The sequence below is a fragment of the Burkholderia sp. HI2714 genome (assembly GCF_002223085.1).
Lineage (GTDB): Bacteria > Pseudomonadota > Gammaproteobacteria > Burkholderiales > Burkholderiaceae > Burkholderia > Burkholderia lata_D.
Map to the genome: position 1 here is coordinate 167,167 of NZ_NKFM01000015.1, position 57,671 is coordinate 224,837.

General features: G+C 66.8%; 48 protein-coding genes, 1 tRNA gene, 1 other RNA gene, 1 pseudogene and 1 riboswitch (1 of these 52 running past the window's edge). Of the genes and pseudogenes, 26 read left to right on the forward strand and 25 right to left on the reverse strand.

Annotated features, from left to right (window positions below):
* Positions 1 to 83 precede the first annotated feature (83 nt).
* The gene (locus CFB82_RS05320; RefSeq protein ID WP_089483639.1) at positions 84 to 2,456 is read left to right on the forward strand and encodes a TonB-dependent receptor; all 2,373 of its coding nucleotides are present in this window, start codon (positions 84 to 86) and stop codon (positions 2,454 to 2,456) included.
* Positions 2,457 to 2,602: 146 nt separating this feature from the next.
* A pseudogene (locus CFB82_RS05325) lies at positions 2,603 to 2,916 on the forward strand (TlpA family protein disulfide reductase); the annotation flags it as partial.
* A gap of 79 nt (positions 2,917 to 2,995) precedes the next feature.
* Here the strand turns inward: CFB82_RS05325 and CFB82_RS05330 are convergent.
* From CFB82_RS05330 to pepN, 7 genes are all read right to left on the reverse strand, one after another.
* Positions 2,996 to 3,250 (reverse strand): GlsB/YeaQ/YmgE family stress response membrane protein, encoded by a 255-nt coding sequence (locus CFB82_RS05330; protein ID WP_039343362.1) that lies wholly within the window; start codon positions 3,248 to 3,250, stop codon positions 2,996 to 2,998.
* A 262-nt stretch (positions 3,251 to 3,512) separates the two neighbouring features.
* Complete coding sequence (locus tag CFB82_RS05335) at positions 3,513 to 3,725, reverse strand: hypothetical protein (RefSeq protein WP_069247401.1); 213 nt, start codon at positions 3,723 to 3,725, stop codon at positions 3,513 to 3,515.
* Positions 3,722 to 5,455, reverse strand: coding sequence for an FAD-dependent oxidoreductase (locus CFB82_RS05340; RefSeq protein ID WP_089483550.1), 1,734 nt, complete (start codon positions 5,453 to 5,455; stop codon positions 3,722 to 3,724). The genes CFB82_RS05335 and CFB82_RS05340 overlap by 4 nt, the downstream gene beginning before the upstream one ends.
* Before the next feature lie 164 nt (positions 5,456 to 5,619).
* Complete coding sequence (locus CFB82_RS05345; RefSeq protein WP_069247403.1) at positions 5,620 to 6,429, reverse strand: helix-turn-helix transcriptional regulator; 810 nt, start codon at positions 6,427 to 6,429, stop codon at positions 5,620 to 5,622.
* Positions 6,430 to 6,601: 172 nt separating this feature from the next.
* Positions 6,602 to 6,677: transfer RNA gene (locus CFB82_RS05350), tRNA-Thr, on the reverse strand.
* A gap of 208 nt (positions 6,678 to 6,885) precedes the next feature.
* A complete protein-coding gene (locus CFB82_RS05355) occupies positions 6,886 to 7,899 on the reverse strand; it encodes a class 1 fructose-bisphosphatase (protein ID WP_069247404.1) in 1,014 nt (337 codons plus the stop codon).
* A gap of 280 nt (positions 7,900 to 8,179) precedes the next feature.
* Positions 8,180 to 10,873, reverse strand: a complete 2,694-nt coding sequence (gene pepN / locus CFB82_RS05360; protein ID WP_069247405.1) for an aminopeptidase N — start codon at positions 10,871 to 10,873, stop codon at positions 8,180 to 8,182.
* A 187-nt stretch (positions 10,874 to 11,060) separates the two neighbouring features.
* Here pepN and CFB82_RS05365 point away from each other — a divergent pair, with 187 nt between their 5' ends.
* Positions 11,061 to 11,756, forward strand: a complete 696-nt coding sequence (locus CFB82_RS05365) for a DUF4136 domain-containing protein (protein ID WP_069247406.1) — start codon at positions 11,061 to 11,063, stop codon at positions 11,754 to 11,756.
* Positions 11,757 to 11,808: 52 nt separating this feature from the next.
* On the opposite strand, the gene CFB82_RS05370 is transcribed toward CFB82_RS05365, so the two are convergent.
* From CFB82_RS05370 to CFB82_RS05415, 7 genes are all read right to left on the reverse strand, one after another.
* Complete coding sequence (locus tag CFB82_RS05370) at positions 11,809 to 12,381, reverse strand: TMEM165/GDT1 family protein (protein WP_046545165.1); 573 nt, start codon at positions 12,379 to 12,381, stop codon at positions 11,809 to 11,811.
* A gap of 78 nt (positions 12,382 to 12,459) precedes the next feature.
* Positions 12,460 to 12,597, reverse strand: a riboswitch (yybP-ykoY riboswitch).
* A gap of 146 nt (positions 12,598 to 12,743) precedes the next feature.
* Positions 12,744 to 14,060: a guanine deaminase gene (gene guaD / locus CFB82_RS05380; RefSeq protein ID WP_069247407.1), complete on the reverse strand. Its 1,317-nt coding sequence runs from the start codon at positions 14,058 to 14,060 to the stop codon at positions 12,744 to 12,746.
* Between the two features lie 371 nt (positions 14,061 to 14,431).
* Positions 14,432 to 15,457, reverse strand: coding sequence for an adenosine deaminase (locus CFB82_RS05390; protein WP_069247409.1), 1,026 nt, complete (start codon positions 15,455 to 15,457; stop codon positions 14,432 to 14,434).
* Positions 15,458 to 15,475: 18 nt separating this feature from the next.
* Positions 15,476 to 16,486 carry a xanthine dehydrogenase accessory protein XdhC gene (xdhC, locus tag CFB82_RS05395; protein WP_069249237.1) on the reverse strand — a complete coding sequence of 337 codons (1,011 nt, stop codon included), beginning with the start codon at positions 16,484 to 16,486 and terminating at the stop codon, positions 15,476 to 15,478.
* A 630-nt stretch (positions 16,487 to 17,116) separates the two neighbouring features.
* A complete protein-coding gene (locus CFB82_RS05405; protein ID WP_069247410.1) occupies positions 17,117 to 17,629 on the reverse strand; it encodes a disulfide bond formation protein B in 513 nt (170 codons plus the stop codon).
* A 139-nt stretch (positions 17,630 to 17,768) separates the two neighbouring features.
* Entirely contained in the window at positions 17,769 to 19,145 is a 1,377-nt protein-coding gene (locus CFB82_RS05410) for an amidase (RefSeq protein WP_089483551.1), read from the reverse strand.
* A 7-nt stretch (positions 19,146 to 19,152) separates the two neighbouring features.
* Positions 19,153 to 19,833, reverse strand: a complete 681-nt coding sequence (locus CFB82_RS05415) for a GntR family transcriptional regulator (protein ID WP_069247412.1) — start codon at positions 19,831 to 19,833, stop codon at positions 19,153 to 19,155.
* 280 nt (positions 19,834 to 20,113) lie between these two features.
* Here CFB82_RS05415 and CFB82_RS05425 point away from each other — a divergent pair, with 280 nt between their 5' ends.
* Positions 20,114 to 21,295, forward strand: a complete 1,182-nt coding sequence (locus tag CFB82_RS05425) for a gamma-glutamyl-gamma-aminobutyrate hydrolase family protein (RefSeq protein ID WP_069247413.1) — start codon at positions 20,114 to 20,116, stop codon at positions 21,293 to 21,295.
* Positions 21,296 to 21,410: 115 nt separating this feature from the next.
* Positions 21,411 to 22,103: a DUF2968 domain-containing protein gene (locus CFB82_RS05430; protein WP_069247414.1), complete on the forward strand. Its 693-nt coding sequence runs from the start codon at positions 21,411 to 21,413 to the stop codon at positions 22,101 to 22,103.
* A 76-nt stretch (positions 22,104 to 22,179) separates the two neighbouring features.
* On the opposite strand, the gene CFB82_RS05435 is transcribed toward CFB82_RS05430, so the two are convergent.
* Positions 22,180 to 23,130 (reverse strand): hypothetical protein, encoded by a 951-nt coding sequence (locus CFB82_RS05435; protein ID WP_069249238.1) that lies wholly within the window; start codon positions 23,128 to 23,130, stop codon positions 22,180 to 22,182.
* Positions 23,131 to 23,482: 352 nt separating this feature from the next.
* Between CFB82_RS05435 and CFB82_RS05440 the strand changes: the two genes are divergently transcribed.
* Positions 23,483 to 24,778 (forward strand): MFS transporter, encoded by a 1,296-nt coding sequence (locus CFB82_RS05440; protein WP_069249239.1) that lies wholly within the window; start codon positions 23,483 to 23,485, stop codon positions 24,776 to 24,778.
* Between the two features lie 84 nt (positions 24,779 to 24,862).
* Here the strand turns inward: CFB82_RS05440 and CFB82_RS05445 are convergent, their stop codons facing one another.
* Positions 24,863 to 26,704 carry a tetratricopeptide repeat protein gene (locus tag CFB82_RS05445; RefSeq protein ID WP_420480854.1) on the reverse strand — a complete coding sequence of 614 codons (1,842 nt, stop codon included), beginning with the start codon at positions 26,702 to 26,704 and terminating at the stop codon, positions 24,863 to 24,865.
* Between the two features lie 130 nt (positions 26,705 to 26,834).
* Between CFB82_RS05445 and CFB82_RS05450 the strand changes: the two genes are divergently transcribed.
* On the forward strand, positions 26,835 to 28,478 hold the full coding sequence (locus CFB82_RS05450) for an FAD-dependent monooxygenase (protein WP_069247416.1): 1,644 nt from the start codon (positions 26,835 to 26,837) through the stop codon (positions 28,476 to 28,478).
* A gap of 8 nt (positions 28,479 to 28,486) precedes the next feature.
* Here the strand turns inward: CFB82_RS05450 and CFB82_RS05455 are convergent, their stop codons facing one another.
* Genes CFB82_RS05455 through CFB82_RS05470 form a run of 4 tightly spaced genes read right to left on the reverse strand, consistent with a single transcriptional unit; the run spans position 28,487 to position 33,789 of the window.
* Positions 28,487 to 28,738, reverse strand: a complete 252-nt coding sequence (locus CFB82_RS05455; RefSeq protein WP_069247417.1) for a formate dehydrogenase subunit delta — start codon at positions 28,736 to 28,738, stop codon at positions 28,487 to 28,489.
* Positions 28,739 to 28,745: 7 nt separating this feature from the next.
* Positions 28,746 to 31,697: a formate dehydrogenase subunit alpha gene (fdhF, locus tag CFB82_RS05460; RefSeq protein WP_069247418.1), complete on the reverse strand. Its 2,952-nt coding sequence runs from the start codon at positions 31,695 to 31,697 to the stop codon at positions 28,746 to 28,748.
* Between the two features lie 17 nt (positions 31,698 to 31,714).
* A complete protein-coding gene (locus CFB82_RS05465) occupies positions 31,715 to 33,292 on the reverse strand; it encodes a formate dehydrogenase beta subunit (RefSeq protein ID WP_069247419.1) in 1,578 nt (525 codons plus the stop codon).
* Positions 33,289 to 33,789 (reverse strand): NAD(P)H-dependent oxidoreductase subunit E, encoded by a 501-nt coding sequence (locus CFB82_RS05470; RefSeq protein WP_069247420.1) that lies wholly within the window; start codon positions 33,787 to 33,789, stop codon positions 33,289 to 33,291. Before CFB82_RS05470 ends, CFB82_RS05465 begins: the two co-directional genes overlap by 4 nt.
* A 131-nt stretch (positions 33,790 to 33,920) precedes the next feature.
* On the opposite strand from CFB82_RS05470, the gene CFB82_RS05475 reads away from it, so the two are divergent.
* The 3 genes from CFB82_RS05475 (at position 33,921) to CFB82_RS05485 (ending at position 36,126) form a co-directional block, all read left to right on the forward strand.
* Positions 33,921 to 35,027: a substrate-binding domain-containing protein gene (locus CFB82_RS05475; RefSeq protein ID WP_069247421.1), complete on the forward strand. Its 1,107-nt coding sequence runs from the start codon at positions 33,921 to 33,923 to the stop codon at positions 35,025 to 35,027.
* 101 nt (positions 35,028 to 35,128) lie between these two features.
* Positions 35,129 to 35,398: a hypothetical protein gene (locus CFB82_RS05480; RefSeq protein ID WP_069247422.1), complete on the forward strand. Its 270-nt coding sequence runs from the start codon at positions 35,129 to 35,131 to the stop codon at positions 35,396 to 35,398.
* A gap of 374 nt (positions 35,399 to 35,772) precedes the next feature.
* Positions 35,773 to 36,126, forward strand: coding sequence for a DUF4148 domain-containing protein (locus CFB82_RS05485; RefSeq protein ID WP_069247423.1), 354 nt, complete (start codon positions 35,773 to 35,775; stop codon positions 36,124 to 36,126).
* A gap of 275 nt (positions 36,127 to 36,401) precedes the next feature.
* On the opposite strand, the gene ssrA is transcribed toward CFB82_RS05485, so the two are convergent.
* From ssrA to ompA, 4 genes are all read right to left on the reverse strand, one after another.
* Positions 36,402 to 36,771: a transfer-messenger RNA gene (gene ssrA / locus CFB82_RS05490) on the reverse strand.
* 17 nt (positions 36,772 to 36,788) lie between these two features.
* Positions 36,789 to 37,505, reverse strand: a complete 717-nt coding sequence (gph, locus tag CFB82_RS05495) for a phosphoglycolate phosphatase (RefSeq protein WP_069247424.1) — start codon at positions 37,503 to 37,505, stop codon at positions 36,789 to 36,791.
* Positions 37,506 to 37,518: 13 nt separating this feature from the next.
* Positions 37,519 to 38,217, reverse strand: coding sequence for a bifunctional 2-polyprenyl-6-hydroxyphenol methylase/3-demethylubiquinol 3-O-methyltransferase UbiG (gene ubiG, locus CFB82_RS05500; RefSeq protein WP_069247425.1), 699 nt, complete (start codon positions 38,215 to 38,217; stop codon positions 37,519 to 37,521).
* A 155-nt stretch (positions 38,218 to 38,372) separates the two neighbouring features.
* A complete protein-coding gene (gene ompA / locus CFB82_RS05505; RefSeq protein WP_069247426.1) occupies positions 38,373 to 39,044 on the reverse strand; it encodes an outer membrane protein OmpA in 672 nt (223 codons plus the stop codon).
* 539 nt (positions 39,045 to 39,583) lie between these two features.
* On the opposite strand from ompA, the gene gyrA reads away from it, so the two are divergent.
* From gyrA to cysM, 16 genes are all read left to right on the forward strand, one after another.
* The gene (gyrA, locus tag CFB82_RS05510; protein WP_069247427.1) at positions 39,584 to 42,187 is read left to right on the forward strand and encodes a DNA gyrase subunit A; all 2,604 of its coding nucleotides are present in this window, start codon (positions 39,584 to 39,586) and stop codon (positions 42,185 to 42,187) included.
* An 83-nt stretch (positions 42,188 to 42,270) separates the two neighbouring features.
* Positions 42,271 to 42,870, forward strand: a complete 600-nt coding sequence (locus CFB82_RS05515) for a DUF2059 domain-containing protein (RefSeq protein ID WP_006486966.1) — start codon at positions 42,271 to 42,273, stop codon at positions 42,868 to 42,870.
* A gap of 155 nt (positions 42,871 to 43,025) precedes the next feature.
* Positions 43,026 to 44,108, forward strand: coding sequence for a 3-phosphoserine/phosphohydroxythreonine transaminase (gene serC, locus CFB82_RS05520; RefSeq protein WP_069247428.1), 1,083 nt, complete (start codon positions 43,026 to 43,028; stop codon positions 44,106 to 44,108).
* 33 nt (positions 44,109 to 44,141) lie between these two features.
* Positions 44,142 to 45,224, forward strand: coding sequence for a prephenate dehydratase (gene pheA / locus CFB82_RS05525; protein WP_069247429.1), 1,083 nt, complete (start codon positions 44,142 to 44,144; stop codon positions 45,222 to 45,224).
* 186 nt (positions 45,225 to 45,410) lie between these two features.
* On the forward strand, positions 45,411 to 46,337 hold the full coding sequence (locus CFB82_RS05530; protein WP_069247430.1) for a prephenate dehydrogenase/arogenate dehydrogenase family protein: 927 nt from the start codon (positions 45,411 to 45,413) through the stop codon (positions 46,335 to 46,337).
* A gap of 13 nt (positions 46,338 to 46,350) precedes the next feature.
* Complete coding sequence (gene aroA, locus CFB82_RS05535; RefSeq protein ID WP_069247431.1) at positions 46,351 to 47,655, forward strand: 3-phosphoshikimate 1-carboxyvinyltransferase; 1,305 nt, start codon at positions 46,351 to 46,353, stop codon at positions 47,653 to 47,655.
* Between the two features lie 13 nt (positions 47,656 to 47,668).
* Positions 47,669 to 48,355 carry a (d)CMP kinase gene (gene cmk, locus CFB82_RS05540; protein WP_039343267.1) on the forward strand — a complete coding sequence of 229 codons (687 nt, stop codon included), beginning with the start codon at positions 47,669 to 47,671 and terminating at the stop codon, positions 48,353 to 48,355.
* Between the two features lie 141 nt (positions 48,356 to 48,496).
* The gene (rpsA, locus tag CFB82_RS05545) at positions 48,497 to 50,209 is read left to right on the forward strand and encodes a 30S ribosomal protein S1 (protein WP_011544885.1); all 1,713 of its coding nucleotides are present in this window, start codon (positions 48,497 to 48,499) and stop codon (positions 50,207 to 50,209) included.
* Positions 50,210 to 50,231: 22 nt separating this feature from the next.
* Entirely contained in the window at positions 50,232 to 50,555 is a 324-nt protein-coding gene (locus CFB82_RS05550; RefSeq protein ID WP_006486894.1) for an integration host factor subunit beta, read from the forward strand.
* A 210-nt stretch (positions 50,556 to 50,765) separates the two neighbouring features.
* Positions 50,766 to 51,059, forward strand: a complete 294-nt coding sequence (locus tag CFB82_RS05555) for a lipopolysaccharide assembly protein LapA domain-containing protein (RefSeq protein WP_069247432.1) — start codon at positions 50,766 to 50,768, stop codon at positions 51,057 to 51,059.
* A 53-nt stretch (positions 51,060 to 51,112) separates the two neighbouring features.
* A complete protein-coding gene (lapB, locus tag CFB82_RS05560; protein WP_069247433.1) occupies positions 51,113 to 52,285 on the forward strand; it encodes a lipopolysaccharide assembly protein LapB in 1,173 nt (390 codons plus the stop codon).
* A gap of 90 nt (positions 52,286 to 52,375) precedes the next feature.
* Positions 52,376 to 53,776 (forward strand): UDP-glucose dehydrogenase family protein, encoded by a 1,401-nt coding sequence (locus tag CFB82_RS05565; RefSeq protein ID WP_069247434.1) that lies wholly within the window; start codon positions 52,376 to 52,378, stop codon positions 53,774 to 53,776.
* A gap of 7 nt (positions 53,777 to 53,783) precedes the next feature.
* Positions 53,784 to 54,734, forward strand: a complete 951-nt coding sequence (rfaE1, locus tag CFB82_RS05570; RefSeq protein ID WP_069247435.1) for a D-glycero-beta-D-manno-heptose-7-phosphate kinase — start codon at positions 53,784 to 53,786, stop codon at positions 54,732 to 54,734.
* Positions 54,735 to 54,797: 63 nt separating this feature from the next.
* A complete protein-coding gene (gene rfaD / locus CFB82_RS05575; RefSeq protein ID WP_089483552.1) occupies positions 54,798 to 55,790 on the forward strand; it encodes an ADP-glyceromanno-heptose 6-epimerase in 993 nt (330 codons plus the stop codon).
* Between the two features lie 74 nt (positions 55,791 to 55,864).
* A complete protein-coding gene (locus CFB82_RS05580; RefSeq protein WP_069247437.1) occupies positions 55,865 to 56,206 on the forward strand; it encodes a ComEA family DNA-binding protein in 342 nt (113 codons plus the stop codon).
* Positions 56,207 to 56,417: 211 nt separating this feature from the next.
* Entirely contained in the window at positions 56,418 to 57,320 is a 903-nt protein-coding gene (cysM, locus tag CFB82_RS05585; RefSeq protein WP_069247438.1) for a cysteine synthase CysM, read from the forward strand.
* 79 nt (positions 57,321 to 57,399) lie between these two features.
* On the opposite strand, the gene mltB is transcribed toward cysM, so the two are convergent.
* Positions 57,400 to 57,671, reverse strand: partial view of a lytic murein transglycosylase B gene (gene mltB / locus CFB82_RS05590; RefSeq protein ID WP_089483553.1) — the 3' portion only. The gene runs 1,072 nt beyond the window's last position; the window shows 272 of its 1,344 coding nt (coding positions 1,073-1,344); the start codon falls outside the window, past its right edge; it ends in the stop codon at positions 57,400 to 57,402.

Here is a 57,671-nt window from a genome sequence, read left to right on the forward strand (position 1 = left end):
CGGCCGGGCCGCGTGCCGCGCCGTCCGCGCGCGGCGCGCGCTCGTGTCCGGCGGCGTCCGATCAAGTTTTCAGGAATTCACATATGTCCTCTCCCTTTGCCGCGCGGCCGACGCGCGGCCGGCTCGCGCTCGCATGCGCGGCCGCATTTGCGTGGCCTGCCGCCCATGCGGCCTCGACCGACGATGCACGCGGTGTTACCGCGCGCGGTGGCGTCGAGCGTGCCGCCGAGGTCCCCGCTTCCGCTCCCGCTTCGGCCGTCGCAACCGTGCCGCCGGCGCCGGCGGCCGGCGATACGCTGACCGCCGTCAGCGTGACCGCGCAGCGGCAACCGGTCGATCCGGATACACCGGCCGTCGTCACGTCGATCACACGCGAGCAGATCGAGTCGCACACCAACGTCACCACCGAGGACGCGCTGAAGTACGCGCCGAACCTGATGGTCCGCAAGCGCTATATCGGCGACCGCAACAGCGTGTTCGCCGGTCGCGACTTCAACGAACTGCAGAGCGCGCGCGGGCTCGTCTACGCCGACGGCGTGCTGCTGTCGAACCTGCTCGGGTCGAGCTATGCGTATCCGCCGCGCTGGTCGCTGATTCCGCCCGACGATATCGCGCGCGTCGACGTGCTCTATGGCCCTTTTTCCGCGCTGTATCCGGGCAACTCGATCGGCTCGACCGTGCTGCTCACGACGCGGCGCCCGGACAAGCTCGAGGCGTCGCTGTCGACGCAGTTCTTCACGCAGCGCTATCACGACGGCTACGGATTCGCGGACAGCTTCGGCGGCAATCACCAGACCGCGCGGATCGCGAACCGGGTTGGCCGGTTCTGGTTCGCGCTGTCGCTGGACCGGCTCGAGAACAACGGTCAGCCGATGCAGTATGCGAGCCCCAATTCGGCGTACAACCCGAAGCTCGGCGCCGCCGTGCCCGTGACGGGCGCCGCGACCGACATCGGGCCCAATGGCAAGCCGCGAACGATCGTCGGCGCGCAGACGATCGAGCGGACCGAGCAGCTCAACGAGATGGTGCGGATGGGCTATGCGTTCACCGACCACGTCGATGCGACGCTGACGCTCGGGCATTGGGAGAACCATTACCGGCAGCACGGCGAAACCTTCCTGCGCGATGCGGCTGGCAATCCGGTGTACGGCGGCAACGTGTCGATGAGCGGCCGGAACATGACCGTCGCGCCGAACGCATTCGCGCCGCAGCGCGGCGACCAGGAGAACTGGCTGTACGCGCTCGGCCTCAATGGCCGGCTCGATTCCGGCTGGCGCCTGTCGGGCGTCGTGTCCGCGTACGACGTGTCACGCGACGTGCAACGCTCGGCGTCCACCGTGCGGGGCGGTGCGGGCACGCTGTTCCAGGGCGACGGCACCGGCTGGCGCACGCTCGACCTGAAGGCCGAGGCGCCGGAAGTGAAGGGCCACACGTTCACGTTCGGCTATCACTACGACAACTACTTCCTGCGCAACGTCACGTACAACACGGCCGACTGGCTGGCCGGGCCGACCACGTCGCTGTCGAGCGTCTATCGCGGCGACACGCGCACGCAGGCGCTGTTCGGGCAGGACGCGTGGCGCTTCGCGCCGGGCTGGCTCGCGACGCTGGGGCTGCGCTACGAGCGCTGGGATGCGTACGGCGGCGCGCTCGGCAATGCAACGGGCACGCTCGGCTATGCGGACCGCAGCGCGAATGCGCTGTCGCCGAAGGTTGCGGTGCAATGGGATGCGACCGATGTCTGGCGCTTCCGGCTGTCGTTCGCGACCGGCACGCGTTTCCCGACGGTCGGCGAACTGTTCCAGGGCACGATCTCGAACAACGCGATCGTCAACAACAACCCGAACCTGCGGCCGGAAAAGGCGATCGACTGGGACTTCACGGCCGAACGCGACGTGGGTGTCGGCGTCGTGCGTGCCAGCGTGTTCCAGAGCGACCTGCGCGATTCGATCTACAGCCAGACGACGGTGTCGGGCGCGACGACGGTGACCAACATCTCGAACGTCGATCGCGTGCGCGTGCGCGGCGTCGAACTCGCGTTCAGCGGCGAGAACGTCGGTTTGAAGGGGCTCGCGCTCGACGCGAACGTGTCGGCGAGCAATGCACAGATCCTCGCCGATGCCGCGAATCCCGCGTATGTCGGTTCGCGCTTTCCGCGGATTCCGCGCATGCGTGCGAACCTGCTCGCGTCGTATCGCTTCGACGAGCACTGGCTCGCGAGCGTCGGGGTGCGCTACTCGGGCCGCCAGTTCAACACGCTCGACAACAGCGACGTGAACCCGGACGTCTACGGCGGCACGAGCGCGTTCACGGTCGTCGACCTGAAGGCGCGCTACCGCTTCGACCGTCACTGGACCGCGTCGCTCGACATCGACAACCTGACGGACCGCCGCTACTACGTGTTCCACCCGTATCCGGGCCGTACTTTCTATGGAGAACTGAAGTGGTCGCTGTGAGATCGCTCGCGGCAGGCGGCGCGCTGTGGTTCGCGTTGCTGTCGCGAGTCGGCGCGCATGACGCGCACAACGTGCCGAAGGCCGCCGATTCGCACGCCGCGCACACGAGCATGCAAGCCGCGCCCGCGCAGCAGAGGCAGCCGCTCGCCGCGCATCTGGTCGCGTGGCAGCGTCGTCATCCGGACGTGCAACTCGCGATGGTCGCGATGGATGCGTACGACGACAACGGCGCGGCCGTCTCACAGGCGCTCGCACAGATGAACTTGCCGCCGCAGGTCGCGCAGTATGCCAATGCGGAGCCGATGCCCGAGCGCTTGCGCGCGGCGCTCGATGCGGGATGGGGAGGGGAGGGGAGATGCCGCGCACCGTGTGGATCGGGCGCGATGGTGCACGCGAAGCGCGCAGCGGATTGCTGACGGCAGACGTGCTCGACAGCTGGTTGCAGCGCGCCAAGCGCTGAACGGGCCGGCGGCGCGCGGCGAGCGTGCCGCGCGCCGGCCTGATGCGAAAACGCGCCCGAAGGCGCGTGGAGAGAAGCGTCAGGCCGCTCGCTTGAATAGCCGGATCACGAACAGCAGGATCACCGCGCCGACGACCGCGACGATCACCGAACCGATGAAGCCGCTGCCGATGCTGATGCCGAGTATCCCGGCGAGCCAGCCGCCAATCACCGCGCCGACGATCCCGACGATGATGTCGACGATCAGCCCGAAGCCGCCGCCCTTGACGAGCAAGCCGGCAAGCCAGCCGGCGATCGCGCCGATGATGAGCCACATAATCAAGCCATGAGTCATGGTTGTCCTCTCCTTGAGTTGTGTCGAATGACCGGACGTCGGCTGTGTCGCCGCAAGCTGAATGAAGGCGGCATCACGACTCGCCGCGCCGCCCACGCAATGTAACGCGATAGACGGGTCGGAATCGTTAAGTAATGTTATGCACCCTTAACGGGATTTTCCAGCGAATTTGTCTACATACGGCATGGCTCGCGCACGGGCGGTGCGTGCCGAAATGAATCTGTAAGAAAAGACCGCCGGTGAAGCCGGTCGGCCGTCGGCGTCATCGGTCGTGCGTCGATGCCTGCATGCCCGCGTCGGGCAATCCGTCGCCTGCGTCGGCGATGAGCCGTGCGACGGTCGCGGGTTCGCCGATCGCCTCGATCGACAGCAGGGCGAAGCGGGCGAGAAAGAGCGACGCATCGGCTTCACCGATCCGCGTCATCGTGCGGCACAGGTCGGTGTAGAGGATGTCGCGTTCGGTGTCCGTCATCATGCGGTCTCCTGAGGATCGGTTGAGGCGCACGGATGGAGTGCGCGTTCGAGCGCGGCGGTCACGTCGCTCGCGCGAGCGTCGTGCCAGCGGCCGAGTACGTGACCGTCCGGACGCACGAGATAGACGGTGCCGTCGCGCGCGCCGTACATGTCGAACAGTCGGCCGTCGTCGTCATGGCCGCCGCAGGCCGAATGCCGCGGCGCCGCATGCCGTGCGAGCGTGACGAGAGCGAACGGTATCCGCGCTGCGTGCAGGCGCTGTTCAAGATCGGCGAGCGTCGGATCGGGCACGCCGTCGGACGTGAAGCAGAACGCGGTGAAGCGCGGGGCGACGAGGTCGGTCAGGTGGCCGTGGCGCATGTCGCTGCCGTGCGCCGTGTACAGCTTCAGCGGACATTCGGCGAGCGCCGTGCCGGGCGCGGGGCCGGCTGAAAACGTGTCGCGTTCGGCTGCGTTGAGCGACGACGTCGCATAGGCGATGGCGGTCGTCTGGCGCGGATTGATCAGCGAGCGCAGTGCCGGGTGCCGGACCACGAGCGACAGCACGGCCTTGCGCATCAGTTCGAACGCAAACGACGGCGGCGCCATGAACTCGGTGCTCTTCGTGCCGTAGCGCAGGTTCTCGTGCGTCGCGTACACGCGCTCGTCCGAGTAGTTGTCGAGCAGCGTGTCCGATGCGAGCCCGCGCGTCACGTACGCGAGTTTCCATGCAAGGTTGTCGGCATCGTCGATGCCCGAATTCGCGCCGCGCACGCCGAAGATCGGCACGAGATGCGCAGCGTCGCCACAGAACAGCGCGCGCCCGTGCCGATAGCGTTCGAGCGTCAGTGCATTCGCCTTGTAGATCGTGATCCAGATCGGCGACCAGTCGCCGCGCTCGCCCATCATGTCGAGCAGGTTCTGCACGCGCGGGATCACGTTCTCCGGCTTGACGGCCGCTTCGGGATCCTCATCGTCGCGCAACTGGTAATCGATTCGCCACACGTTGCCGGGCTGCTTGTGGACGAGTACCGTCGAGCCCGGGTTCGACGACGGGTCGAAGTACGCGAGCCGTTCGGTCGGCCGGTCGCTGTCGAGCGCGATGTCGACGATCACGTAGCGGCCCTCGTAGCTCGTGCCCTGCAGCGACAGGCCGAGCGCTTCGCGCATCGTGCTGCGTCCGCCGTCGCACGCGACGACCCAGTCGGCGCCGAGTGCGTAGCCGCCGAGCGGCGTGTCGACGTCCAGGCGCACACCATCCGGTTGCCGGGTCACGCCGGTGACTTTCGCCTGCCAGCGGATCTCGATGAGTTCGGGGCGGCGCAGCGCGGCGTCGAGCAGGAACTGCTCGATGTGATACTGCGCGAGATTGATCATCGGCGGCAGCTTCTGGTTTTCGTCCTGCGGCATCGTGAAATGCAGCACTTCGTCGCGACGGTAGAAGCTGCGTCCGCCGGTCCACGGCAGCCCCGTGCGCAGAAAGTCGTCGAGTGCGCCGAGCCGCTCGATGATCTCGAGGCTGCGCCGCGAGATGCAGATCGCACGGCTGCCGTGGCAGACCGCATCGTCGGCCTCGATCAGCACGCTGCGGATGCCGTGGTTCGCGAGACCGAGCGCGACGGCGAGGCCGACGGGGCCGCCGCCGACGATCGCCACGCGATGCCGGTGTGGATCGATACCGTCGTCGCAGGCAGGCAGATGCGCGGGATGGCGCTCGGCGACGAACGGGTAGGGCTTGAAGTCGATATCCATCGTGGGCTTCCAGGGGAGGGCAGTTCGACGTGCACGCGTGCCGGGGCAACGCGCGCAGGCAGTCGAAGCAGTATGGAAGCCGCGCGGAAATCCGCTGTCCCCATTCCGGGTACAGCAGGCCGACCGGGATTTACCCCGATTCGGTCATCACCGGCCGGTTCGGTTCAGGGCTGCAGGCAGAGCGCGAACAGCTGGCGCTGGCTCGAGATGCCCAGGCGCCGGTATGCGCGTTTCTGGTACGTGACGACGCTCGACGCCTTCACGCCGATCGTCTCGCCGATCTCGTGCGCGGTCTGGCCTTCGAGCACGCCGCGCAGTACATCGAGTTCGCGCTTGGACAGCGCCGGGCACGCGCTGCGCAGCCGCGCGAGCATCCGTTGCGGGATCGCGGTCTGCGCCGCGCCGGCGAGCGCGTAATGATGCTTCGCGGCCTGCGCGATCAGCAGCGCGAGCGCTTCGATCTCCGCGATCTCGCGCGGCTGGAACGCGCCGCTGCGATGTGCGCGGTACAGGTTGATCGACAGCCAGCTCGCATCGTCGGGCTGCGTCAGCAGCGACAGCCGGTCGGACACGTCGGGGCCGCGGTAGCAGGCCGCTCGATACGCGTCATGATCGATCTCGTCGCCCGCCTGCTGGTGCAGCAGCAGGTCGTGGCGGCGCGTGCCGCGATGCGCGCTCGATATGATCTTCTGGTTGCCGTCGAGCGCGTAGAAGTGTCGCGCGTAGGTGTCGGCCACGTCGCGCAGGTAGCGGCCGCCGCGATGGTCGGCGACGGATAGCGTGCGCGGGCGGTTGCCGAACTCGTACGCGAAGATCGCGCATTGCGTGACCGACAGCGCATCGTCGAACAGCTTCAGCACTTCGGCTGCGAATGCGTTGGGCTCGTTGCCGCCGATCGCGGCGACGAGGCGTGTCGCACGCGATACGTCCAGTTGCCCGGTGAGGTTCGGTCGCTCGAGACGCCAGGTGCGCATGATGCTCGGAAAGGGCGGAATGGTCCGGCGATTGTAATCGGCGGCGTGCGGCGCGGGAGTCGGGTGATGCCCGCAAGCGGAGCGGACGCGGGGGGGAAGAAGGGCGGCGCACGATTCGGCGCCCGGAATGAGAAAAGGGCTGACAAGCATTGCTTGTCAGCCCTTTATAACTTGGTGCCGGAGATAGGAGTCGAACCTACGACCTTCGCATTACGAATGCGCTGCTCTACCAACTGAGCTACACCGGCATCAGAGAAACGAAATTATAAGGTGAAATCTGAGACCTTGGCAATAGGTTTTGCGAAATTTTTTCAGCTTGCTGCTGCTGTTTTCGCGAAACGCATCGACTCGGCAAACTTCCCGCTTCGTTTCACTGCGATGTGACCCGTTGGGGTCACATCGAGAGCCGCGATTCTACGTATGTCGCGCGACACTGTCTAGTGCTGCAGTGCAAATTTATTGCTTTTCTTGATGGTAGCCCGTCACGCGCTCGACTTCGTTCTTCGAACCGAGGAACACCGGGACGCGCTGATGCAGGCCCGTCGGCTGCACTTCCATGATGCGCTGCGTGCCGGTCGTCGCCGCGCCGCCCGCCTGTTCGACGATGAACGACATCGGGTTCGCTTCGTACATCAGGCGCAGCTTGCCCGGACGATCGGGCGTGCGCTTGTCGGCCGGGTACATGAAGATGCCGCCGCGGTTCAGGATCCGGTGCACGTCGGCCACCATCGATGCGATCCAGCGCATGTTGAAGTTGTCACCGCGCGGGCCGTCCTTGCCGGCGTTCAGCTCGTCGACGTAGCGCTTGACCGGGTCGTACCAGTGGCGCGCGTTCGATGCGTTGATCGCGTATTCGCGCGTCTCTTCGGGAATCTGCATGTTGCTCTGCGTGAGCACCCACGAGCCGACTTCGCGGTCGAGCGTGAAGCAGTTCACGCCGTTGCCGGTCGTCAGCACGAACACCGTCTGCGGGCCGTACACCGCGTAACCGGCCGCGACCTGCTCCGTGCCCGGCTGCAGGAACGATTCCTCGGTCGCCTGCTTGCCGTCCGGGCAGCGCAGCACCGAGAAGATCGTGCCGATCGACACGTTCACGTCGATGTTCGACGAGCCGTCGAGCGGATCGAACACGAGCAGGTATTCGCCGCGCGGGTAGTTCGCCGGGATCGGGAAGAACGTTTCCATTTCTTCCGATGCCATCGCGGCAAGGTTGCCGCCCCATTCGTTCGCGTCGAGCAGGATTTCGTTCGACAGGATGTCGAGCTTCTTCTGCACTTCGCCCTGGACGTTCTCGCTGCCGGCGGTGCCGAGTGCTTCGCCGAGCGCGCCCTTCGACACGTTGTAGCTGATCGCCTTGCACGCGCGTGCGACGACTTCGATCAGCAGGCGCAGGTCGGCGGGGAGGTTGTTGGTCTCACGTTGCTGTTCGATCAGGAACTTCGACAGCGTGGTGCGGCGGGCAATGGACATGACAGACTCCAGAAGGCCAAAAGAATCCTTGAATAGCCGCAATTTTACCCGCCGCGCCTCCCGTGCCACCGGCTTTTTTCGTCCGGTTACATGGCCGGGCGGCTGGCCCGGCCCGGTTTTCCGGTGGTGGAAATCGGCGGGACGCGCTTGACGCCAGCGGCAGGCGGCGCGGTCGGCCCCGCGATTGCGCGTGCTTCCAGCAGTCTTCAGACCATAAAAAAGCCGGCGCCGCGACGGGCGGCACCGGCTGTATCGCGCAGGCGCGATGCGGGAGATGGCGTTACGCGAGCGCCTTCTCGACGATCTCGCGCACGTCACGCGATTTTGCGCCGGCGGCGACTTGCTCGAGCGCTTCGCGCATCCGGTCGCGCAGTGCCGGCGTGAAGCGGCGCCACAGTTCGAGCGAGCGGGCGAGGCGCGCCGCGACCTGTGGGTTGATCGCGTCGAGCGCGAGCACCTGTTCGGCCCAGAACGCGTAACCCGAACCGTCGGCCGCGTGGAATTGCGCGGGGTTGGCCGCGCAGAAGCTGAAGATCAGCGAGCGGGCGCGGTTCGGATTCTTCAGGTTGAACGCCGGGTGCGCGAGCAGCTTGCGAACCTTTGCGAGCGTCGGCTGCGCGGGCGTGCCGCGTTGTGCCGCCTGCATTGCGAACCACTTGTCGATCACGAGCGCTTCCTTCTCGAAGCGACGATAGAAATCGTCGAGCGCGTGCTCGGCCGGTTCGGTCGCGCCGGCGGCCGCGGCGGACAGCAGCGCGCCGAGCGCTGCCGCGCGATCGGTCATGTTGTTCGCCGCATCGTATTGCGCGGTCGCGAGGCGCACCGCATCGGCCGGATCCTCGAGTTCGGCGAGATACGCGAGCGCGAGGTTCTTCAGCGCGCGGCGGCCGGAGGCCTCCGGCGTCGGTTCGTAGGCGCCGGGCGTCTGGTGCTGCTCGTATGCGGCGAGCCAATCCGCGCGCAGCGCGGTGGCGAGCTGGCGGCGCACGAACTGGCGTGCGCGATGCACGGCGGCCGGATCGGCTTCCGCCATCTGGTCGGCGAGGTAGGTTTCCGACGGCAGCGTCAGCGCGAGTTCGCGGAATGCCGGCGACAGCGTCGCGTCGGTCAGCACGCGGCGGAAGGCGGCGACGAAGTTCTCGCCGAGCGTGAGCGGCTCGTTCGCGGCCGCACGCGCGGCGAGCGTCAGCAGCGCGCGCGTCGCGAGGCGCTGGCCGGCTTCCCAGCGGTTGAACGGATCGCTGTCGTGCGCGAGCAGGAACGCGAGGTCATCGTCGCTGTAGTCGTACTCGACGATCACCGGCGACGAGAAATTGCGCAGCAGCGACGGCAGCGGTTGTTCCGGTACGTCGACGAACGTGAAGGTCTGCTCGGTGTCGGTGAAGTCGAGCACGCGCGTCGTGCCTGCGGCGGCGGCTTCGCCGTCGAGACGCAGCGGCAGGTCGCGGCCGTCGCGGCCGATCAGGCCGATCGCGAACGGGATCAGCAGCGGCCCTTGCTGCGTTTCGCGTGCGGCCGGCGACCCGTCGCCGTAGCCCTGCGCGAGCGTCACCGTGTAGCGGCGTGCGGCCGCGTCGTACGCGGTGCGCACCGACACGCGCGGCGTGCCGGCCTGGCTGTACCAGCGCTCGAACTGCGCGAGGTCGCGCCCGTTCGCGTCGGCCATTGCGTGACGGAAGTCGTCGCAGGTCACGGCGTGCCCGTCATGGCGCTTGAAGTACAGGTCCATCCCCTTGCGGAAGCCGTCGCGGCCGAACAGCGTCTGGTACATCCGCACGACTTCCGAGCCTTTCTCGTAGACCGTCATCGTGTAGAAGTTGTTGATCTCGACGTAGCTTTCCGGGCGCACCGGATGCGCCATCGGGCCCGCGTCCTCGGCGAACTGCAACTGGCGCAGCACGCGCACGTCCTCGATGCGCTTGACCGCGCGGGCCGCCGATTCGAGGTCGTCGCCCGCGGCCATGTCGGCCGAGAATTCCTGGTCGCGGAACACCGTCAGGCCTTCCTTCAGGCTCAGCTGGAACCAGTCGCGGCAGGTCACGCGGTTGCCGGTCCAGTTGTGGAAGTACTCGTGGCCGACCACCGATTCGATGTTCGCGAAGTCGGTATCGGTCGCGGTCTCGGGGTTCGCCAGCACGTACTTCGTGTTGAAGATGTTGAGCCCCTTGTTCTCCATCGCGCCCATGTTGAAGTCGCCGACCGCGACGATCATGAAGCGGTCGAGATCGAGCTCGAGTCCGAAGCGCTTTTCGTCCCAGCGGATCGAGTGGATCAGCGAATCCATCGCGTGGCGCGTCTTGTCGAGATCGGCCGGCTCGACCCAGACCTGCAACAGCTTTTCCTTGCCCGAGCCGGTCGTGATCGTTTCCTCGATCGCGACGAGCTTGCCCGCGACCAGCGCGAACAGGTAGCTCGGCTTGCGGAACGGGTCTTCCCATTTCGCGAAGTGACGGCCGTCGGGCAGGTCGCCCGAATCAACGAGGTTGCCGTTCGACAGCAGCACCGGGTACGCGGCCCTGTCGGCGCGCAGCGTCACCGTATACGACGCCATCACGTCGGGGCGATCGAGGAAGTAGGTGATGCGGCGGAAACCTTCGGCTTCGCACTGCGTGAAGAAGTTGCCGCTCGACACATAGAGGCCGGACAGCGTCGTATTCTGGTCGGGTGCGCATGCGCTTTCGAGCGTCAGCTCGAAGGCTTCGGGGACGTTCTCGACGGTCAGCCCGTGTTCGTGCGCGCGCACGGCGCCATGCGGCGCGCCGTCCAGGTGTGCGCCGAGGAATTCGAGCGCTTCGCCCATCAGCTCCAGGTGCGGCGCGGGCGCGGCGTCCGGATTGCGGCGCACGCGCATCGTGTTCCTGACGATCGTACGGGCCGGCGCGAGATCGAATTCGAGCGCGACGGAATCGATGAGGAAGGCCGGCGGCGTGTAGTCGGCGCGGCGGATCACGGTGGAAGAGGCGTTGTCGGACATGGTCGTCGAGATCGGTGGAGTGGGGGACGGGCCCGTGGCACGGGCCAGGCGAACCGGGCCATTGTACAAAGGCTGGCGGCCGCGTGCTGGGCGAACTTTTTACCGGTTCCGGGAGTCCGCGTATTATCGGCATCCCGTTACGGTTCGCGCGGTGCGACGAACGGGTGACGGATCGAAGAGGATCAACATGAAACGCGAATGGATTCAACGCGGTGCGGGCTGGGCGGCGGTGCTGTGCGTGGCGCTGCTGACCGGCTGCACCAGCTACGTGACGACCCAGGTCACGGCCTTCTCCGACTGGAGCGGCAGTGACGCGACACGCACCTATGCGTTCACGCGCACCGAGGCGCAGAAGAACAGCATCGAGCAGTCGACCTACGAGCCGATCGTCGCGAACGAGTTGTCGACGTATGCGTTCCGGCAGGTGCCGCAGGCGCAGGCGCGATATCTCGTGGGGCTGACCTATGCGGTCGGCAGTGATCTCGTGACGGTACCGCAACCGGTCTATTACGATCCGTGGTTCGCGCCCGGGCCGTACTGGCGGCGCGGGCCGTGGGGCCCGTGGGGTCCCTGGGGGCCGATGCCGGCCGGTTACGTCGCGCAGACGTACCAGGTGTTCGACTACACGCTCGGCATCCGCATCACCGAGCGCGCGACGGGCAAGGAGGTGTACAACGTGTCCGCGCGCACGACCGGCGACAACGGCACGCTGCTGTATGCGATGCCGTTTCTCGCGCGCAGCGCGCTCGCCGATTTCCCGCTGTCCAACGGCGCGGTCCGTTCGGTCCGGCTGCCGGTCGACAAGCGCGGCGGCCCGGCGGCGCCGGCCGCCAACGAGCGCGCGGTGCCGGTGGCGCCCGCTTCGGGTGCCGCCGCGAAGTAACGCGGTGTCCTTCTCGGCGCGGCCGTCCGGCCGCGCCGGTCATGCCCTTCCGTCAGACCCCGATACCCAGCAGCGCCAGCGCGCCGAGCACGACGAACAGCACGGCTGCGATCGCGTGCACGAGCTTCGTCGGCAGGCGATGCGCGAAGCGGTCGCCGAGCAGGATCGCGGGCACGTTCGCGAGCATCATCCCGAACGTCGTGCCGGCCACGACACCGATGTAGTCCTGGAAGCGCGCGGCCAGCGCGACGGTCGCGATCTGCGTCTTGTCGCCCATTTCCGCGAGGAAGAATGCGACGAGGGTCGCACCGAACACGCCGAGCCGCGAGCGGTTGGCATTGGCTTCGTCGGCATCGAGCTTGTCCGGCACGAGGATCCACAACCCCATCGCGATGAACGAGAACGCGAGCGCCCAGCGCATGATCGACGGTGTGACGAGCACGCCGAGCCATTCGCCGAGCGCGCCGGCGAAACCGTGGTTCACGAGCGTCGCGACGAGCACGCCGAGAATGATCGGCACCGGCTTGCGATAGCGCGCGGCCAGTACGAGGGAAAGCAGTTGGGTCTTGTCGCCGATTTCAGCGAGGGCGACGGCGCCGGTGGAGATCAGGAAGGCTTGAGACACGTATGGGGTTCCACGGGCCGATGTTGTGCGTGCGAGCGACGATCCACCGCGCGCCGGGCCCTGATGCGACGCGCTGTGAACCATCGGTCTCGCCAGGCCTAGGTGGCTGCGTCCGCCATGGCCGTACGGCCAAGTCTGTTGACGGACGCCTCCGTCACGATGCGCGCCGGGAGCGCGGGACATCGAGCGGAGCGGCTACTCCCCAATGAGCGGCGAATTCTAGCACGGTGCGTTGCGCGCGGGAAAGCGGTTGGCGGGCGCTGTGCCCGGAGTCGGGGCGGGATCGGCGTACGGCAGTCTCGGCGGCCCGGCGCGCGCGGCGGTGGATGCCCACGCGTGCCGGGGCGAACCCCGGCAGGTCGTTACGCGGCGGGGCGGCGTGCCGCGCCGCGCTCGTGGACGAGGTTGCCGGCCGCATAGGTGCGGTACACCGCGCGGTCGTCGCCGAGCAGCGCGAATGCGAACAGCAGCTCCTCGAGCGAATCCGCGCGCTTCGTGCGGCGCGCGAGCAGCGGCGTGGCCTGCGGATCGAGCACGACGAAGTCGGCCTCGGTGCGCGGTGCGAGCGTGCCGACCGTATCGGCGAGGTCGAGTGCCTGCGCGGCGCCGGCCGTCGCGAGCCAGAACATCCGCGTCGCGGTCAGGTGGTGGCCCGACAGCCGTGCGACCTTGTGCGCTTCGTTCATCGTCTGCAGCATCGAGAACGACGTGCCGCCGCCGACGTCGGTCGCGAGCGTGACGGGCACGTCGTATTCGCCGGCCTTGTCGAAATCGAACAGCCCGCTGCCGAGGAAGAAGTTCGACGTCGGGCAGTGCGCGACGACGGTGCGCGTCTCGGCCATCCGGCGGCGGTCCTCGTCGTCGAGATGGATGCAGTGGCCGTACACCGCGCGCGGACGCAGCAGCCCGTAGCGGTCGTAGATGTCGAGATAGCTGCGATGGCCGGGGAACAGCTCGGCCACCCATTTCACCTCGTCGACGTTCTCCGCGACGTGGCTCTGCACGAACACGTCCGGATGGCGGCGCGCGAGCTCGCTGCACGCCTCGAGCTGTGCCTCGGTCGACGTCGGCGCGAAGCGCGGCGTGAGCGCATACATCTGGCGGCCCTTGCCGTGCCAGCGGTCGATCAGCTCGGCACTGTCGTCATAACCCGATTGCGCGGTATCGCGCAGGAATTCGGGGCAGTTGCGGTCCATCAGCACCTTGCCCGCGATCATCCGCAGGTCGCGCGCATCGCTCGCCGCGAACAGCGCATCGGCCGACTGCTTGTGCACCGTGCAGTAGACGAGCGCGCTCGTCGTGCCGCAGGCGAGCAGTTCGTCGACGAAGAAGTCGGCGACTTCGCGCGCATGCTCGGGATCGCCGAACTGGCGCTCGGTCGGGAACGTGTATTTGTCCAGCCACGGCAGCAGGCCCGGCGCCGGCGACGCGATCATGTCCGTCTGCGGATAGTGGATGTGCGTGTCGATGAAGCCGGGCACGATCAGCTTGTCGCGCAGGTCATGGACGATCGCGTCGCGCGCGAGCGTCGCGGCGAGCTGCGCGTACGGGCCGGCCGCGACGACCTTGCCGTCGTCGACGACCAGGAGGCCGTCGGTCTCGTAGTTCGCGGCCTGGCTCGATTGCGCCGGGTCGCCGTTGAAGGTCAGCAGCTGGGAACGGAAAGCGGTTTGCGTCATGACGAATGGTCCTGCATCAAGGTAAGGCGAACAGAAGAAAACGGGCGACGCCGCACGGGGGCAAGACGGCGCCTGGCGAGCGGATGCGGCACGCTGCGTGCGGCACGACCGGATGCGATTGCGCGGGCGAACGTGGCGGCCGAAGCCGCCAGCGAGTGGTTGCCGGCGGGCCTCGCAGCCGTTGCGCTCACGACCGATGCGGCGGCGAGCGAAACGGCAAATCGCGACGGCAGGCATGCGCGAGCGACGACGAACAGCGCCGTCGCCGCGCGCTCACGCACGCGGTCGTCCCGGCGCAGGGCCGGGCCGGTGGTCGCGAAGCGGATGCCATTGCCGTGTTTCATCTGTCTAGCGTGCCTCGATGCCGGCCGTCACGCGGCCTGCCAGTACGCGTCGAGGCGCGCGTACAGTGCGTCGCGCTGCGCCGGTTCGATGAACGACGCCTCGAAGCCGTTGCGGATCACCGCATGGACTTCGGCATCCGTGAGTTGCAGCCCTTCGGCCGTCGCGAAGTAGTTTTCATTGACGTAGCCGCCGAAATAGGCCGGATCGTCGGAGTTGATCGTCACCGCGACGCCGCGATCGAGCAGCGCCTTCAGCGTGTGCTTCGCCATGTCGTCGAACACGCACAGCTTCAGGTTCGACAGCGGGCACACGGTGAGCGCCGTGCGCGATTTCGCGAGGCGCTCGACGAGTGCCGCGTCCTCGATGCTGCGCACGCCGTGGTCGATCCGGTCGACCTTCAGCACGTCGAGCGCTTCGTAGATGTAGGCGGGCGGGCCTTCCTCGCCAGCGTGTGCGACGAGCTTCAGCCCGAGCGCGCGCGCCTTCTCGAACACGCGTGCGAACTTCGTCGGCGGATGGCCGAGCTCGGACGAGTCGAGGCCGACGCCGATCAGGCGATGGCGATAGCGTTCGAACAGCGGCAGCGCGGATTCGAACGTCGCGAGCGCGTCCTCTTCGGACAGGTGGCGCAGGAAGCACAGGATCAGCTTGCTCGACAGCCCGCGTTGTTCGGCATCGGCGAGTGCCCGCTCGATACCTGCGACCACCGTCTCGATCGATACGCCGCGCTCGGTGTGCGTCTGCGGATCGAAGAACAGCTCGGTGTGGACGACGTTGTCGGCGAGCGCGCGTTCGCAGTACGCGGCCGTCATGTCGTAGAAATCCTGCTCGGTCAGCAGCACGCTCGCGCCGGCGTAATAGATGTCGAGGAACGACTGCAGGTCGGTGAACGCGTACGCGGCGCGCAGCGCGTCGATCGAGTCGTACGCGAGCTTCACGCCGTTGCGCTGCGCGAGCGCAAAGATCAGTTCGGGCTCGAGCGAGCCTTCGATATGGATGTGCAGCTCCGCTTTCGGCGCGCGGGCAATCTTGTCCTTGAATGTCGGGGTCATGGCGTCGTTCTTGGTCGGTCAGTAGGTAGGGGAAGCCTGCGCGGACGCATTCGCGTTTGCCTCGACGGCCTGCAGCAATTGCGCAGCCACCGAGATCGCGATCACTTCGGGCGCTTTGTCGATGATGCCTTCGACCCCGATCGGGCAGCGCATCCGCGCGACCTGGGCCGGATCGATGCCGATTGCGGCGAGGCGATGATCGAACTGCACGCGTTTCGCGTGCGAGCCGGTCATCCCGAAGTACGCGTAGTCGCCGCGCCGCAGAATGCGCTCGGCCAGCACGAAATCGAGTGCGTGGTCGTGCGTCATCACGACGAAGTACGACTGCGGCGGTGCGGCGTCGACCGCGTCGGCCGGGGCAGCGGCCGCTTCGATCGCGAGGTTGCCGATGCCGGCGAGCGTGTCGACCGGCGGGAACACCGCATCGGGCCCGTCGATCCAGCGCACGTGGCACGGCAGCGTCGCCAGTATCTTCACGAGCGCGGTGCCGATGTGTCCGGCACCGAACAGCATGACGGGGAACGCATACGGCGCGATCGTTTCGGTCATCAGCGACACGCCGCCGGTTTCCCACAGCAGGCAGTCGGCACGCGCGGCTTCCGATTCGGGCTCGCTCAACAGCGGCGCGCCCGGCGAGGGGCCGAATGATACGCTACGCACGGTCGCGGCGCCGGCCGCGACACGCTTCGCGAGCGACATGATCCAGCCGAGATCGCCCACATCGAGCCGCTCGAACGCGAGCACCACGGCGCCGCCGCAGCACTGGCCGAGGCTCGGGCCGAGCGCGAGCCGTTCGAGCCGGCGCGCGTGCGGCACGTGCGCGCCATCCTTCAGCAGATGCCGCGCGATCTCGATCGCCTTCCATTCCAGATGACCGCCGCCGATCGTATGGCGGGCCGTGTCGCGCGTGACGAGCATCTTGGTGCCGGCTTCGCGCGGCGCGGAGCCGTCGGTGTGCGCGACCGTCACGAGCACGGCCGCTTCGCCGTGCGCGAGCAGTTGCTGCAGATCGCCGAGCCAGGCTTCCATCAGCACGCTCCGTTCGGGACGACGCGGCACGACACGCGGCGCGGGCTGGCGGGCGTGACGGCAACGATGACGGACGGGAGCGAGGCGGGCCGGCCGCACGGCCGATGCAGTGCGGCGGCAGCGCGCGAACGGCGCGCGCGGACGGCACCGCCGGATGCGCGGACGCCATGAGGGTGACGGATGCGGATGGTTTGCGTTGTCATGATGAATCCAGTCGACATTGCGGATCGGGCGCGCGTTACGCAGGGGTGGTGAGACCGCCTGGCCTCGCGCACGTAGATCGCCATCCAGTCACGAAGATAGCACCGCAAGGCGACGGGAACATCGCTGGGCGGTGATCCGGGCTATCAGGAGGCGATCATGTCGATCATAGGCCCGCCGCGCGGGATCGTGGCGCCGATGCGTGCACATCGGGCCGAAACGCAGGCGTGGCGGGGCTGGGCGCGGAACTCGCGCGATGCGCGTTCGCCCGGAGAGCCGGGCGGCGGCGGGGTAGGTGTTTACGCTTGGCGGGCCGGATGCGGCTCGCCGGGCCGGGCCGACGGGCGCTCCCCGGAGCCGGGCGGCGACCGGCCGGAGGTGTGCGGCCCGGGCGAGCGGGCCGCGCGCAGGCCGGTCGAAACCGGCCGGTCAGGCCGCGAGCTTGCGGCGATGGCGCCAGAGGCTCGCGACGACCGCGATCAGGATCACGGCGAAGCCGATCAGCGCCCAGCCGGGCAGCAGGATGCCGAAGATCGGCGGATAGACGGTCTCGCACAGCCCGGCGACCTTGAACATGCCGGGGAACCACTGCGCGGGCGGCAGGCTGTCGACGATCGGCTGCAGCGTGTCGAAGCCGCAGCTGAAGCCCGGATTCATCTGGATCGTCAGGTGCCGGGCGGCCGTGCCGACGCCGCCGGCCGCGGCGATCGCGATCAGCAGCTCGAGCACCCAGACGCCGCGCCAGTTGCGGATCCCGGCGGCCAGGAACGCGAAGATCCCGATCGCGCAGAAGAAGTAGCGCTGGATGATGCACAGGGGGCACGGGTCTTCGTTCTTCACGTACTGCAGGTACAGCGCGCCGGCCAGCAGGGCGATGCACACCCATCCGAGCAGCATCAGCAGACGGCGTTCGCGGCGGAGTGCAAGCGTGTAGTCGTTCATGTCGGCGGGGTTCCTCGTCGGTCGGTCCGGAAAACAATCGCGCGATTTTAGCGCGAACGGTCTGGCACGAAACTGACAGCGCGCGTGCGGCAACCTGCCGCACCGCGCGCCCTGTCCGCCGGCGCCCGGTTGGCTGCGCTCAGCGGATCGTGTTCAGCACGGCCTCGACCGCCTGGCCGATCGCGAGCAGCGCGTCGTCGCGATGCGGTGCGGCCGCGAGCATTAGCCCGACCGGGGCCGCGTCGCGCGGATGGCAGGGCAGCGACAACGCGCATGCGTCGAGGAAGTTGAACGCGCTCGGGTTGCGCAGGATCAGCGCGTTGGTGCGCGTGAAGGCATCGTCGTCCGCTTCGAGGTCGGCGATACGCGGCGGCACGACCGGCACCGTCGGCGCGACGAGCGCGTCGAAGCGCGACCAGACCGTGTGCGCGGCTTCGTCGAGCATCGCCGTGCGCGCAGCGAGCAGGTCGAGATAGTCGGCGGCGCTCGCGGGTTCGCCCTTCAGGATCCGCGTGAGCACGCGCGGGTCGTACTGGTCGCGGTGCTTGGCGAGCAGCGGGCGATGCCATGCGTAGGCCTCGATCGGCGAGAAGCCGAAGCGGTTGACGTCCGGCAGCCGGTCGAGCGCGGGGAAACGCACTTCCGTGACGATCGCGCCGGCGGCCTCGAGATGCTTGAGCGCGGCGTCGAGCGCGGCCGCGACGTCGGCATCGACGCCGTCCGTCACGTAGTTCGTCAGCACGCCGAGCCGCACGCCTTCGAGCGGCCGGGCGGCCGGCACGTGCGGCTCGAGGCCCGCGAGCATCCGGTCGACGAGCGCGCAGCAGGCGACCGTCAGGCCGATCGGGCCGAACGAGTCGAGCGTCGTCGACAGCGGCACGCCGCCTTGCGTCGGGATCCGGCTCGCGGTCGGCTTGAAGCCCGTCAGCCCGCACAGCGCGGCCGGAATGCGGATCGAGCCGCCCGTGTCGGTGCCGAGCGCGACGGCGGCCATCCCGTCGGCGACGGACGCGGCCGCGCCGGACGACGAGCCGCCGGAAATCCGCGCGTCGCCCGGCACGTCGCGGTGGTACGGCGAGCGTGGATGGCCGAAGTGCGGGTTCAGCCCGAGCCCCGAGAACGCGAACTCGCTCATGTTGGTGCGGCCGACCAGCACCGCGCCCGCGCGCTTGAGCCGCGCGACGGCGACCGCGTCGGTGCGCGCGGCCGGCGCGCCGTCGAGCACGCGCGAACCTGCACGCGTCACCTGACCCGCGACGTCGAACAGGTCCTTGACCGACACCGGAATGCCCGCGAGCGGCGACAGCACGGTGCCCGCGGCGCGCAGCCGGTCGTGCGCATCGGCGGCCGCACGCGCGTTGTCGGCATCGACTTCGGTGAAGACGACCGCGCCCTGGCCCGACGGATCGGCGATCCGGTCAAGCGCGGTGTCGACGAGCGCGCGGCTCGTGGTCCGGCCGGCGGCGAGGTCGGCGGCGAGCTGGGCGAGCGGGGGGAAGGGCGTGAAAGGGGTCATGGGCGGCTCAGGGGCGAAGATGTTGAAGAAGCGTGGAGCGGAACGAATCGATATGACTTTCAACGGCCGCGCGTGCGCCGGCGGCGTCACGCGCGGATAGCCGATCGAACAGTTCACGGTGCTCGTGCTGGACGTCGGCGAGATGGTGAGGTTCGGACAGCGTGACGAACCAGAAGCGCAGCGAGCGCTCATGCAGCCCGCGCAGGATGTCGGCGAGGACCGCATTGCGCGCGGCCACGGCGATCGCCTGGTGGAATGCGCGGTCGAGTTCCATCATGCCTTCGACGTCGTGCGTGTCGACGCAGGCCTGCCCGTCGTCGAGCAGCGCGGACAGGCGCGCGAGATCGTCGGGCGTCGCTTGGCGCGCGGCGAGTTCCGCGCAGTGTGCTTCGTTGATGCGCCGCACGTCGATCACCGCGACGATGTCGTCGAGCGACAGCGGCTGCACCATCAATCCCTTGCGCGGCATCACGGACAGCAGCCCCTCGAGCACGAGCCGATGCACGGCCTGGTGCACCGGCGTGCGGCCGATGCGGGTGCGGGCGACGAGGTCGGCTTCGTTGAGGGCGGCGCCGGGCTTCAGGCGCATCGTGATGATGTCGCGCTGGATCAGGGCATACGCGCGGTCGGCGAGGCTGGCCGTCGGGGCGGCCGGGTGCTCGCGGGTGACGTCGGCGAGGGCATTCATGCGGGGTGCGGCGCGGCGGCTGGACGGGGCGCGATCATGGCGCAGGCGGTCGGGAAACGTGGGCGATGCGTGGATATTATTGTGATATATCACTGGTGTCCAGTACTGGCGGTGCCGCATCGGCATAGCCGCCGCGCGGGCGGGGACGCTCCCCGACGCAGTTTGCCGCCGACTTGCAACAATATCGACAGGATGTTGCAGGTTTGCCGCTCGATCGTGCGCTGACGCATAATGAATCCTCGTTTATCCATACGCGTGAGCGACGTACCAGACCATCGTCATGAGCGAAAACACGCCTTCCCCGGCCGGTCTGCCCGGCAACGCCTCCGTTTCTTCCGATTCCCCCCGTCCCGATCCGGCGAAAGCGCCCGATGCGCCGGCCGCCCAGGCCGCCGCGCAGAACGTTGCTGCCGACGGCGCGTCACCGGTTACGGCCGCGTCCGAGCCGGGTGCGACCGGTGCCGCCATCAATGGTGCTGCTGCCGCCGCGCCGTCGAAGGCTGGAACGCCGCCACCCGGTTTCGGCGCGCAGCCTGATTTCGACACGCCACGCCCGCCGCCTGCGAGCGCGCAGAATGCGCCGCCGGCCTATCTGAAGCAGAGCGACACGCCGTGGTCGGTATTCGGTCGGATCGTCGCGGCGCGCGCCCGCCGGCTGTTCGACCGTGCCGGCCAGCGCATCACGCAGCGCACGCTGCGCATCGGCGTGTCGGCGCGGATCTTCCATCCGGAACCGGGTGCGAAGGGGCTGCGGGGCAAGACGCTCCAGTATCTCGAGGAATCGATCGCGCACTGGGTCATGTCACGCGACGTGCTCGTGTTCATGATTCCGACCGTCGGCCACCAGGGCATGATTCACCCGAGCAACATCCGCCTGCGCGACTACGCGAAGCATCTCGACGGCCTGCTGCTGCAGGGGGGCGCCGACGTATCGCCGCAAACCTATGCCGCATCCGACGCCCGCCCCGAATGGCCGGGCGATCGCGTGCGCGACATGTACGAGCTCGAGTTGCTGCACGAGTTCGTCGAATCCGGCAAACCCGTCCTCGGCGTATGCCGCGGCTGCCAGTTGATCAACGTCGCGTTCGGCGGCTCGCTGTACCAGGACATCGCCACCGACGTGCCGACCGCGAATGCGCACGTGAGCGAGCATTACGACCAGCATCGTCACGCGATCCGCTTCCCGGATTCGTCGACGCTTGCGAGCATGTTCCCGGGGCGCAGCGAAGCGATCGTCAACTCGATCCACCACCAGGCGATCCGCGATCTCGGCCGCGATCTGAACATCGAAGCCGTGTCGGCCGGCGACGGGATCATCGAGGGCATTCGCCATCGCCGTTCGCCGTTCGTCGTCGGCGTGCAGTGGCACCCCGAGTTCCATCGCGCCGGCGGTTCGGAGCTGCTCGACTGCACGCCGCTGCTCGATGCATTCCTGCGCGCGGCGCGCGAAACCCGCCTGTAGCAAGCCGTATTCTTCGCGTCGTACGAAGGCCGGCCGCATCCCGACAAATTCGAGATGCGGCCGTTTCGTTTTGAACGATAATCGCGAGTTCCGATTCGTTCGCCGGAGTCTGACGTTGGTTTTCCGAAAATTTTTCCCTGCACGATGCGCCACGTGGATCGTTGCGCTGGCTGCCTGCGCGCAAGCGGGCGCGACCTGGGCCGCTGACGCGACGGCGCCCGCCGCCGGTACGCGTCCGGCAGTCACGAGCCTGCGCGGCGACACGGATGCATCCGCCACGGCTGTGACGGATGCATCCGCACAAGGCAACGTCGCCGAGCTGACGCAGATGCTGCACGACGGCCGGATCGTCGAGATGCGCACGACATACAACGGCAGCTACGGTGCCAGCCTGATGTTCGATCCGCGCGAGATGACGTACTACGTCGCGCTGTTCCAGGACAAGCGTCTGTGGCGCGTGATCCGGTCACAGGAGAAGAACCGCGCGGAGATGGTGTACGCGAACTTCGTTCAGCAGACCGTACAACTCGCCGATATCGAGATCCGCCGCACCGAGCTGGAGGCGCAGAAGGCGTTTCTCGAACGCGTGATCGCGCTGCAGGCGAATCGTGCTCAGCAGTTGCAGGCCGACCTGAGCGTTGCGCGCAGCCAGCAGGCTGAAGTCGCGCAGCGGCAGCGCTCGGCGCAGGAGCAGACGCAGGCGCTGCAGGTCGAGAAGCGGGCCGCGCAGTTGCAGCTGCGTGATCTGCAGGAGCAGGTGCGACAGCTCGAGAAGCAGACCGAGACGGGGCTGCCCGCGCACAAGTAACGCATCGTCAGACGGACGCGGAGACGAGCAAAACCCGGCGAAGCTTGCTTCGCCGGGTTTTTTTGTGGCCGGGCCGTCAGCGCGCAAATGCGTCCGGCGTATCGGTCAGGCGGCGGTGGGACAGCTGTGCCGTCCAGTCCAAGCCGGTAGCGGGTGCGTGTGTTGCGCGGGCAGGCTGGGTAGCACGCAGCGCGCTTGCCATCGCGATGAGCGTGAGCGGATCGTCGAGCGTGTCGCGCGTATCGGCAACTGTACGCGGCGACGCGGAGAGCCGATCGCGTGTGCGGGCATCGACCATGCTGCCGCCGATCGGCGGCAGCGTGGCCATCCGCATCACGGTTGGTGTTCGCACCGGCGCCGCCGCCATGCGCTTGCCGCCCGAGCGCGGCGATGCGGCAGTGGCTGTCGGCGGCACGCTGGATGTTGCCTTCGGACGAAGCGATGCGGGACGATGCCCGACCTGGTGCGTGGCCGGCGGTGACGCGGCCGTTGTCGCGACAGGCGCTGCCGTCCTGCGCGGCGGTGGCGCACTCGTCGACGTATGCGGATGACCCGCGGCGACCCGCACGGTACCGGACGACGACGTACCGTGATCCGGTACGCCACCTGCCGCGTGAATCGGGTATGCAGGCCTGAACCCCGCAACCGGTTCATGCGCGGCAATCAGCCAGCCGATGATGCCGAGCGCGCCGATAGTCCAGCAGATCGCGTACTTCGCACGCCGGTCGCGAGCGCTGCCGGCGATACGGCGGGAACACGGGCTCTCAGCGGCAGGCAATGCAACCGGCGCCTCGGCACAAGTCGATGCCGACGCCATGGCGGGCAGCGGCTGCCAGTGGCATGCGCGGTGCGGCCGGTCCACGTCGATGCAGGACGTCGTCAGTGTCGCGAGGCAGTGCTTGTCGGGCCGCGCACCGGGGGCGCCGCGAAAGGTCCACTCGCGGCCGAACGACGGCACGTGATCGAGCGGAGCGACGCGAGGGCGGGCGAGTGCGCCTGCAACGGGGACGAGGGGCGATGGGATCATGAGGGCGGTGCCGCCATGCGACACGGGCAACCGTGCCGGTGCGGCGCCGAACTGTGGTTGCAAATCGGGACATTGTGGCCAGCCGGCGAAGGTCGGTCGATCAGATCAATCCGATTTTTGCTTCCGTTTCGGGGCGACTCGTACGAGGAGGGCGAGGCGACCGCACCGGCAGGGGCGACTCAAGGCAAATGTCGGGTTGGCGTGGCATGATGCGCGAACCATGCCGGTGCGCGCGTCGTTGCGCGGCGCGCCGCCGGCGGGCAGCGATGCCCGTGCGCGCCGGCCCGGCGCCACGTGCGTCGTCGGATCCATGCGGCGCGGATTCGCGCCATCCGAGCTGAGCGAGAAAAACATGTCCACAGCGTCACACGCCATCGCGCAGGAATCGAAAGTCCGCACCGTGTTCCGGGTCGTCAGCGGCAACTTCCTGGAAATGTACGACTTCATGGTCTACGGCTATTACGCGTCGGCCATCGCGAAAACCTACTTTCCGAGCGGCAACGCATTCGCGTCGCTGATGCTGTCGCTGTCGGTGTTCGGCGCGGGCTTCCTGATGCGGCCGGTCGGCGCGATCGTGCTCGGCGCTTACATCGACCATCACGGCCGCCGCAAGGGGCTGATCCTGACGCTCGGGCTGATGGCGCTCGGCACGCTCACGGTGGCCGCGATACCCGGCTATGCGACGATCGGTGTGCTCGCGCCGGTGCTCGTGCTGCTCGGCCGGCTGCTGCAGGGCTTTTCGGCGGGCGTCGAACTCGGCGGCGTGTCGGTCTACCTGTCGGAGATCGCGACGAAGGGGCACAAGGGGTTCTATACGTCGTGGCAGTCGGGCAGCCAGCAGGTGGCCGTCGTGTTCGCCGCGTTCGTCGGCGTGCTGCTGAACCGCGCACTGCCGGTCGAGGAGATGACCGCGTGGGGCTGGCGCATTCCGTTCCTGATCGGCTGCCTGATCGTGCCGTTCCTGTTCCTGATCCGTCGTTCACTGAAGGAGACCGACGAATTCCTCGCGAAGCGTCATCGCCCGACGATGGGCGAGATCATGCGTTCGATGCTCGACAACTGGGGCATCGTGGTGGCGGGCATGGGGATGGTGATCATGACGACGGTGTCGTTCTACATGATTACTGCCTATACGCCGACGTTCGGCAAGGAAGTGCTGCACCTGTCGTCGCTCGACGCGCTCGTCGTGACCGTCTGCGTCGGGATCTCCAATCTCGTGTGGCTGCCGCTGTCCGGTGCGTTGTCCGACCGCATCGGTCGCCGCCCGGTGCTGATCGCATTCACCGTGCTGACGCTGTTGACGGCTTACCCGGCCGTGCTGTGGCTCGTCGGCGATCCGTCGTTCCTGCGGCTGCTCGCGGTCGAACTGTGGCTGTCATTCCTGTACGCGTCGTACAACGGGGCGATGGTCGTCGCGCTGACCGAAGTGATGCCGGCCGACGTGCGCACGGCCGGTTTCTCGCTTGCCTACAGCCTGGCGACGACGATCGGCGGCTTCACGCCGGCGATCTCGACGCTGCTGATTCATCAGACCGGGAACAAGGCGGCGCCGGGTTTGTGGCTGAGCGTTGCCGCGATTTGCGGGTTGATCGCGACACTCGTGCTGTATCGCACGCCCGAGGCGCGCAATCAGTACAAGGCGGCCTGACCGGCAGCCGGATGACGCGCGGCGCCGGCCGCACGCGATGCAATGAGAAAGGGAGCGCGGCGCGCTCCCTTTTTTCATCTGCGTTCAGGCTTCGCGCAGCATGCCGGCAACCGCGGCCGCCACGTCGAGCCATTCGCCCGGCGCGGGCTGGCGGGCGAGCCTGGCCTGCGGATACCACGGGCAGTCGTCGCCGGTGAACCAGCGCCAGTCGGGCGCGAACGGCAACATCACCCACAGCGGCTTGCCGAGCGCGCCGGCGAGGTGCGCGACCGCCGTATCGATCGTGACGACACCGTCGAGCCGATCGATCAGCGCAGCCGTGTCGGCAAAGTCGTTTAGCCGGCCGTCGAGCCGATGCACGCGCGGATGCGCGTCGACGCGCGCGCGTTCATCGTCGTCGAGTGCGGGCTGCAGCACGATCCAGTCGATGTCCGGCAGCGCGAGCAGCGGTGCAAGTGCGTCGAACGGCATCGAACGGTTTTCCTGCGCCTGTCGGCGCCCCGACCACGCAAGGCCGAACTTGCGCTTCGACTGCCCGCCGAGCGAGCCGCGAAAGCGCCGGCCGGCGCCGTCGGGCGCGTCGAGGTAGCGCGAGCCCGCGACGATGTCCTCCTTCGTCTGAAGCCCGAGCAGGAACGGCAGGCTCATCAGCGTGCACGCGACATCCGCGGCAGGCGGTTTTGTCGCGCCCAGTGCGACGAGCGTCACGCGCCAGCGCGCCGCGGCCGGCGCCAGCAGCGTCACCAGTTCCGGCTGGACTTCGAGCACGACGCGCGCGCAGCGTGCGCGGGCGAGCGGCACGAAGCGGACGAACTGCAGCGTGTCGCCGAAGCCCTGTTCCGCGCGGATCAGCAGCGTGCGCGACGCAATCGGCTCGCCTTGCCAGCGCGGCAGCATGCCGAGCGGCGTCGCGCCCGGCGTGTCGTGGCGCGCTTCGTAGGCCGGCAGGCCGCGCGCGAAGTCGCCGAGCGTCAGCAGCGTGACCGCGCGGTGCAGCCGTGCCAGCGTGAGATCGGGCGCGACGCGCAGCGCCTGGTCGAAGGCGCGCAGCGCCATCTCGTGCGCACCGAGCGCGTGATGTGCGTTGCCGAGATTCAGCCAGGCCAGGCTGAACGACGGATCGAGACCGACGGCACGCTCGTAGTAGGGCAGTGCGTCGCGGTGGCGGCCCTGCGCGCTCAGTGCGTTCGCGAGCCCGAACAGCGCGAGCGGAAACGGCGGATGCAGCGCGAGCGCGGCCTCGAACGCGGCGACCGCCTCCGCATGCCGGCCGACCGCATCGAACGTGTTGCCGAGATTGAAATGGGCGGCGACGAAGCGCGGCTGCGCGGCGATCGCGGCCTGGAAATGCGCGATCGCGTCGTCGGCGCGGCCCATCGCGTTCAGCGCCATCGCGAGGTTGTTGTGCGCTCCCGCATGCCCGGGCCGCAGCTCGAGCGCGCGATGGAACGCGGCGAGCGCGTCGTCGTGGCGGCCGAGCGCGTTCAGCGCGTTGCCGAGATTGTTGTGGATCGATGCATCGTCGGGCGTGAGCCGCAGCGCGCGGCCGAAGGCATCGATCGCATCGTCGTGGCGCTGCAGCGCCGCATACGCGTTGCCGAGGTTGTAGTGCGCGAGCGGAAATTCGGGCGCGAGCGTCAGCGCGTTGCGAAAGCGGTCGACGGCTTCGTCGAGCCGGCCGAGCGCCTTCAGCGCGTTGCCGAGATTGAGCTGCAGTGCGGCATCGCCCGGCCGCAGCGCGACGGCGCGGCCGACGAGATCGGCCGCCTCGGCGTGCTGGCCCTGCTGGTGCCGCAGCACGCCGAACAGATGCAGCGCGTCGGCGTCGGCGGGATTGGAGGCGAGCGCGTTGCGATAGCCGTGCTCGGCCTCGGCGAGGCGGCCCGCGCGGTGTGCGGCATACGCCTGGTCGAATGCGGAATCCATAACGCGAAAACTGGCGGAAAGCGCGTATTTTCCCATACCGCGTGGCAGTGCCGCGCGTCGGCCGATCGGCATATGGCCCCGTCACGCGGAGCGGCGTAGACTTGCAGGGTTGCGTGTCATCGAGGTTCTCATGGCTGACACACTGCCCGATATCCGGCCCGTGCTGATCGTCGGCGCGGGGCCGACCGGCCTTGCCGCGGCGATGAGCCTCGCGCGGGCCCGCGTGCCGGTGCGCATCATCGATCGGCTCGCCGCGCCCGCGCCGCATTCGCGCGCGATCGGCATCCAGGCGCGCACGCTCGAACTGCTGGAGCAGCATCGCGCGGTCGAGCCATTTCTCGCGCTCGGTCACCGTGCCCATGCGGCCGCACTGCATGCCGACGGCCGCGTGATCGCGCGGCTCGATTTCGATCCGCTGCAAACGCGCTATCCGTACCTGCTGTTTCTCGACCAGACCATCACCGAGCGCCTGCTTGCCGACCATCTGGCCCGGCTCGGCGTGACGGTCGAGCGCGGCGCGACGCTGACCGCGTGCGATGCGGGCGGCGCGTCGCTCGACGTGTCGATCCGCTGCGCCGACGGCCGCGACGAATCGTTCTCGCCGTCGTACCTGATCGCCGCCGACGGCGCGCACAGCTCGGTCAGGCATCTGCTCGGCCTGGGCTTCACCGGGCACGCGTTCGAGCAGACCTTCCTGCTTGCCGATTTCGCGGCGATACCCGACTGGCCGGACGAGGAGATCCACCTGTTCACGACATCCGAAGGCATCGCCGGACTGTTTCCGATGGGCGGCGGCCGTTACCGGCTCGTGGCCGACCGGCCGCCCGGCAGCGACGCGTCACCCGATGCGCCGCCCCCGTCGCTCGCGGAATGCGACGCGATCGTGCGTGCCCGCGCCGGCGCGTCGATCTCGCCGAGCGATCTCGCCTGGTCGTCGTATTTTCATCTGCACAGCCGGATGGTCGACCGGCTGCGGCACGGCCGCGTGTTCTTCGCGGGCGACGCCGCGCACGTCCACAGTCCGGCCGGCGCGCAGGGCATGAACACCGGCATCCAGGAGGCGTTCAATCTCGGCTGGAAGCTCGCGCGCGTGCTCGGCGCGGGCGCGCCCGAGCGGCTGCTCGACACGTATCACGCGGAGCGTCATCCGATCGAGCGCGACGTGTTGCGGCAGACCGGGTTCGTCACGCAGATCGTCGAAGCCGAGCGCGGCGCGATGAAGCTGCTGCGCGATCACGTCGTGCCGGTGCTGGCGTCGTTCGGGCCGATGCGCGACGCGGTGCGGCGCACGGTCAGCGAGCTCGGTGTGCAGTACCGGAAGAGTCCACTTACGCTCGAGCGCGTGCTCGACGGTGGGCCGCGCGCAGGCGAGCGGGCACCCGATGCGCGCGTGCGGGTGCTCGACGGGCCGCTCGGTCAGGCGCCCGGAACGGCGCGGCTATACGACCTGCACGATCCGGCGAGCTTCACGTTGCTGCTGCTGGAGGAGCCGGTGAATGTCGACACCGGCGCGGTGCCGCCGATGCCGGCCGATGCGCAGGCGCTCGTGCAGGGGCTCGACCGGATCATGCCGGATGCGGTGCGCGTCTGGCGCGTCACCGATCCCGAAGGCGGCGATGCCGGGCTCGCGCAGGAATACGGCCGCTCGCGGCCGTCGTTTTACCTGCTTCGGCCGGATGGTTACGTCGCCGTGCGCGGGCGCACGGCGACCGACGCGAACGCGCTGCTGCGCCACTGCGAAAGCTGGTTCGCGGGCATGTCGCGGTCCGCGTAGCGGTGCGCTCAGGCGTTCGCTGCGGCGGGTACGAGCGACGCGCGGTGCACGGCGATCGCGTCGCGCACGATCGGTGCCGCACGTTGCCCGGCCTCGCTCGACGGATCGTCGAGCGCCGCGAGAAACGCGCGACGCATCCGCGGCTCCCAGAAGCGCCGGATATGGTCGGCGATGCCGGTCAGCGCTTCGTCTCGATCGGGCATCGATTCGAAGAATGCGCCGATCTGGTTGGCCATGTCGATCAGGTGTCCGTTGTCCATCGCTTCCTCACTTGCCTGTCGTCACGCCGGCGGTCGCGGCGGCGCGGCGCTCGAGCAGGTCGAGCTGCTCCGCGTTGAAGCGCGCATACGCTTGCTGCCAGTCGGATGGCTGCGCGACGGGCAGCACCTGCACGGCCGTCACCTTGTACTCGGGGCAGTTCGTCGCCCAGTCCGAGCTGTCCGTCGTGATCACGTTCGCGCCCGATTCCGGGAAGTGGAACGTCGTATAAACGACACCCGGCTGCATGCGTTCGGTCACGAGCGCGCGCAGCACCGTCTGCCCCGCGCGCGATTCGATGCCCACCCAGTCGCCGCTGCGGATGCCGCGATCCTGGGCGTCGTGCGGATGAATCTCGAGGCGGTCCTCTTCGTGCCACTGCACGTTCTCGGTGCGGCGGGTCTGCGCGCCGACGTTGTACTGCGACAGGATGCGGCCCGTCGTCAGGATCAGCGGATAGCGCTGCGTGACCTTCTCCGGCGACGCGATGAACTGCGTGATCACGAACTTGCCCTTGCCGCGCACGAACGCGTCGATGTGCATCGTCGGCGTGCCTTCCGGCGCGTGCTCGTTGCACGGCCACTGAATGCTGCCGAGCGTATCGAGCTTCGCGTAGGACACACCCGAGAAGGTCGGCGTGAGTCGCGCGATCTCGTCCATGATTTCCGACGGATGCGCGTAGTCCATCTCGTAGCCGAGCGCGCGCGACAGCATCAGCGTGACTTCCCAGTCCGCGTAGCCCGCGAGCGGCGGCATCACCTTGCGCACGCGCGAGATGCGGCGTTCCGCGTTCGTGAACGTGCCGTCCTTCTCGAGGAACGACGAACCGGGCAGCAGCACGTGCGCGTATTTCGCGGTCTCGTTCAGGAAGATGTCCTGCACGACGATGCATTCCATTGCCGACAGCGCGGCCGCGACATGCTGCGTATTCGGGTCCGACTGGACGATGTCCTCGCCCTGGCAGTAAAGCCCCTTGAAGCTGCCGTCGAGCGCCGCGTCGAACATGTTCGGGATGCGCAGCCCCGGTTCCGGTTGCAGCTTCGCCGACCACGCTGCTTCGAACTGCGTGCGCACGACCTCGTCGCCGATGTGCCGGTAGCCGGGCAGTTCATGCGGGAACGAGCCCATGTCGCACGAGCCCTGCACGTTGTTCTGGCCGCGCAGCGGATTGACGCCGACACCTTCGCGGCCGATGTTGCCGGTCGCCATCGCGAGGTTCGCGATGCCCATCACCGTCGTCGAGCCCTGCGCGTGTTCGGTCACGCCCAGTCCGTAATAGATCGCGGCATTGCCGCCCGTCGCATAGAGGCGCGCGGCTTCGCGGACCAACTCGGCCGGCACGCCCGTCACGTCGGCGGTCGCCTCCGGCGAGTTGTCGGCACGCGAGACGAACTCGCGCCATTGCTCGAATGCGCGCGTCTCGCAGCGCTCGGCGACGAATGCATCGGCGACGAGCCCTTCGGTGACGATCACGTGCGCGAGGGCGTTGACGATCGCGACGTTGGTGCCGGGGCGCAACTGCAGGTGGTGGGTCGCCTTCACGTGCGGGCCGTCGACGACGTCGATGCGGCGCGGGTCGATCACGATCAGCTTCGCGCCTTCACGCACGCGCCGCTTCAGCCGCGAGCCGAACACCGGGTGGCCGTCGGTCGGGTTCGCGCCCATCACGACGATCACGTCGGCCTGGCCGACCGATGCGAACGTCTGCGTGCCGGCCGATTCGCCGAGCGTCGTCTTGAGGCCATAGCCCGTCGGCGAGTGGCACACGCGTGCGCAGGTGTCGACGTTGTTGTTGCCGAACGCGGCGCGCACCAGCTTCTGCACGAGGTAGGTTTCCTCGTTCGTGCAGCGCGACGACGTGATGCCGCCGATGGAATCGCGGCCGTACTTGTCCTGCAGCTTGCGGAATTGCGTTGCCGCGTAGGTGAGTGCTTCGTCCCAGCTGACTTCGCGCCACGGATCGGTGATCTTCTCGCGGATCATCGGCTTCGTGATGCGGTCCTTGTGCGTCGCATAGCCCCACGCGAAGCGTCCCTTCACGCACGCGTGGCCCTCGTTCGCGAGGCCGTTCTTGTGGGGTGTCATGCGCACGACCTGCGTGCCCTTCATCTCCGCCTTGAACGAGCAGCCGACGCCGCAGTATGCGCAGGTCGTGACGACCGAGTGTTCGGCCTGCCCGAGTTGCACGACGGATTTTTCCTGCAGCGTGGCGGTCGGGCAGGCGGCGACGCACGCGCCGCACGACACGCATTCCGACGCCATGAACGATTCGCTTTCGCCGGCCGCGACGCGCGATTCGAAGCCGCGTGCGGCGATCGTCAGCGCGAACGTGCCCTGTGTTTCCTCGCAGGCGCGCACGCAGCGGTTGCAGACGATGCACTTCGACGGGTCGTACGTGAAGTACGGGTTCGATTCGTCCTTCTTGTCGCGCAGATGATTTGCGCCGTCGAAGCCGTAACGCACCTCGCGCAGCCCGACGACGCCTGCCATGTCCTGCAGCTCGCAGTCGCCGTTGGCGGGGCAGGTGAGGCAGTCGAGCGGATGGTCGGAGATGTACAGCTCCATCACGTTGCGACGCAGCGACTGCAGCCGGTCCGACTGCGTGCGCACTTTCATGCCCGCTTCGGCAGGTGTCGTGCACGACGCCGGATAACCGCGCCGGCCTTCGATCTCGACGAGGCACAGACGGCACGAGCCGAACGGTTCGAGCGAATCGGTCGCGCAGAGCTTCGGGACGTTGACGCCGGCTTCGATCGCCGCACGCATCACCGACGTGCCGGCCGGCACCGTGACCGGCTGGCCGTCGATTTCGAGCGTGACGTCGGTATCGGCATGCCGTTGCGGCGTGCCGTAGTCGGTATCGTCGAACGGATCGAGGGCACGCGCCTGCGCAGCGTTCTTGCACGCGCATTGGCCCGAGCCGCAGCCGCCTTGGCGGACGTTGTTCGTGTCGAGGGACATGCAGGGCTCCTTCTGGGTCAGGCCGCAGCCTTGACCGGACCCGGCGCGGCATGCTTGCCGGCAGCGAGCCCGAAATCTTCGGGGAAATGGTCGAGCGCGGACAGCACCGGGTAGGGTGTCATGCCGCCCATGGCGCAAAGCGAACCGGCCAGCATCGTGTCGCACAGGTCGCGCAGCAGCGTGACCTGCCGCTCCGACGTATCGCCGTGGCGGATGCGTGCGATCGTCTCGACGCCACGCGTCGAACCGATCCGGCACGGCGTGCACTTGCCGCACGACTCGATCGCGCAGAACTTCATCGCGTATTCGGCCAGCTCGGCGAGGTTCGACGAGTCGTCGTGCAGCACGATGCCGCCGTGGCCGACCACCGCGCCAATCGCCGTATACGCTTCGTAGTCGAGCGGCACGTCCCACTGGTGGTCGGGCAGGTAGGTGCCGAGCGGGCCGCCCACCTGCGCGGCACGTGCGGGCCGGCCGCTGGCCGTGCCGCCGCCGAAGTCGAACAGCAGCTCGCGCAGCGTGACGCCGAACGCGAGTTCGACGAGGCCGCCGTGGCGGATGTTGCCGGCGAGCTGGAACGGCAGCGTGCCGCGCGAGCGACCCATCCCGTAGTCGCGATAGAACGCCGCGCCGCGCGCGAAGATCACGGGCGCCGTTGCAAGCGTGATCACGTTGTTGATGACGGTCGGCTGGCCGTACAGGCCGGCGAGCGCGGGCAGCGGCGGTTTCGCACGCACGACGCCGCGCTTGCCTTCGAGCGATTCGAGCAGCGCCGTTTCCTCGCCGCACACGTACGAGCCCGCGCCTTTCGCGACGTGCAGCTCGAACGCGTGCGCGGAGCCGAGCACGTGCTCGCCGAGCCAGCCGGCTTCGCGTGCGCGGACGATCGCGGCTTCGAGCGTGGCGATTGCGTGCGGATATTCGCTGCGCACGTAGATGTAGCCGACCGTCGCGCCGGTCGCGACGCCCGCGATGATCATCCCTTCGATCAGGCAGTACGGATCGCATTCCATGATCAGGCGGTCGGAGAAGGTGCCCGAATCGCCTTCGTCTGCATTGCAGACGATGTACTTCTGCGTGGCGTTTGCTTGCCGGACCGTGCGCCATTTGATGCCGGCCGGGAACGCAGCACCACCGCGGCCGCGCAGCCCCGATTCGATCAGCGTTTCGCACGCGGCATCGCCGTCGAGCGCGAGCGCGTTCTTCAGGCCGGCGAGGCCTTCGTATCGCAGGTAGTCGTCGATCGACAGCGGGTCGGTCAGGCCGATGCGGGCGAACGTGAGGCGTTGCTGGCGCGCGAGATAGGGCAGTGCGTCGACGAGCCCGACGCCGCTCGGATGCGTGCCGCCTTCGAGCCAGTTTGCGTCGAACAGGGCCGGCACGTCGGCGGCCGACAGGTTCGCATAGCCGACGCGGCCGGCGGCCGTGCCGACCTCGACGAGCGGCTCGAGCCACAGCAGCCCGCGCGAACCGTTGCGGACCAGCTCGATGGCGATGCCGCGGCGCGAGGCTTCCGCCTCGATCGCGTCGGCGAGCGCGTCGGCGCCGAGTGCCAGCGCGGACGAATCGCGCGGGACATGGATGCGGGTCGTCATGCGGCCTCCGGGGTGTGGGCGACCGCGTCGGCAAGCAGCGCGTCGAATTTCTCCGGCGTGACCTTGGCATGCAGCACACCGTTGACCGTCAGCGACGGCGACTGCGCACACAGTCCGAGGCAGTAGACCGATTCGAGTGCGACGTCATCGGGCGCATGCGCATCGGCGGCATCGCCGTGCGCCGCGTCGAACCGGCAACCCGTGCGGGCTTCCGCATGCGCGGCCAGCGCTTCGCAACCCATGCTGCGGCACGCTTCGGCGCGGCACATCTGGATCGTTACGCGGGCGGGCGGCGCGGTGCGGAAGTGGTGGTAGTAAGTCAGGACGCCGTGCACTTCCGCGCGCGACAGGTTGAGTGCGCGGGCGAGCGGCGCGACGCAGCCGGGCGGCACGTAACCCGCGTCGTCCTGGATCGCGTGCAGGATCGCCACGAGCGACCGGCCGGCGCGCGCATGGCGCTCGACGAGTGCGTCGGGCGCTTGGGAATTCGGGGACATCAGTTGTGCTCCTCCAAAGTCTCATATGTGCTCGAGATTCATATAGTGCACATCGAGACTTCGTTCTGATTGATTTTGACCAACGATAAGCGGAAGATTTGGCGGTCGCAATAGGAAATCGGAGTGCATAATTGATTCGTATCGAATGCGACGCGTATCTGACCGTGCGCGACACGGAAGGCCGTGCGGCCAGTCTGTCGGATGTCGCGCCGTTGCTCGAACTCGTGGCCGACACGGGCAGCATTGCGCAGGCCGCGCAAGCGAAAGGGCTGTCCTACCGGCACGCGTGGGGCATGCTGCGCGCGCTGGAGGCGTGCATTGGCGGGGAACTGATCGAAACCGCGCGCGGCAAGGGCTCGACGCTGTCGGCGCTCGGGCAGGCCGTCGTCGATGCGCAGCGCCTCGCGCGCAGCCGGCTCGACGGAAATCTGCGCACGCTGGCCGCCGAAGTGGCGAGCGACCTGAACCGGCGGCTCGCGCAGCGCGACGGCGCCGTACGTATTCACGCGTCGCACGGCTACGCGGTCGCGACGCTCGTCTCCGCGCTGGTCGATGCGCAGGCGGCTGTCGACATCAAGTATCGCGAGAGCGTCGAGGCCGTGCAGGCGCTTGCCCGCGGAGAGTGCGACCTGGCCGGCTTCCATCTGCCGCGCGGCGCGTTTCGCGCGCAGTGCGCACAGATCTACCGGCCGTGGCTCGACGATACGCGCCATGTGCTGATCCACCTGACACGGCGCCAGCAGGGGCTGTTCATTCCGCGCGGCAACCCGAAGCAGGTTCGCGGGCTCGCGGATCTCGCCCGCAACGACATCCGCTTCGTCAACCGCCAGCCGGGGTCGGGCACGCGCATGCTGCTGGATCTCGCGCTGCGCGCGATTGGCATCGATCCCGAGCGCATCGACGGCTACGCGTCGGCCGAGCTCACGCATTCGGCGATCGCGGCGTTCGTCGCGAGCGGGATGGCCGATCTCGGCTTCGGCGTCGAGCCGGCCGCCCATCATTTCGGGCTCGATTTCATCCCGGTCGTCGACGAAGACTATTACTTTGCATGCGAACGCGCGCGGCTCGACGCGCGCCCGCTTGCCGGTGTGCTGGCGCTGCTGCGCGATGCGCGCTTCGTCGAGCGCGTCGCGCATCTCGACGGCTACGATCCGGCTGCGTGCGGAACGCTGACGAGCATCGCGTCGGGGCTGGCCGGCGGTGACGGCGCGAACGTGCCGGACGGCAATTCCCGGTAACGCGGACGCAATCGAACCGCGATGCAGCAGCAGGGGATTTACGCTACGCTTGCCGCTTGACCAACGTTCCAACAAGCACGCATTTCAAGCGTCATCCCGCCATGAAATTTTCCGTTCCCCTCACCGCGGCAGTGTTGACCGCGGGGCTGCTGGCCGCTGTTTCGCCGTTCGCGCTCGCGCAGAATTCGCCCGGTGTGCCTGGCGGTATCCTGAGTGAACAGTTTCGCCTGAACGAGCATCCGCAGATGCCGTTCGCGGCGTCCGCGCCGTCGGAGAAATACCAGAGCGGCAAGAAGTCGGCTTTGCGCCGCAAGGGCGACCTGGGCGATCCGAACGGCTGCAACCTGAAGTGTCCGATGGATAGCCGGTAACCTGGCCGACGGGCGCGTCCCCACGAGGGGCACGCGGCACCGGTTCGACTGGCGGGTGTTGCGCTCGCGCGCCGACCTGACAGACCGGTGGCAGCAGGACTCCCGTGCGATTCCGATTTTGTCCGAGCCCCACGAAGCGTTGCCGCTTCGCGGGGCTTTTGCTTTCCGGCGAATCTTCATGCGATTCGATACCGGGCGATGCAGGGGATGCGCATCGCCGGTCTGACGGGTGATATAGGGTTAACCCGTAAATCAGGAAGGATGTCTTCCTGAAACCTGCCTTATTCTTAAGCATCTGCCTACATAAACTTCGGGTTGTCAGCGATGAACAAGGTGTTCACCGCGAACACAGACAAATCTGGAGGTAGGTCATCATGAAATCGCTCGTTCAAGCTGTTGTCGTTGCTGCCGCTCTCGTTGCTCCGGTCGTGTCGTTCGCCCAGTCGGGTTCGACGATCACCCGCGCGCAGGTTCGTGCCGAACTGGTCCAGTTGCAGCAGGCAGGTTACAACTCCGCTCGCGGTGAAGATCCGCACTATCCGGAAGCGATCCAGGCCGCCACGGCGCGTGTTGCAGAGCAGCAGCGCGCCGCGCTGGCGCAAGCGCAAGGCGCCGACGCCAGCGGTTACGGCGCACAGGCACAGGGTGCATCGGCATCGGGTTCGCGTGCGATGGGCGTGCGTCCGGCTACCGCTGAAGAAATGAAGTCGCTGTATCGCGGCAGCTAATCCGCGTATTGCCCGGTGTGCGTGAATGCCGGGTGCGACGACGCGTCGCGCCTGGAGCCGCAGCACCCGGGCGGGCCGCTGCCTGGCGCGATCGATGAGTGCGCGGGCACGGCAGGCTTTCCGTCACCTCCTGTCGCCGGAAGTCCGGTGGCATTCCGCCCGGCCCACCCGTGGCTGGGCGCTTTTTCGGCAGGAGAGGGGTGCATGCGTTTCGCCGGCAACAAAAAACCCCGCAGACTTGCGTCATGCGGGGTTCGTGCGGCGAGCGCGGAATTTGGTGGAGGCGGCGGGAATCGAACCCGCGTCCAGAAGCGCTCCACGACTAGTTCTACATGTTTAGTTCAGTCATTTGATTTAACCGCAGCGACGCGGACGAACACGCTGCACTACGGCGATTCGCTAGGTTTTCGACCCTGGCGTCGCGACGCCGACAGGGCTTAACTGACGTAAATGACCTCTGGCGGTATTGCTACCGGTCTTGCGACACTAGCCCGTCAGTGAACTAGGCAGAGGACGGCGGCCGTTAGGCTGCCAGTGCGAACGTATCGTCGTTTGCAGTTACGATTTTCCCATTGATTAACGAGGTGACGGGTCCTCGACATGCCCTAGCCGCTTCACAACCCCTGTCGAAACCAGGTCGCCCCCGCGGATAAGATCAATCATTATAGCCCAACATCGCGCAGCAGTTCGCGCAGTTGCAGCGTCGTGTCGACGAGATGCTGCGCTTGCCAGTCGGCCGGCGCGGCGCCATCACCACAATAGCCGTACGCCGCCGCGACCGTCGCCATGCCGGCGGCGCTGCCGGCCTGAATGTCGCGCAGGTCGTCGCCGACGTAGACGATGCGCGCAGGCGCGAGCGTCAGCTGGTCGGCCGCATGCAGCAGCGGGGCTGGGTGCGGCTTCGGGTGCGGCGTTGTGTCGCCCCCGACGACGCAGGCGGCGCGCGGCGCGAGGCCGAGCAGGTCGACGAGCGGCGCCGTGAGCCGCATCGCCTTGTTTGTGACGATGCCCCAGCGCACGCCGCGCGCGTCGAGTTCGTCGAGCACGTCGCCGATGCCGGGGAACAGCGTCGTATGCACGCACAGATCCGTCGCGTAGTTGGCCAGGAACTCGTCGCGCATCGCTTCGTAGCCGGGCGTGTGCGGATCGATGCCGAACGCGCCGCCGAGCAGGCCGCGTGCGCCGGCCGAGGCCAGCGGCCGCAGCACGTCGAGCGGTGTTTCGGGCAGGTCGCGCACGCGTTGCATCTTGTTGACGGCAGCCGCGAGATCGGGCGCCGTGTCGGCGAGCGTGCCGTCCAGGTCGAACAGCACGGCATCGCAGTGCAGCAGGCGCGGTTCGTCGAGGGCAGCCCGCGCGGTCGAGAGGGGAGTCGTCATGCCGGTTGGAAGGTCACGCGCCGCGACGGCACGCGACGAGGTAGTTGATGTCGGCGTCGTTCGACAGCGCGAAGCGCTTGCCGATCGGGTGATACGTGATGCCCTTGATCTCCACGATGTGCAGATCCGTTGCCCGCACGAAGCCGGCCAGTTCCGACGGACGGATGAAGCGCGCGTAGTCGTGCGTGCCCTTCGGCAGCATCTGTGCGATGTACTCCGCGCCGATCACGGCGAACAGGTATGCCTTCAGGTTGCGGTTCAGCGTCGAGAAGAACACCCAGCCACCCGGCTTCACGAGCGTCGCGCAGGCGGCGACGATATCGCCGGGCGACGGCACGTGCTCGAGCATTTCCATGCACGTGACGACATCGTAGGTGCCCGGTTCGCGCGCGGCGATCGCTTCGGCAGCGATGGCCTCGTAATCGACCGAGATGCCGCTTTCGAGACTGTGCAGGTCGGCGACGCCGAGTGCTTCGGTCGACAGGTCGATGCCTTTCACCTGCGCGCCGAGTCCGGCCATCGATTCGGACAGGATGCCGCCGCCGCAGCCGACGTCGAGTGCGCGCTTGCCGGCGAGGTGCGCATGCGCATCGATCCAGCCGAGCCGGACCGGGTTCAGGTCGTGCAGCGGCTTGAATTCGGCATTCGGATCCCACCACCGATGGGCGAGGTCGCTGAATTTCTGGAGTTCGTGCGGATCGGCGTTGGTCATGTCGGCAAACGGGCTACGGGAGGAGGGCGGTGCTGCGATTCGTCAGCCCCGAGTATATAAGGAAGCGGACGAGCGGCGAAGCGGCGAGCGCCTGGACGGGCGTCAATGAAAAAGCCCCGCCGGAGCGGGGCTTTGAAGCAGTCGAAAACCGCGGCTTAGTTTGCCGGAACGGTCGTCTTCTGGACTTCTTGCGTACCGACCACTTCGACTTCCACGCGGCGGTCCGGTGCGAGGCAGGCGATGAGTTGCTTGCGGTTCTTCTGGTTGCAGCCAGTCGTAACCGGGTTGCGCTTGCCCTTGCCTTCCGTGTAGATCTTGTTGGCCGGCACACCCTTGCTGACCAGGTACGACTTCACGGCTTGCGCACGGCGCAGCGACAGACGGTCGTTGTACTTGTCCGAACCGATGCGGTCCGTGTAGCCCGTTGCGACGACCACTTCCGTGTTCATGCCCTGGATCTTCGACGACAGTTCGTCCAGCTTTTGCTTGCCCAGCGGCTTGAGCGTTGCCTTGTCGAAGTCGAACAGTGCGTCAGCTTGATACGTGATCTTCTGGCTCGTGATTGCCGGAGCGGCCGGAGCGACCGGTGCCGGTGCCGGTGCCTGGGCGACCAGTGCGCCATCGCACTTCGCGTTGGCGGTGGCCGGCGTCCAGAACGCATCGCGCCAGCAGAGCTCGTTCGTACCGTTCATCCACACCCATTCGCCCGTGCCGTTGACCCAGTTGTCATTGACGGCTTGGCGCGACGCCGGCACCGACTGTGCCGAAGCGGATGCAGCCATAACTGCGGTAGCTGCAATGAACGCGAGCTTTGAAAGTTTATTCATATTTCTCCTCTCGAAATTGAGATTACCGCAGGTTTACTGCGAGCCTGTTGACGGTGACAAGTCATACATTGCTCGAAGTATAACATTGGTGCGGCACAAAAAACGCGGCGCCGCCTCTGTGTAGACTTCGAGCAGCGTCTAACTTTCAGTGCGTTGGCATTTTGCCATATCGTTCCCTTCCTACGAAAAAAAATCCTCCCCACCCCAAGATCGCTTCAACTTTGTGGTGCATGCGCAACACTGACCTGCCGTAACTTTTAGAGATTGTCAAGAGTGTGGCGGCGAAATTGCGCCGATGAATGCAGTTGTTTACTCGTGCGCGAGAAACGCGTGACGCGGCAATCGTCTGTGATGCCGAGTCGGGTGCGATTGCGATGGGCAATTGCGGCCGACTCGCTGACGCCGCGATTTTTGCTATTCATATATAGAGGGGGCGAATTGGCGGCTGATGGGCGCATGTTAGAATCTCGCGTTGCGTTGCGCATGCAGCGCCCACGCGAAAGGCGTTCGCCGTCTTCGCTCCGAAACGATACGGATACATGGATCAATTCGCCAAAGAGACCCTGCCCACCTCCCTAGAAGAGGAAATGCGCCGTTCGTATCTCGATTACGCGATGAGCGTGATCGTCGGACGTGCCCTCCCGGATGTCCGCGATGGCCTGAAACCCGTGCACCGGCGCGTGTTGTTCGCGATGCACGAACTGAACAACGACTGGAACCGCGCGTACAAGAAGTCGGCGCGTATCGTCGGTGACGTGATCGGTAAGTACCACCCTCACGGTGACACCGCGGTCTACGACACCATCGTGCGGATGGCGCAGGACTTCTCGCTGCGCTACATGCTGATCGACGGGCAGGGCAACTTCGGCTCGATCGACGGCGACAATGCCGCGGCGATGCGTTACACCGAAATTCGCATGGCGAAGATCGGTCACGAGCTGCTCGCCGACATCGACAAGGAAACGGTCGATTTCGAGCCGAACTACGACGGCAACGAAATGCAGCCGTCGGTCCTGCCGTCGCGCATCCCGAACCTGCTGATCAACGGCTCGTCGGGTATTGCGGTCGGCATGGCGACCAACATCCCCCCGCACAACCTGAACGAAGTCGTCGACGCGTGCCAGCACCTGTTGGCCAACCCGGAAGCGACGATCGACGAGCTGATCGAGATCATCCCGGCGCCGGATTTCCCGACGGCGGGCATCATCTACGGCGTCGCCGGCGTGCGCGACGGCTATCGCACCGGGCGCGGCCGCGTCGTGATGCGTGCGGCCACGCACTTCGAGGAGATCGACCGCGGCCAGCGGATGGCGATCATCGTCGACGAGCTGCCGTACCAGGTGAACAAGCGCTCGCTGCTCGAGCGGATCGCCGAACTCGTCAACGAGAAGAAGCTCGAAGGCATCTCCGACATCCGCGACGAGTCCGACAAGAGCGGCATGCGCGTCGTGATTGAGCTCAAGCGCGGTGAAGTGCCGGAAGTGGTGCTGAACAACCTGTACAAGGCGACGCAGCTCCAGGACACGTTCGGCATGAACATGGTCGCGCTCGTCGACGGCCAGCCGAAGCTGCTGAACCTGAAGGAAATCCTGCAGTGCTTCCTGTCGCATCGACGCGAAGTGCTGACGCGCCGCACGATCTACGAACTGCGCAAGGCCCGCGAACGCGGCCACGTGCTCGAAGGTCTCGCGGTCGCGCTCGCGAACATCGACGAGTTCATCGCGATCATCAAGGCCGCGCCGACGCCGCCGATCGCGAAGGCGGAGTTGATGGCGAAGCCGTGGGATTCGTCGCTCGTGCGCGAGATGCTCACGCGTGCCGAGAGCGAGAACGCGGCGGCCGGCGGCCGCTCCGCGTACCGCCCGGAAGGCCTGAACCCGGCGTTCGGCATGCAGGCCGACGGGCTGTACCGCCTGTCCGACACGCAGGCCCAGGAAATCCTGCAGATGCGTCTGCAGCGCCTGACCGGCCTCGAGCAGGACAAGATCATCGGCGAGTATCGCGAAGTGATGGCACAGATCGCCGACCTGCTGGACATCCTCGCGCGCCCCGAGCGGATCACGACGATGATCGGCGACGAGCTGACCTCGGTGAAGGCCGAGTTCGGCGACGCGCGCCGCTCGAAGATCGAGCTGAACGCGACCGAGCTGAACACCGAGGATCTGATCACGCCGCAGGACATGGTTGTCACAATGTCGCATGCGGGTTACGTGAAGTCGCAGCCGCTGTCCGAGTACCGTGCGCAGAAGCGCGGCGGTCGCGGCAAGCAGGCGACACAGATGAAGGAAGACGACTGGATCGAGACGCTGTTCATCGCGAACACGCACGATTACATCCTGTGCTTCTCGAACCGCGGCCGCGTGTACTGGGTCAAGGTCTATGAAGTGCCGCAGGGCTCGCGCAACTCGCGCGGCCGCCCGATCGTCAACATGTTCCCGCTGCAGGAAGGCGAGAAGATCAACGTCGTGCTGCCGGTCAAGGAATTCTCGGCCGACAAGTTCATCTTCATGGCAACGTCGCTCGGCACCGTGAAGAAGACGCCGCTCGAGGCATTCAGCCGTCCGATGAAGAAGGGCATCATCGCGGTCGGCCTCGACGAAGGTGACTACCTGATCGGCGCGTCGATCACCGACGGCGCGCACGACGTGATGCTGTTCTCGGACTCCGGCAAGGCCGTGCGTTTCGACGAGAACGACGTGCGTCCGATGGGTCGCGAGGCGCGCGGCGTGCGCGGCATGCAGCTCGAGGACGGGCAGCAGGTCATCGCGATGCTGGTCGCCGGCAGCGAGGAGCAGACGGTGCTCACCGCCACCGAAAACGGCTACGGCAAGCGCACGCCGATCACCGAGTACACGCGTCACGGCCGCGGCACGAAGGGTATGATTGCGATCCAGACGTCCGAGCGTAACGGCAAGGTCGTGGCTGCGACGCTCGTCGACGCCGAGGATCAGATCATGCTGATCACGACGGCCGGCGTGTTGATTCGCACCCGTGTTTCCGAGATACGCGAAATGGGGCGCGCCACGCAAGGTGTTACACTCATCAGTCTCGATGAGGGTACCAAGCTCTCTGGCCTGCAGCAGGTCGCGGAGGCCGAAGAGGGAGAGGGCGAAGCCGACGAGGCGTCGGACGGCGAAGCCTGAAGAACGGATGAGACTCTGGCCGCCGCGGGCGCGAAGCGCCGCGGCCGGCGAGCAACCATTCATATTTCCAAAAGGGAGTGATGATGCAAAAGCAATTCAAGCAACTGGTTCTGCTGGCTGCACTGGTGCCGACGTTCGCGATGGCGCAAGCGCTGTCGAATTCCGCACCGGCAGCTCCGGCGGCAGCTGCGCCGATCGACGCCGACAAGAAGGCAGCGATCAAGGATCTGCTCGACGCGATCGACGCGCCGAAGCTCGTGTCGGCAATCGGCAACAGCGCCGAAATGCAGGCCAAGCAACTCGTCCCGGCGATCCTGTCGGACGCGCTGTCGGAAAACAAGACGCTGAACGACAAGCAGAAGCAGGCTGCCGTTCCGACGCTGCAGAAGAACGCGGTGCCGAAGCTGGTTGACGGCGCAGGCAAGGTGTTTGGCACGCAGCAGTTCCAGAGCGACGCGATGTCGGCTCAGTACGACGCCTACGCGAAGTACTACAGCACGTCGGAGATCAAGGATCTGACGACGTTCTACAAGAGCCCGACGGGCCGCAAGTTCATCCAGGTTCAGGATCAGGTCGGTCGCGACGTGGTCAACGGCCTGATGCAGAAGTACATGCCGCAAGCTATCCAGGCAACGCGCACGCAGGCTGACAAGGAAGTCGCAGCAGTCAAGCCGGGCAAGTAAAGCCGTCCGGGCACGCCCCCGGCCGTTCGGCCGGGTTTGGCGGGAGCCTGACGACAGTGCGATAATGGCCGTTTGCGCGCGAGCGCAAGCGGCCATTTCTTTTCTGGCGCGTTCTGCCGGCGGCGAGCCGGTCGCGTCCCTCCGAGGTTTTCACGATGCGCGTCTTTAATTTCTCCGCCGGCCCTGCGGCGATGCCCGAGGAAGTGCTGCGGCAAGCGGCCGACGAAATGCTCGACTGGCATGGCAGCGGCATGAGCGTGATGGAGATGAGCCATCGCGGCAAGGAATTCATGTCGATCCACGAGGCCGCGCTGACCGACCTGCGCGACCTGCTCGGCGTGCCGGCCAGTCACCGGATCCTGTTCCTGCAGGGCGGCGGTATCGCGGAAAACGCGATCGTGCCGATGAACCTGCTCGGGTCGCGCAAGACGGCCGACTTCGTCGTCACGGGCTCGTGGTCGCAGAAGTCGTTCAGCGAAGCGAAGAAATACGGCACGCCGCATCTCGCCGCAACCGGCAAGACGGAAGACGGCTTCACGCGTGCGCCCGCGCGCGCCGAATGGCAGCTGTCGGACGATCCGGCCTACGTGCATCTGTGTACCAACGAGACGATTGACGGCGTCGAGACGTTCGAGATTCCCGATCTCGGCGACATCCCGCTGGTCGCGGATGTCTCGTCGCACATCCTGTCGCGTCCGATGGACGTCGCGAAGTACGGCGTGCTGTTCGGCGGCGCGCAGAAGAACATCGGGATGGCCGGCGTGACGCTCGTGATCGTGCGCGAGGATCTGCTCGACCGCGCGCTGTCGATCTGCCCGTCCGCGTTCGAATGGAAGACCATCGCCGCGAACAACTCGCTGTACAACACGCCGCCCACCTACGCGATCTATATCGCGGGCCTGGTGTTCCAGTGGCTGAAGCGGCAGGGTGGCCTCGAAGCGATCGAGGCCCGCAATATCGAAAAAGCGAAGCTGCTCTACGACACGATCGATGCGAGCGGTTTCTATCTGAACAAGGTCGAGCCGGCAGCACGTTCGCGGATGAACGTGCCGTTTTTCCTGGCCGACGAAACGCGCAACGAAGACTTCCTTGCCGGCGCAAAGGCGCGCGGGCTGCTGCAGCTGAAGGGCCACAAGTCCGTCGGTGGCATGCGGGCGTCGATCTACAACGCGGTGCCGCTCGAGGGCGTGAAAGCGCTCGTCGAGTACATGAAGGACTTCGAGCAGCGCGGCGCCTGACGGCGGCGCTGGTCAAACAGCACGGCAAATCGCATGGACGACGAACTGAATTCCCGCCTGAAACCGCTGCGCGATCGCATCGATGCGATCGACGCGCAGCTGATCGCGCTCCTGAACCAGCGCGCCGCGGTGGCGCTGGAGGTGGGCGAGGTCAAGAAGCATTTCAACGCGCCGGTGTTCCGGCCCGAGCGCGAGCTGCAAGTGATCGCCCGGCTGCAGGACATGAGCGCGGGGCCGCTCGCGAGCGAGCACATCAGCGCCATCTGGCGCGAGATCATGGCCGCGAGCCGCGCGCTCGAGCAGACGATCCACGTCGCGTTCCTCGGGCCGGTCGGCACGTACAGCGAGCAGGCGATGCTCGAGTATTTCGGCCAGTCGATCGAAGGGCTGCCGTGCCCGTCGATCGACGAGGTGTTCCGCTCGGTCGAGGCCGGCGCGTCCGCGTTCGGTATCGCGCCGGTCGAAAATTCGACCGAAGGCGCCGTCTCGCGCACGCTCGACCTGTTGCTGCAGACGCAACTGCTGATCAGCGGCGAACTCGCGCTGCCGATCCATCACAACCTGCTGACGCAGAGCGGCACGCTCGACGGCGTGAAGCGCGTCTGCGCACACGCGCAGGCGCTTGCGCAATGCCAGCAGTGGCTCGCGGCGAATGCGCCGCAGCTCGAGCGGCAGGCGGTGGCGAGCAACGCGGAGGCTGCGCGTCTCGCGGCGGCCGATCCGACCGTCGCGGCGATCGCGGGCGACCGCGCGGCCGCACACTACGGCTTGCAGATCGCGTTCTCGCTGATCCAGGACGATCCGCACAACCGTACGCGCTTCGTCATCATCGGCAAGCAGCCGGCCGGGCAGAGCGGTCACGACCAGACGTCGCTGATCGTGTCTGTGAAGAACGAACCGGGCGCCGTGTTCAAGCTGCTCGAGCCGCTCGCGCGGCACGGCGTGTCGATGACGCGCTTCGAGTCGCGTCCGGCGCGCGTCGGCACGTGGGAGTACTACTTCTACATCGACATCGAAGGGCACCGGGACGATGCGTCGGTTGCGGCCGCGCTCGCGGAACTCGGCCAGAAGGCCGCGTTCCTGAAGATACTCGGTTCGTATCCGCGCGCACGCTGAGGCGTGGCGGCCCGTCGCCTGTTCGCGCAGGCGTTGGGGCCCGGCGGGCAGGGCAGTCTCATCGGCGCTGCCGAAGGCGGGTTCGGGCGGCACCCGGCGCAGGTTGCGCCGGATGCGGGCCCGTTGCCCGGAATCTGGAATTCCGCGTGCGGGGCGTCGTCCTGCGCGCGTAACTTGGCTCTTGTCGTGTCAGGCTTTGCATTCAACAAACTGGTCATCTTCGGCGTCGGCCTGATCGGCGGATCGCTGGCCCGCGCGCTGCGCGAGCGCGCGCCGGGCGGCGCGGGCGAGGTTGTCGGCGTGGGCCGTTCACGTACTTCGGTCGAGCGTGCGCTCGCACTCGGCGTGATCGACCGCGCGGCGGCGCTCGACGACGACGCGCAATTGCGCGACGCGCTGGCGGGCGCCGATCTGGTGCTGCTGGCCGCGCCCGTCGCACAAACGGGCCCGTTGCTCGCGCGCATCGCGCCGTGGCTTGAAGCGGCGACGATCGTCACCGATGCGGGCAGCACCAAGTCCGATGTCGTCGCGGCCGCGCGCGAAGCGCTCGGCGCGCGGATCGCGCAGTTCGTGCCGGGGCACCCGATCGCGGGTCGCGAGTCGAGCGGCGTCGAGGCCGCGTTGCCGGATCTGTACGTCGGCCGTAACGTCGTGCTGTGCCCGCTGCCGGAGAACGCACCCGAAACGGTCGCCCGGATCGACGCGATGTGGCGCGCGACCGGCGCCGACGTGCGCACGATGAGCACGGAGCAGCACGATCGCGTATTCGCGTCGATCAGCCATCTGCCGCACGTGCTGTCGTTCGCGCTCGTCGAGCAGATCCTCGGCGAAGCGGACGCGGAACTGAAATTCTCGTACGCGGCGGGCGGCTTCCGCGATTTCACGCGCATCGCGGCGTCGAGCCCGGAGATGTGGCGCGACGTTTGCGTCGCGAACCGCGCGGCGCTGCTCGACGAGCTCGATGGCTACACGCGTGTGCTCACGCGGCTGCGCGCGGCGATCGACGCCGGCGACGGCGCGGCGCTCGAAGCGGTGTTCACGCGTTCGCGCGCGGCGCGCAAGGCATGGCAGGAGCGCGGTGGTACGCCCGCTGCCGAACCGGTCAAGAAATAACAGGACGATTCCCATGGACTATCTCGATCTCGGCCCGTACTCCAGCGCATCGGGCACCGTGCGCCTGCCCGGCTCGAAGAGCATTTCGAACCGCGTGCTGCTGCTCGCGGCGCTTGCCGAAGGCGAAACGACGATCACCAACCTGCTCGACTCCGACGATACGCGCGTGATGCTCGACGCACTCGGCACGCTCGGCGTGAAGCTCAAGCGCGATGGCGACACCTGCGTCGTGATGGGCACGCGCGGCGCATTCACCGCGAAGACGGCCGACCTGTTCCTCGGCAATGCGGGCACGGCCGTGCGGCCGCTGACCGCCGCGCTCGCGGTGAACGGCGGCGACTATCGCGTGCACGGCGTGCCGCGCATGCACGAGCGGCCGATCGGCGATCTCGTCGACGGTCTGAGGCAAATCGGCGCGCAGATCGACTACGAGCTGAACGAAGGCTACCCGCCGCTGCGGATCAAGCCCGCGAACATTTCCGTCGACGCGCCGATCCGCGTGCGCGGCGACGTGTCGAGCCAGTTCCTCACGGCGTTGCTGATGACGCTGCCGCTCGTGAAGGCGAAGGACGGCAAGATCGTCGTCGAGGTCGATGGCGAGCTGATCTCGAAGCCGTACATCGACATCACGATCCGGCTGATGGAGCGCTTCGGCGTGACCGTCGAGCGCGACGGCTGGCAGCGCTTCGTCGTGCCGGCCGGCGTCCGCTACCGCTCGCCGGGGCGGATCATGGTCGAGGGCGATGCGTCGTCCGCGTCGTACTTCCTCGCGGCCGGCGCGCTCGGCGGCGGCCCGCTGCGCGTCGAAGGCGTGGGGCGCGCGAGCATCCAGGGTGATGTCGGCTTCGCGAACGCACTGATGCAGATGGGCGCGAACGTGACGATGGGCGACGACTGGATCGACGTGCGCGGCATCGGCCACGACCACGGCAAGCTCGAGCCGATCGACATGGACTTCAACCTGATCCCCGATGCGGCGATGACCATCGCGGTCGCGGCGCTGTTCGCGAACGGCACGAGCACGCTGCGCAACATCGCGAGCTGGCGTGTGAAGGAGACCGACCGCATCGCCGCGATGGCGACCGAGTTGCGCAAGGTCGGCGCGATCGTCGACGAAGGCCCGGACTACCTCGTCGTCACGCCGCCGGAAAAGCTCACGCCGAACGCGGCGATCGACACCTACGACGATCACCGGATGGCGATGTGCTTCTCGCTCGTCAGCCTGGGCGGCGTGCCCGTGCGGATCAACGATCCGAAGTGCGTCGGCAAGACGTTCCCCGACTATTTCGACCGCTTCGCTGCGCTCGCCAAAGCCTGACCCCACTGTTCTGATGAAATCGACCCGACCCTTTCACCCGACTCCCGTCATCACGATCGACGGCCCGACTGCTTCCGGCAAGGGCACCGTCGCCGCGCTCGTCGCCGCGCATCTTGGCTTCCACCTGCTCGACAGCGGAGCGTTGTACCGGCTCGCCGCGCTCGCGAGCGTGCGCTACGGCATCGAGGCCGAGGACATCGACGCGCTGGTGAAGCTGATCGACGATCTCCACATCACGTTCCGCGAAGGCTGCGCACAGCTCGACGGCGTCGATGTGTCGAACGACATCCGCGCCGAAGCGGTCGGCAACCGCGCATCGGCGATTGCCGTGCACGGGCCGGTGCGCACCGCGCTCGTCGCGCGCCAGCGCGCGTTCCGCAAGACGCCGGGCCTCGTTGCGGACGGGCGCGACATGGGTACCGTGATCTTCCCGGACGCCGTGCTGAAGGTGTTCCTGACGGCCAGCGCCGAGGCACGCGCGACCAGACGGCATAAGCAATTGATGCAAAAAGGTTTTTCTGCTAATATAGATGACTTGCTCCGGGATCTTCGTGAACGTGACGCGCGCGACAGCAATCGCGCGGCCGCGCCGCTGAAGCCCGCAGCAGATGCCAAGCTGCTCGATACGTCGGCGCTTTCGGTCGATGAAGCGGTCGACCAGGTGCTGCAGTGGTACCGGGCGCTCGGCCAGCCCGCCTGAGAAGGCGGGCAGCGGTAGGTGCTCCGCGCGTAAGGGCGGAGCGTGTTTCGAACCCTTAACCCCGTGTGGACATCGATCTGGCCCTTTCAGCCTGCCATTCCGGCCGGCGTGGCACAGCGATCCATGCACAATCAGATTTTTATGTCCGACCTGCAAACCTCTACCCCGAATACTGAATCTTTCGCGGCTCTGTTCGAAGAGTCGCTGACCCGCCAAGACATGCGCGCCGGCGAAGTGATTTCCGCCGAAGTCGTGCGCGTCGACCACAACTTCGTGGTCGTCAATGCAGGCCTGAAGTCCGAGGCTTACATTCCGATCGAGGAATTCCTGAACGATCAGGGCGAGGTTGAGGTGCAGTCGGGCGATTTCGTGTCCGTCGCGATCGACGCACTCGAAAACGGCTACGGCGACACGATCCTGTCGCGCGACAAGGCGAAGCGCCTTGCATCGTGGCTGTCGCTGGAAAAGGCGCTCGACAACAACGAACTCGTCACCGGCACGATCACCGGCAAGGTGAAGGGCGGCATGACCGTGATGGTCAACGGCATCCGCGCGTTCCTGCCGGGTTCGCTGGTCGACACGCGTCCGGTCAAGGACACGACCCCGTACGAAGGCAAGACGCTCGAGTTCCGCGTGATCAAGCTCGATCGCAAGCGTAACAACGTCGTGCTGTCGCGTCGTGCAGTGATCGAAGCAACGCAAGGCGAAGAGCGCGCGAAGCTGCTCGAGACGCTGAAGGAAGGCGCGATCGTCAACGGCGTGGTCAAGAACATCACCGACTACGGCGCGTTCGTCGACCTCGGCGGCATCGACGGCCTGCTGCACATCACCGACATCGCATGGCGTCGTGTGCGTCACCCGAGCGAAGTCCTGTCGGTTGGCCAGGAAGTCACCGCGAAGATCCTCAAGTTCGACCAAGAGAAGAACCGCGTCTCGCTGGGCATCAAGCAACTGGGCGACGATCCGTGGGAAGGCATCTCGCGCCGTTACCCGTCGGGCACGCGCCTGTTCGGCAAGGTCACGAACATCACCGACTACGGCGCATTCGTCGAAGTGGAATCGGGCATCGAAGGCCTCGTCCACGTGTCGGAAATGGACTGGACCAACAAGAACGTTGCTCCGTCGAAGGTTGTCCAGCTGGGCGACGAAGTCGAAGTCATGGTCCTCGAGATCGACGAAGACCGTCGTCGTATCAGCCTCGGCATGAAGCAGTGCAAGCCGAATCCGTGGGATGACTTCAGCCGCAACTTCAAGAAGGGCGACAAGATCACGGGCGCAATCAAGTCGATCACCGACTTCGGCGTGTTCATCGGTCTGCCGGGCGGCATCGACGGCCTGGTCCACCTGTCGGACCTGTCGTGGAGCGAAGCTGGCGAAGAAGCTGTTCGCAAGTACAAGAAGGGCGACGAAGTCGAAGCAATCGTGCTCGGTATCGACGTCGAGAAGGAACGTATTTCGCTGGGCATCAAGCAGCTCGAAGGCGACCCGTTCAGCAACTACGTTGCAATGAACGACAAGGGCTCGATCGTCGACGGCGTCGTGAAGACGGTCGATGCGAAGGGTGCGGTCGTTACGCTGACGGGTGACATCGAAGGCTACCTGCGCGCGTCGGAAATCTCGCAGGATCGCGTCGAAGACGCTCGCAACGTGCTGAAGGAAGGCGACAAGGTCAACGCGATGGTGATCAACATCGATCGCAAGTCGCGCGGCATCAACCTGTCGATCAAGGCGAAGGATTCGGCTGAACAACAGGAAGCGATCCGCGGCCTGCAGTCGGACTCCAGCGCTGCTGCGACCGGTACGACCAACCTCGGCGCGCTGCTGAAGGCGAAGCTCGACGGCCAGAACCAGTAAGCCTCACGAGGTCTGCTGAAGTATGACCAAATCCGAGTTGGTCGCGCAGCTGGCATCGCGATTTCCGCAACTTGTCCTCAAGGATGCGGATTTCGCGGTGAAAACGATGCTCGATGCGATGTCTGATGCCCTGGCGAAAGGGCATCGCATTGAAATTCGGGGTTTCGGCAGCTTTGGCCTCAACCGTCGCCCGGCGCGCGTCGGACGCAACCCGAAGTCAGGGGAGAAAGTGCAGGTGCCCGAGAAGTTCGTGCCGCACTTCAAGCCTGGCAAGGAATTGCGTGAACGCGTCGATGGCCGCGCCGGTGAACCGCTGAAGGCTGATGATCCGGACGACGAGCGTTAAGCGTCATCCGGTTTGCCCGGAACCCATCCGGCGAAGGCTGAAAAGAAAAGCGCCCCTTGCGGGCGCTTTTTTCATTTCCGGCGATCGTCGCGCAACGGCGGCACGCAGGATCTGCGCAGCCGCGGAAACGCATCCTTTACAATACGGGTCGATTCGGCGCGACGAAGGGGAGTCGCGCGCCGCGGCAAACCTCAACAAAGAGAGGGCTTCATGAAGTTTATCGTCTGGCTGATCCGGGTATTGGTGTTCGTCCTGCTGCTGGTGCTTGCGCTGGCCAATACGCAAACCGCGACGCTGAATTTCCTTGCCGGCTATTCATGGCAAGCGCCGCTGATCCTGATCGGCCTGGCGTTCTTCGGCGTGGGGCTGCTGGCCGGCCTGCTGTCCGCGCTGCCTTCGATCTTCCGTCTGCGTCTCGAGAACGGGCGTCTGAAGCGCGATCTGCGCGCGGCGCGCGAAACGCCGGCCGTCATCGACCAGCCGCCGATGCCGCCCGTCATTTAACACGGACGCCGCGCGATCATCGCGCGGTTTTCGTCTCTGCTTCGATATTTCGCATGGATCTGGATTTCTGGTGGTTGCTCGCGATTCCGGTCGCGTTCGCGCTCGGTTGGGCGGCGTCACGCTATGACCTGAAGAATCTCCTGTCGGAGAGTGCCAACCTGCCGCGATCGTATTTTCGCGGTCTGAATTTTCTGTTGAACGAACAACCTGACAAGGCGATCGACGCGTTCATCGAGGTCGCCAAGCTCGATCCCGAGACGGTCGAGCTGCACTTCGCGCTCGGCAACCTGTTTCGCCGCCGGGGCGAGACCGATCGCGCGATCCGCGTGCACCAGAACCTGCTGAGCCGCACGGACCTGCCGGTCAACGAGCGCGACCACGCGCTGTACGAGCTCGGCCAGGATTTCCTGAAGGCCGGGCTGCTCGATCGTGCCGAGGAAGCGTTTCACAAGCTCGCCGACGGCGATTACGCGCTCGGCGCGCAGCGGGCGCTGCTGACGATCTACGAGATCGAGAAGGACTGGAACAAGTCGATCGATACGGCGAAGCGCATCGAGTCGATGAGCGACAAGCCGCTCGGCGTCGAAATTGCCCAGTTCCACTGCGAACTCGCACAGGACGCGCTGCAGCGCAAGAACGCGGCAGCGGCCGCCGAACAGCTGCGCCTGGCGCTGACCGTGAACCCGCAGAACGTCCGCGCGACGGTGCTGTCCGGCGACGCGGCGCAAGCCGAGGGCAACCACGCGGCCGCGATCGAGCACTGGAAGCGCGTCGAGGCGCAGAATCCGGCGTATCTGCCGCTCGTCGCCGACAAGCTGATGAAGGCGTATGTCGCGCTCGGCAAGAATGCCGAAGGCGCCGAGCTGCTGATGGGGTATATCGACCGCTATCCGTCGAACGACCTGCTCGACATCGCGTACCAGCACATCGCGGGGTTGCGCGGCCAGGATGCGGCGCACACGCTCGCGCGCACGCAGATGGAGAAGTCACCGAACCTGTCGGGGATGCTGCATCTGCTCGATGCGCAAATCGCCGCGGCCGACGAACCGCGTCGTAAGGAACTTGAAATGATGCGTGCGCTGATCAAGCAGCGCACCAAGAATCTGCCACGGTATACGTGCCAGAATTGCGGTTTCCGGGCACGGCTCTTCTATTGGCAGTGCCCCGGATGCAGCGGCTGGGAAACCTATGCGCCGCGCCGCGTCGAACCTGCGATGCCGGGCTGATCCCGGCACGCGGAGCCAACGCGCTGCGGTTGCCGCCGGGCTCGTCCCGGCGGCCAAGTTAGTCAATTACCGGGAAGTACCGGAACATCTATGAAAATCACCATCATCGGCACCGGCTATGTCGGTCTCGTCACGGGCGCCTGCCTCGCGGAGATCGGTCACGACGTCTTCTGTCTCGACGTCGATCAGCGCAAGATCGACATCCTGAACAACGGCGGGATGCCGATTCACGAACCGGGGCTGCTGGACATCATCGCGCGCAATCGCGCGGCGGGGCGCCTGCGCTTCTCGACCGATATCGAGGCGAGCGTCGCGCACGGCGAGATCCAGTTCATCGCCGTCGGCACGCCGCCCGACGAGGACGGCTCGGCCGACCTGCAGTACGTGCTCGAAGCAGCACGCAACATCGGCCGCCACATGACGAGCTTCAAGGTGATCGTCGACAAGTCGACGGTGCCGGTCGGCACCGCGCAGCGCGTGCGCGGCGTGGTCGACGAGGCGCTTGCCGCCCGCGGTCTGGCAGGCAGCGTCGCGCATCGCTTCTCGGTCGTGTCGAACCCGGAGTTCCTGAAGGAAGGCGCCGCGGTCGAAGACTTCATGCGTCCGGACCGGATCATCATCGGCGTCGACGACGACGAGACGGGCACGATCGCGCGCGAGAAGATGAAGAAGCTTTACGCGCCGTTCAATCGCAACCACGAGCGCACGATCTACATGGACGTGCGTTCGGCCGAATTCGCGAAATATGCGGCGAACGCGATGCTCGCGACGCGCATCTCGTTCATGAACGAGATGTCGAATCTGGCCGACAAGGTCGGCGCCGACATCGAGGCCGTGCGCCGCGGGATCGGCTCCGATCCGCGCATCGGCTATCACTTCCTGTACGCCGGCGTCGGCTATGGCGGCTCGTGCTTCCCGAAGGACGTCCAGGCGCTGATTCGCACGGCCGGCGAGAACGGCCAGCCGCTGCGCATCCTGGAGGCCGTCGAGGCGGCCAACTCTGCGCAGAAGGACGTGCTGATCAGCAAGATCGAGCAGCGCTTCGGCGCCGACCTGACCGGCCGCGAGTTCGCGGTCTGGGGCCTGGCGTTCAAGCCGAACACCGACGACATGCGCGAGGCGCCGAGCCGCCGCCTGATCGCCGCGCTGCTCGAACGCGGCGCGACCGTGCGTGCGTACGATCCGGTCGCGGTCGACGAGGCGCGGCGCGTGTTTGCGCTCGATTTCGGCACCGATCCGGACGCGCTGGCCCGGCTGCATCTCGTCGAGACGCAGGACATCGCCGTGACGGGCGCGGACGCGCTCGTGATCGTGACCGAGTGGAAGGAGTTCCGGAGCCCCGACTTCACGCGCCTGAAGGCCGAACTGAAGGCGCCGGTGATCTTCGACGGTCGCAACCTCTATGAGCCGGATGCGATGGCCGAACTCGGCATCGACTACTACGCGATCGGCCGGCCGTATGTCGATCCCCAGTCGTCCACCCGTGGCTGACCACACGATGAATACTCTCCGCGAAGTCGTTCCGGTGCCGCGCGAGCAGCTTGCGCGCTCGCGCGTGCTTGTCGTCGGCGACGTGATGCTCGACCGTTACTGGTTCGGCAACGTCGATCGCATTTCGCCTGAAGCGCCGGTGCCGGTCGTGCACGTGCAGCGTCAGGAAGAGCGCCTCGGCGGTGCGGCCAACGTCGCACGCAACGCCGTGACGCTCGGCGGCCAGGCCGGGTTGCTGTGCGTCGTCGGTTGCGACGAACCCGGCGAGCGGATCGTCGAGCTGCTCGGCAGCAGCGGCGTGACGCCGCATCTCGAGCGCGACCCGGCGCTGCCGACCACGATCAAGCTGCGCGTGCTCGCGCGCCAGCAGCAACTGCTGCGCGTCGACTTCGAGGCCATGCCGACGCACGAGGTGTTGCTCGCGGGGCTCGCGCGCTTCGATGCGCTGCTGCCGCAGCACGACGTCGTGCTGATGTCGGATTACGCGAAAGGCGGCCTGACGCACGTCACGACGATGATCGAGAAGGCGCGTGCGGCCGGCAAGTCCGTTCTCGTCGACCCGAAGGGCGACGACTGGGCACGCTACCGCGGCGCGTCGCTGATCACGCCGAATCGCGCTGAATTGCGCGAAGTGGTCGGGCAGTGGAAGTCGGAAGACGATCTGCGCGCGCGCGTCGCGAAGCTGCGCGCGGAGCTCGGCATCGACGCGCTGCTGCTCACGCGTTCGGAAGAAGGGATGACGCTGTTTTCCGCCAGCGGCGAACTGCACGCACCGGCGCTCGCGCGCGAGGTGTTCGACGTGTCGGGCGCGGGCGATACCGTGATTGCAACGGTCGCGACGATGCTCGGCGCGGGCGTGCCGCTCGTCGATGCCGTCGTGCTCGCGAATCGCGCGGCAGGCATCGTGGTCGGCAAGCTCGGCACGGCCACGGTGGATTACGACGAACTGTTTCACTGAGCGCATGCGGTGGCGCGACGAGCGCGCCGCACGCATGGCTCGCACTTTTCAGGCAGGACGATCATGACCCTCATCGTCACCGGCGCAGCCGGTTTTATCGGCGCGAACATCGTCAAGGCGCTCAACGAGCGCGGCGAGTCGCGCATCATCGCGGTCGACAACCTGACGCGCGCGGACAAGTTCCGGAATCTCGTCGATTGCGAGATCGACGACTATCTGGACAAGACGGAATTCGTCGAACGTTTCGCACGCGGCGATTTCGGCAAGGTACGCGCGATATTCCACGAAGGCGCCTGTTCGGACACGATGGAAACCGACGGCCGCTACATGATGGACAACAACTTCCGCTACAGCCGCGCGGTGCTCGACGCCTGCCTCGCGCAGGGCACGCAGTTCCTGTACGCATCGTCGGCCGCGACCTACGGCGGATCGACGCGCTTCGTCGAGGAGCGCGAGGTCGAGGCGCCGCTGAACATCTACGGCTATTCGAAGTTCCTGTTCGACCAGGTGATCCGTCGCGTGCTGCCGACCGCGAAGAGCCAGATCGCCGGCTTCCGCTATTTCAACGTGTACGGCCCGCGCGAGACGCACAAGGGGCGCATGGCGTCGGTTGCGTTCCACAACTTCAACCAGTTCCGTGCGGAAGGCAAGGTGAAGCTGTTCGGCGAGTACAACGGCTATGCGCCGGGCGAGCAGACGCGCGACTTCGTGTCGGTCGAGGACGTGACGAAGGTGAACCTGTTCTTCTTCGATCATCCGGAGAAGTCGGGCATCTTCAACCTCGGCACGGGTCGTGCGCAGCCGTTCAACGATATCGCGTCGACGGTCGTGAACACGCTGCGTGCACTCGACAACCAGCCGCCGCTGACGCTCGCGCAGCAGGTCGAGCAAGGGCTGATCGAATACGTGCCGTTCCCCGATGCACTGCGCGGCAAGTACCAGTGCTTCACGCAGGCCGACCAGACGAAGCTGCGTGCGGCCGGTTACGACGCACCGTTCCTGACCGTGCAGGAAGGCGTCGACCGCTATGTGCGTTGGCTATCTGGCCAGGTTTAAGCGGAAGCGTTGAATCGATAGACTGGGTCTCACGGTCGGCAGCCGCCGGCCGTTTTTCATCGGAGATCCAGCACATGATCAGGAAATGGTTGGCCGCAGCGGCAATGCTCGGCACGATCGCGTCGGCCTGGGCGGCCGTTGACGTCAACACCGCGAACGAGGATGCACTCGTCGGCATCAAGGGCATCGGCCCGGCACGGGCGAAGGCGATCCTCGACGAACGCGGCGCACGCGGTCCGTTCAAGAATGCGGAAGATCTCGCATCGCGCGTGAAAGGCATGGGCGGCCATACCGTCGAGCGGCTTCAGCAGGAGGGCCTGACGGTCGGCGCGGCCGGCACGGGTGCCACGCTGCCGACACCGGGCAAGCCCCTCGGCAAGCCCGCGGCACCGCCTGCCCGCACGGCACAGAAGTAACGCGTCGCGCGCGACCGACAACGAGCTCCTTCAGTCGCCGTCGTTGCGACGGCTTCCCGCGGCATGCCGCGGGTTTTTTGCGTGGGCGCGGTGTATGCGGCGGAGCGTTGCACGGCACGCGTATTCCATCGTCGCAATGGGGTTGCCGGCGTGAGCAGCGGTGCTGGTTTACAATCGATCGATTGATCGGCCTCGTACTCACGGTATATCCATGGCTTACAAAACTATCGAAGACACGATCGGCAATACGCCGCTCGTCCAACTGGTCCGCTTGCCGGACGATGAAATTCGCGCGCGCAACAACGTGGTGCTCGCGAAGCTCGAAGGCAACAATCCGGCTGGTTCCGTGAAGGATCGTCCGGCGCTGTCGATGATCAGCAAGGCCGAGGCGCGCGGGCGCATCAAGCCGGGCGATACGCTGATCGAGGCGACGAGCGGCAACACGGGTATCGCACTTGCGATGGCAGCGGCGATCCGCGGCTACAAGATGGTGCTGATCATGCCGGAGGACCTGTCGGTCGAGCGCCGCCAGAGCATGGCCGCCTATGGCGCTGAAATCATCCTGACGCCGGTGAAGGGCGGGATGGAGCTGGCACGTGATCTCGCGGACCAGATGCAGCGCGAAGGCAAGGGCGTGATCCTCGATCAGTTCGCGAATCCCGACAATCCGATTGCGCACTACGAAGCGACGGGCCCGGAAATCTGGCGCGATACCGAAGGGCGCATCACGCACTTCGTGTCGGCTATGGGCACGACGGGCACGATCATGGGCACGTCGCAGTATCTGAAGGAACAGAATCCGGCGATCGAGATCGTCGGTGCGCAGCCGGAAGACGGTTCGCGCATTCCTGGCATCCGCAAGTGGCCGGAAGCGTACATGCCGACCATCTTCGATCGCAGCCGCGTCGACCGCGTCGAGAGCGTGAGCCAGGCCGCGGCGGAAACGATGGCGCGCCGGCTCGCGTCGGTCGAAGGCATCTTCGCCGGCATTTCGTCGGGCGGCGCATGTGAAGTCGCGATGCGTATCGCACGTCAGGTCGAGAATGCGACGATCGTGTTCATCATCTGCGATCGCGGCGACCGCTACCTGTCCACGGGCGTGTTTCCTGCCTGAACGCAGGCAGGTGCGCGCAGTGCGCGTGCGATAAAAAAAGCGCCGCTAGTGCGGCGCTTTTTCTTTGAGCGGCGGGTGCTTATTGCGACTCGGTGTCGACGGTGGCTGGCGGAAGTGCACCGCTCGCTTCCATCTGCGCCTTCACCGCCTCGCCAAGCTGGTACACGGTGAGCGCGTAGAAGAAGCTGCGGTTGTAGCGCGTCAGCACATAGAAATTCTTGAGACCGAGCATGTACTCGGTCGCACGCCCCGGCGACGGCAGGTCGACCACTGTTACAGGGGTGCCGCCTTCGGTCGTGATGTTGACGGTCGGCTCGTTCAGCGTCATGCCCGCGCGCAGCAGTTGCGACA

Coding starts and splice junctions, on each gene's coding strand:
- CFB82_RS05320 (WP_089483639.1), top strand. CDS start 84: ATGTCCTCTCCCTTTGCCGCGCGGCCGACGCGCGGCCGGCTCGCGCTC.
- CFB82_RS05330 (WP_039343362.1), bottom strand. CDS start 3,250: ATGACTCATGGCTTGATTATGTGGCTCATCATCGGCGCGATCGCCGGC.
- CFB82_RS05335 (WP_069247401.1), bottom strand. CDS start 3,725: ATGATGACGGACACCGAACGCGACATCCTCTACACCGACCTGTGCCGC.
- CFB82_RS05340 (WP_089483550.1), bottom strand. CDS start 5,455: ATGGATATCGACTTCAAGCCCTACCCGTTCGTCGCCGAGCGCCATCCC.
- CFB82_RS05345 (WP_069247403.1), bottom strand. CDS start 6,429: ATGCGCACCTGGCGTCTCGAGCGACCGAACCTCACCGGGCAACTGGAC.
- CFB82_RS05355 (WP_069247404.1), bottom strand. CDS start 7,899: ATGTCCATTGCCCGCCGCACCACGCTGTCGAAGTTCCTGATCGAACAG.
- pepN (WP_069247405.1), bottom strand. CDS start 10,873: ATGTCCGACAACGCCTCTTCCACCGTGATCCGCCGCGCCGACTACACG.
- CFB82_RS05365 (WP_069247406.1), top strand. CDS start 11,061: ATGAAACGCGAATGGATTCAACGCGGTGCGGGCTGGGCGGCGGTGCTG.
- guaD (WP_069247407.1), bottom strand. CDS start 14,060: ATGACGCAAACCGCTTTCCGTTCCCAGCTGCTGACCTTCAACGGCGAC.
- CFB82_RS05390 (WP_069247409.1), bottom strand. CDS start 15,457: ATGACCCCGACATTCAAGGACAAGATTGCCCGCGCGCCGAAAGCGGAG.
- xdhC (WP_069249237.1), bottom strand. CDS start 16,486: ATGGAAGCCTGGCTCGGCGATCTGCAGCAACTGCTCGCGCACGGCGAA.
- CFB82_RS05405 (WP_069247410.1), bottom strand. CDS start 17,629: ATGAACGACTACACGCTTGCACTCCGCCGCGAACGCCGTCTGCTGATG.
- CFB82_RS05410 (WP_089483551.1), bottom strand. CDS start 19,145: ATGACCCCTTTCACGCCCTTCCCCCCGCTCGCCCAGCTCGCCGCCGAC.
- CFB82_RS05415 (WP_069247412.1), bottom strand. CDS start 19,833: ATGAATGCCCTCGCCGACGTCACCCGCGAGCACCCGGCCGCCCCGACG.
- CFB82_RS05425 (WP_069247413.1), top strand. CDS start 20,114: ATGAGCGAAAACACGCCTTCCCCGGCCGGTCTGCCCGGCAACGCCTCC.
- CFB82_RS05435 (WP_069249238.1), bottom strand. CDS start 23,130: ATGATCCCATCGCCCCTCGTCCCCGTTGCAGGCGCACTCGCCCGCCCT.
- CFB82_RS05440 (WP_069249239.1), top strand. CDS start 23,483: ATGTCCACAGCGTCACACGCCATCGCGCAGGAATCGAAAGTCCGCACC.
- CFB82_RS05445 (WP_420480854.1), bottom strand. CDS start 26,704: ATGGATTCCGCATTCGACCAGGCGTATGCCGCACACCGCGCGGGCCGC.
- CFB82_RS05450 (WP_069247416.1), top strand. CDS start 26,835: ATGGCTGACACACTGCCCGATATCCGGCCCGTGCTGATCGTCGGCGCG.
- CFB82_RS05455 (WP_069247417.1), bottom strand. CDS start 28,738: ATGGACAACGGACACCTGATCGACATGGCCAACCAGATCGGCGCATTC.
- fdhF (WP_069247418.1), bottom strand. CDS start 31,697: ATGTCCCTCGACACGAACAACGTCCGCCAAGGCGGCTGCGGCTCGGGC.
- CFB82_RS05465 (WP_069247419.1), bottom strand. CDS start 33,292: ATGACGACCCGCATCCATGTCCCGCGCGATTCGTCCGCGCTGGCACTC.
- CFB82_RS05470 (WP_069247420.1), bottom strand. CDS start 33,789: ATGTCCCCGAATTCCCAAGCGCCCGACGCACTCGTCGAGCGCCATGCG.
- CFB82_RS05480 (WP_069247422.1), top strand. CDS start 35,129: ATGAAATTTTCCGTTCCCCTCACCGCGGCAGTGTTGACCGCGGGGCTG.
- CFB82_RS05485 (WP_069247423.1), top strand. CDS start 35,773: ATGAAATCGCTCGTTCAAGCTGTTGTCGTTGCTGCCGCTCTCGTTGCT.
- gph (WP_069247424.1), bottom strand. CDS start 37,505: ATGACGACTCCCCTCTCGACCGCGCGGGCTGCCCTCGACGAACCGCGC.
- ubiG (WP_069247425.1), bottom strand. CDS start 38,217: ATGACCAACGCCGATCCGCACGAACTCCAGAAATTCAGCGACCTCGCC.
- ompA (WP_069247426.1), bottom strand. CDS start 39,044: ATGAATAAACTTTCAAAGCTCGCGTTCATTGCAGCTACCGCAGTTATG.
- gyrA (WP_069247427.1), top strand. CDS start 39,584: ATGGATCAATTCGCCAAAGAGACCCTGCCCACCTCCCTAGAAGAGGAA.
- CFB82_RS05515 (WP_006486966.1), top strand. CDS start 42,271: ATGCAAAAGCAATTCAAGCAACTGGTTCTGCTGGCTGCACTGGTGCCG.
- serC (WP_069247428.1), top strand. CDS start 43,026: ATGCGCGTCTTTAATTTCTCCGCCGGCCCTGCGGCGATGCCCGAGGAA.
- pheA (WP_069247429.1), top strand. CDS start 44,142: ATGGACGACGAACTGAATTCCCGCCTGAAACCGCTGCGCGATCGCATC.
- aroA (WP_069247431.1), top strand. CDS start 46,351: ATGGACTATCTCGATCTCGGCCCGTACTCCAGCGCATCGGGCACCGTG.
- cmk (WP_039343267.1), top strand. CDS start 47,669: ATGAAATCGACCCGACCCTTTCACCCGACTCCCGTCATCACGATCGAC.
- rpsA (WP_011544885.1), top strand. CDS start 48,497: ATGTCCGACCTGCAAACCTCTACCCCGAATACTGAATCTTTCGCGGCT.
- CFB82_RS05550 (WP_006486894.1), top strand. CDS start 50,232: ATGACCAAATCCGAGTTGGTCGCGCAGCTGGCATCGCGATTTCCGCAA.
- CFB82_RS05555 (WP_069247432.1), top strand. CDS start 50,766: ATGAAGTTTATCGTCTGGCTGATCCGGGTATTGGTGTTCGTCCTGCTG.
- lapB (WP_069247433.1), top strand. CDS start 51,113: ATGGATCTGGATTTCTGGTGGTTGCTCGCGATTCCGGTCGCGTTCGCG.
- CFB82_RS05565 (WP_069247434.1), top strand. CDS start 52,376: ATGAAAATCACCATCATCGGCACCGGCTATGTCGGTCTCGTCACGGGC.
- rfaE1 (WP_069247435.1), top strand. CDS start 53,784: ATGAATACTCTCCGCGAAGTCGTTCCGGTGCCGCGCGAGCAGCTTGCG.
- rfaD (WP_089483552.1), top strand. CDS start 54,798: ATGACCCTCATCGTCACCGGCGCAGCCGGTTTTATCGGCGCGAACATC.
- CFB82_RS05580 (WP_069247437.1), top strand. CDS start 55,865: ATGATCAGGAAATGGTTGGCCGCAGCGGCAATGCTCGGCACGATCGCG.
- cysM (WP_069247438.1), top strand. CDS start 56,418: ATGGCTTACAAAACTATCGAAGACACGATCGGCAATACGCCGCTCGTC.